Raw genomic sequence first — 54,299 nt, 5'->3', positions numbered from 1 at the left:
AACCCGGAAGCTAAGCCTCACAGCGCCGATGGTACTGCAGGGGGGACCCTGTGGGAGAGTAGGACGCCGCCGAACAATTCTTCTGAAAAGCCCCTGATCCATTCGGATCAGGGGCTTTTCGCATTTCCGGGCCATCTCACTCGCTGGTGTCACTCTGTCCACTGGCAGGTGGTCCTAGGTCCACCCCGGAATTGGGGTGCCATGGCCAGTGTGGGTGATGGACGGTTCGTGAAGACTGACGGAGGACGATCGGTACCGGCATCAGGAGCTTCCCGTGACAACAGTGAGTCGTACAGGCGGCACGTCCCTAGGTGCGCAGGCCCGGGCAGCCTTCGAGACCGGCGGCGAGGCTCTGACCCGGCTGGTCGTACTGCTGCTGACCGCGGTGCCGGGGGTGGTGCTGCCGGTGGCGGCAGCCGTTCTGTCCGGGGTGGCCACGGCCCAGTTCCTCCAGAACTACTCTCCGGAGATCCTCGCGGCGCTGCTGGTGGCGGCGATCGCCGGCTCGGTGGTGGCGGCCTTCCTGGTCCGCAGCGTCGCCGACCGTGCCCGCGGCCAGCTGGCGCGCTGGTTCGGCATACGGCTGCCGGCCACCTATGCTCCGCGCCCGGAGCTGGAGTTGGACGGGCGCGGGCACTGGTGGACGGGGTACACGTACCACCGCTCGCGGACGGTGGCGAAGTACGCGCAGCTGGTCCACTGGGGCCTGCGGGACCGGACCACCCGCGCCGAGCTGCTCTGGATGCTGGTGAACCCGCTCCTCGTGGCGGCCGTGGTCGGCCCGGTGGCCGTTCTGCTCGGGCTGGGCGTCGTCTACGTCCTGTCGGGGCCGGTGACGGTGAACGACTTCGGCCCGCTGAGCGGCCGGATGGCGTCCATCCTGGTGAGCACCGTGCTCGGGGCGGCCATGATCGTGGTCGGGATACTCGTGGCACCGTTCGCGGTGCGGATGTACGCGGAGGCTGCCCGGCGGGTGCTGGACCAGGACGGCCGGGCCTCGCACGCCCAGTTGACCAGGCGGGTGGCCGAGTTGACGGAGACGCGGGCGGACGCGGTGGGCAACCAGGCGGCCGAGCTGCGGCGGATCGAGCGGGACCTGCACGACGGCGCCCAGGCGCGGCTGGTCGCGATCGGGATGACGCTGGGCACCATCGAGCACCTGATGGACACCGACCAGGAGGCCGCGCGGGAGCTCCTCGCCGAGGCCCGCCAGTCGTCCGCCCGGGCCCTCCAGGAGCTACGGGACCTGGTGCGGGGCATTCACCCGCCGGTGCTCGCCGAGCGCGGGCTGGGCGACGCCGTCCAGCTGTTGGCGCTGGACAGCGCGCTGCCGACCGAGGTGTGCGTGAGCCTGCCGGACCGGCTGCCGGCCGCCGTGGAAGCCGCCGTGTACTTCAGCGTCTGCGAGCTGCTGGCCAACGCGGCCAAGCACTCCGGGGCGGAGCAGGTGTGGGTGGACATCCTCTACCGGGCCGGCTTCCTGCGGGTCACGGTGACGGACGACGGCGTGGGGGTGGCGGACCCTTCGCGCGGGACGGGGCTGCGCGGGATCGAGAAGCGATTGGGTACCTTCGACGGTGTCCTCTCCATCGACAGCACGTCGGGCGGACCCACCACCATCACCTTGGAGTTGCCGTGCGAGTTGTCCTCGCCGAGGACCTCTACCTCCTTCGCGAAGGCCTGATCCGGCTGCTGGAAGCGCACGGCTTCACCATCGCCGCGGCGGTGGAGACCGGTCCCGAGCTGTTGGAGGCGCTGCTGACCCACCGCCCGGACGTGGCCGTGGTCGACGTCCGGTTGCCCCCGACGCTCACCGACGAGGGCCTGCAGGCTGCGCTCAAGGCCCGGCGGGAGATCGAGGGCCTGCCGGTGCTGGTGCTGTCGCAGCACGTCCAGCAGCTCTACGCGCGGGAGTTGTTGGCCGACGGCACCGGAGGGATCGGCTACCTGCTGAAGGACCGGGTGTTCAACGCCGGGCAGTTCATCGACGCGGTCCGCCGGGTGGCCTCCGGCGGCACCGCCATGGACCCGGACGTGATCGCCAAGCTGATGCAGACCACCTCGCGCCGGCCCGGTCCGCTGCAGCGGCTCTCCCCGCGCGAGCGCGAGGTGCTGGAGCTGATGGCCGAGGGCTGCTCGAACTCGGCGATCGCCGCCCGTCTGTCGGTGAGCGACGGCGCGGTGGCCAAACACATCGCCAACATCTTCAGCAAGCTCGAACTCGCCCCCGACGAGGACGCCAACCGCCGGGTGATGGCCGTGCTCGCCTACCTCAACGGCACGGCGGGGCGGCCCCGGTGACGATCCGACCCGCCTCCACCGCAGCTCCACGCGGTGCCGGAGACCGGCGTCGGTCCGCCGCCCTGTGACACCCCAGGCTGCGGGAACGCTTAAACACGTGTACGAGTAAACTCCGGTGGGCCGAGCCCGGAGATTGCTCAGCCGTCCGGGGGCCCAGCAACGGGACTCGGCAGCCGAGGCAGCGTACGGCAGCAGCCGACATCCAGGGGTTGATAGACGTAATGGCACGCCCAACGCTCACCAAGGCCCATCGGGGCCTGCTCGGCCTGGTCGCGGCCGGTGCCGTCATCATCTCGGGCATCGGCTTCGCGGGGTCGTACAACGCGGTGCGCGAACTGGCCGTGGAGAAGGGCTTCGGAGCCTTCTCCTACGCCTTCCCGATCGGTGTGGACGCCGGCATCGTCGTGCTCCTCGCGCTCGACCTGGTGCTGACCTGGCTGCGAATACCCTTCCCGATGCTGCGGCAGACCGCGTGGCTGCTGACCGTCGCCACCATCGCCTTCAACGCGGCCGCCTCCTGGGGAGACCCGCTCGGCATGGGGATGCACGCCGTCATTCCGGTGCTCTTCGTCGTCGTGGTCGAGGCCTCTCGGCACGCGGTCGGCCGGATCGCGGCGATCACGGCGGACCGCCACATGGAGTCGGTCCGGGTGATGCGCTGGATCCTCTCCCCGGTGCCGACCTTCCGGCTCTGGCGGCGGATGAAGCTCTGGGAGCTCCGCTCCTACGACGAGGTCATCCGACTCGAACAGAACCGCCTGGTCTACCGGGCGCAGCTGCGCTTCCGGTACGGCCGTGGCTGGCGCCGCTCGGCGCCGATCCAGGCGCTGCTGCCGCTCAAGCTCGCCAAGTTCGGCGTGCCGCTGGACCCGGCCCTGCTCGACCGGCTGGACGACGAGGGACGGGAGCGCGAGGCCATCGAGCTGTCGGCGGAGGCGGAGGCGCAGGAAACGGTCCCTCAGGAGCACCGCGCCACCGCGGCCATCGCCCCGGCCGCCGAGGTCCAGGCCCAGCAGTCCCAGCACCAGCAGCAGGCACCGCAGGCCGTCCAGCAGGCTGCTTCGCAGGTCCAGCAGGTCCAGCAGGCCCAGCCCGAACAGCCGCAGCAGTCCGCGACCGTCGCGCCGATGTCCGCCGAGGTCGCCGCACCGATGCTCGCGAAGCTGGCCGCCGTCCGGCTGCGGGTCGCCCAGGAGCCGGAGGAGGCGGTGGACGCCCTCCCGCAGCCGCGTGGCGAGGAGCTGAACGTCTGGACCGCCCGCCCGGTCCGCACCACCGGCCACCCGGCCGACGCCGCCCCGGGCGGGCGGGTGCCCGGCCAGGCCTCGCCCTGGTTCAAGCCGCCGCGCCCGGTCGCCGAGGAGCCCGACTCCGCCTCCGTTCGCGCGCCTGAGCCCGCGCCCGGTCCGCAGGCGCAGCACCCGGTCGGCCCGCAGCAGCGGCCCGAGCAGCCCACCGAGCCCGAGCAGCCGGTCCCGGCCGACGAGCGTGCCCACGCCGAGCAGCCGGTCCACGCCGAGCAGCGCGAGGTCCCTCCGGTGCCCGCGCGCCTCGACCCGGACCTCGCCTACGAGGCGCTCGTCTCGTACATGGACAGCTACGGCCACCAGCCCGACCCCCAGCGCCTCGCAGACTGGCTGACCAGGGAGTTCGGCGTCACCGGGAAGGGCCCGGACGGTTCGGTGCACCCCAAGGAGGTCGCCGACCTGTACCCGGAGCTGAACGAGCGCTACGCCGCCGCCGGGAGGGACTGACCGCAGCCGCCACCGTCCGGGGACCGGTCGGCCGCGGATGCCGGTCATTGACGCCCGGTCACGCCGGAGCTACCTTCGCTTCAACAAAGTGTTGAAGCGAAGGTTCGGCATGGAGGAGCGCGGATGACAGGGGTCGGAGCCGACGCAACCGGGCCGGCAGGCGGGGCCTCCTTCTCCACCGCGGCCCGCGCCGCCGTGGAGGCGCTGCTCGCCCCGGTCGACGCCGACCTGGCGCGCCGTTACCCGGGTGAGCCCGGGACCAGGCAGCCGGTGCACACCGTCTACGTCCCGGCCGACGCCTTCGGCGCCGACACCGTGCGGGAGTGGGGCCGCCGGGCCCGGGAAGCCCTGGACCGCCACGCCGCCACCCCCGCCGAGCTCGCCCGCGCCCTCGGCGTCGCGGACGACGAACTGCTCGCCGAGGTGTACGCCGGGGTCCGCGCCAAGCTGGAGCGCGAGCCGATCGAGGACCTGCGGATCGACTTCGAGGACGGCTACGGCCCCCGCCCCGACGCGGAGGAGGACGCGGCCGCCGTCCGCGCCGCCGAGCTGGTCGCCGCGACGGTGGCCGAGGGCAGCGCCCCGCCGTACCTCGGCATCCGGATCAAGTGCATGGAGGCCGCCGTCCGGGCCCGCGGCATCCGCACCCTCGAACTGTTCCTGGCCACCCTGTCGGCCGCCGGCGGGCTGCCGGAAGGCCTGGTGCTCACCCTGCCCAAGGTGACCTACGCCGAGCAGGTCACCGCGCTGGTCCGACTGCTGGAGGATTTCGAGGGCAGGGCCGGGCTGCCCGCCGGCCGGATCGGTTTCGAGATCCAGATCGAGACCACCCAGGCGATCCTCGGCCCGGACGGCCGGGCCACCGTCGCCCGGATGATCGAGGCCGCCGAGGGGCGGGCCACCGGCCTGCACTACGGGACCTTCGACTACAGCGCCGCCTGCGGCGTCAGCGCGGCCCACCAGAGCATGGACCATCCCGTGGCCGACCACGCCAAGGCGGTCATGCAGGTGGCGGCCGCCGGCACCGGGGTCCGGCTCTCCGACGGCTCGACCAACGTCCTCCCGACCGGCTCCACCGAGCAGGTGCACGCCGCCTGGAGGCTCCACCACGACCTGGTCCGCCGCTCGCTGGCCCGCGCCTACTACCAGGGCTGGGACATGCACCCGGCGCACCTGCCCACCCGCTACGTCGCGGTCTACTCCTTCTACCGCGAGGGCCTGGCGGCCGCGGCGGCCCGGCTGGTCGCGTACGTCGCGAAGACGGGCGGCGCCGTGATGGACGAGCCCGCCACCGCCCGGGCGCTGAGCGGCTACCTGGTGCGCGGCCTGGACTGCGGGGCCGTCGACCTCGCCGAGGTCACCGCGCTGACCGGCCTGGACCGCGAGCGGCTGAACGCGCTGGCCGGCCGCTGAAGCGCCGGCAGTCGGTCGCCGGTCCCCCCGTCGGGCGCCAACTAGGCTGGCGGTGCCGCCCCGGTGCGCCGGAGCGTGCGCCATCAGCCTTCGCCGTCCTCGGGAGGACCCCCACACCATGTCCGCCACGCCGGAGCCCACCGCCAGGCCGTACCTCACCATCCGGCGGGCCGGCAGCCACGAGACCGAGATCAAGAAGTCCCGGTTCATCTGCCACCTCGCCCGGGTCGCCGACGAGGAGGAGGCGCAGGCCTTCATCGCCGGCATCCGCAAGCAGTACTGGGACGCCCGGCACAACTGCACCGCCTTCGTGGTCGGCGACGACCAGCGCCGCGAGCGCTCCAGCGACGACGGCGAACCCGGCGGCACGGCCGGGGTGCCGATGCTGGAGGTGCTGCGTCGGCGCGGGCTGACCGACACCGTCGCCGTGGTCACCCGGTACTTCGGCGGGATCAAGCTCGGCGCGGGCGGCCTGGTGCGGGCGTACGGGAACGCGGTGTCGGAGGCGGTGGACGAGATCGGCCTGCTGGAGCGCCGGCCGGTCGCGCTGCTCGCGGTGACGGTGGACCACGTCCGGGCCGGACGGGTGGAGAACGACCTGCGGGCGGCCGGGTACGCGGTGAGCGACCTGGCGTATGAGGCCACCGGGGTGCGGATCGAGGTGGGCGTGCCGGAGCCGGACGTGGCGGACTTCCACACCTGGCTGGCCGAGGCGACCGGCGGCACCGCGGCGGCGGTCCCGGCCGGCCGCACCTACGTCGAGGTGCCGGTCTGACCGGCGGGGCGGACGGCACCTCGTGGGGCCGGCGGGGCGCAGGAGCCGTCGGGCGGCCAGGGACGGCCCCTGACCGGCCGTCTCTTGTAGCCCCGGCCCTGCGCCACGCGGAAGACCGCTTGAGCAGATTCACCCGAACGTAGTGTCGTAGCCCGGAGTTGGAACTTCCGCTCCGGGCCGTGGCGTTTCCTGGGCAAGGTTCCGGCAGAACCGGACGAAACCATCGATGGAGGACACAGGACCCCACCCCGCACCACGGAGGTATGCGCATGACCTCAGACCGTTCGACCTCGAATCCCCCGTCCGCGACGACTCCGACCTCCGACCGCCCGACCTCGAACCATCTGACCTCGAACCACCCGGCGTCGTCCCAACCGACCTCGAACCATCCGATCGCCAACCGCACCGCCCCGAACCGCCTCCGCTCGCACACCGCCGCCGACCTGCCCGGCCCCCGGGGTCCGGCGACGCCCTACCGGATGACGGTCACCACGGCCCTCACGCACGCCGAGGCCGTCGCCCTGGCCGACGAACAACTGGCGGACTGGCTGAAGCAGGAGGGCTTCGAGGAGCCCCCACCGGTCCAGCACGCCGCCGTCGGGCGGAGTGCCGAACCGGCTCCCAGCACCGAGCGCCTCCACCTGGGTGGGCGCGTCCTGCTCGACCGCGACCAGGGGCCGCTGCGCGGCGGCCCGGGCACCGGCCGCTACGACCGCCGCCGCCTGCGCACCCCGGCCCCGCACGGCACCCAGCAGCTCACCCTCACCGTGGCCACCGCTCCCGACGGCCCCACCTGGGTCCGGCTGGAGGCCGAGACCCACAACACCGGCAGCGGCGTGCGCACCCCGTGCCGGGTGCCGGTGCCCGAACTCGCCCGCGCGCTCCTCCCGCTGCTCGACGCCACCGATGGCCCGGCCGCCGTCCACTCCGCACCCCGGCTGATCACGGCGGACGAGGTGGACGCCCTGATCGACGAGCTGTGCGATCCCGAACGCAGGCTGCCGACGGTGGTGGCCAGCGTCCCGGTGAACCTCCCGCTCGACCACTGGGTGCAGGACGTGGTGGCCCCGCTCTGCCAGCAACTGCCCGGCCTCGCCACCGCCTACGTGCTGGACCCCGGGGCCCGCACCGGATTCAACGTCGCGTTGGAGTACCACACCGTCTACGGCGGCGCGGTGCGCACCTACCTGCCCGAGGTCGACCCGGCCTCCCGGCAGGACAGCGCCCGACATCCGGTACTCGCCCGGAGCCGAATAGAGGAGGATCCGCGCCGTGCCGCCGGGCTGCTCTCCCGCGAGCCGCGCCGCCTGGCCGCCGAGCGGCCACTGCCCCCGCCACTGGCGGCCGTCCCGGTGCTGCGCGTCCCGCCGCCGCAGCTCCGCCGGCCGGCGGAGCAGGCCGTCGACCCGGCAGTCGAGCCGGCGACCGAGCCGGCGGCCGAGCGCGCCATCGGGCAGGCCACCGTACGGACCGCGGACGGGGCCGTCCCGTCCCGGGGCGCCGAACCGGCCGGGCTCGTCCGCGAGGAGCAGCGGGACCGTGTCGAACAGCAGGCCAGGGCCGACGAGTCGGAGCCGGTCCGGCACACCCCGCGCCTGGAGCGCCGCGACCACCGCGAGCACGGCCAGGGCCGGGAGGGCCGCGACGGGCGGGACATCCGGGAGGGCCGTCTCCGCTCCGGAGCCCGCGCCCTGACCGGCCGCCACTGCGTCGTACCGGGCGGCGGGCCGGCCGCCGGGGCGACGCACCCCACGGCCCGGCCCCCCGACCTCGGTGGCGTGCCCGAGACCTTCACCGAACTCATGGCCAGACTGGGCGAGTTCCCGCTGGTGACCTTCACCGGTGACCAGAAGAACGCGCTCGCCCTGGACGGACTCCAGTGCGCGGGCGCGGGTTGGGCCCGGCTCGCCTGGGACGGCCTGACCGCCCTCCAGGAGTACGCCGAGGCGGCCGTGCGTGGTGCGGCCGGCGGGGACTTCAAGCAGTGGTGCGAGCGGACCCCTGAGGGCTGTCGCCGCTTCCCGCCCCGGAAGGCGGTCCGCGGGGAGTCCCGGACGGTGTTCAGCCACACCAAGTGGAAGCGCGAGCGGATGCTGCCGGTGCCGGAATGCGTCGACTCCTCCCGGCGCGCCTTCATGGGCGCGCACCTGCGGATCGGCGGTGGCCGCACCGCGCCCCGGCTGCACTACCTGGACGACTGCTCCGGCAGCGGCCGGATCTACGTCGGCTACATCGGTCTGCACCTGACCAACACCCGGACCAACTGAGCGGCTTGGCTGACCGCTGCGCCCGTTCGGGGGACAATGTCCGGCAGGAGCGGGTCCACAGGCTCGCCGACCGCCCCGGGCAGGAGCCGGACGAGCATGGGGGAACGACGACCGATGCAGTACCCAGCAGACGGCCAGTCCGACGGAACCGCCACCGTCCAGTTCCCCCGGCCGGGCTTCCTCGCCTCGGTCTTCCGTGACTTCGGCGCCGCGGAGGGTCCGGCACCGGACAGCGCCGTCACCGACCGCCCCGATGGCAGCGCGGCCGGTGACGGCCCGTCCGGTGAGCACCAGTCCGGTGAGGGCCCGTCCGGCAAGGGCCCCGGCCACCCTGGCTCCGGCTCCGGTTCAGCCTCCGGTGAGGCCGACCCGGACGAGGCCGTGGCGGCCCAAGCCCGGGCCGCCGCCCTGGCCCACCACCGCACGCGCGCCGTCCAGGCCGACCACGACCGGCTGGCCGACCTGCTGCGGCGGGCCGCGCTGCCCGTCTCGGCCATGGACTTCGAGAGCCAGCTGCGCCACTACCAGCCCCGCCCCTACCCGGCCGACGGCCCCGGCGCCCACGACGGGGCCGAGCCCCGCTGGGAGGACTACGCGCCCGCCGAGCCGCCCGCGGCCGACCCGGAGAGCGGCCCGTCCCGACGGCTGCTCGACTCGGGCTACCAGCGGGAGCTGGCCCAGGCGCGGCTCACCCACCAGCGCGCCCTGCGGGAGTGGCGCACCCGCCGGGCCGAGGCCGGCGGCCCGGCCGCCGACGAGTCCCGGCGCGCCCACGAGGCGGCCGAGCAGGCCCGGGCCCGCGCCGTCCGCGAGTACAACGAGAGCCTGGAGGAGTGTCGGCGGGCCTACCGGCTGGCCGAGCCGGCCGCCGTGGAGTCGCTGCTGGAACGGGCGCTGGCCGCCGCCGAGACCGCCACCCAGGACCTGCCCACCCCCTGCCGGGCGGTCTTCCGCCCGCTCACCCGCACCGCCGTGCTGGACCTCGACCTGCCGGCGCTCGAACTGGTGCCCTCGCTCGCCGGCTACCGGCTCGCCCCGGACGGCGACATCCTCCCGGTGCCGCGCCCGACCGCGGACCGGGCCACCGACTACCTGCGGCTGGTCGCCCGGCTGGCCCTGCGCGCCCTGCAGGCGGCCGACGCCGTCGACACCGACGAGATACTCGCCGGCGTCGTCCTCAACGGCTGGCTGCGCGATCCCGCCACGGCGGAGCCGATCTGCCTGGTCAGCGTGGACGCCGACCGGGATGCGCTGGCCCGCACCCGGCTGCTGCCGCCGGGCACCCCGTACGAGGAGCGCGACGACGAGGGCGTCTACGCCGACGCCGAGCAGGACGAGGCCCTGGTGCGGCTGCGTCAGCTCGGCGCCGCCGTCACCCCGGACCCGTACGGCAGGGCAGGTGTCCGGCCGGCCGCCCAGGCCGGGGCCACCGTGCCGGCCGCCGCCGACCTGTCCGCCAACGAGTTCGCCCAGCTGGTGCGGGACCTGCTGACCCGCGGCGGGATGGCCCAGTGGAGCGTCCGGCTGCGCGGTCCGGCGGGGCTGGTCGCCACCGGCGAGGGCGCGCCCGGTACCGCGCTGCCCGGCCGCTGGGTGGTCTGGGCCTCCCGGGACACCGCGTCGGTCGGCGCCGAGCAGATCGAGACCCTGGCCGAGGCGGTCGGCGAGGAGTCCGCCGAGCGCGGCCTGCGGCTGACCACCGGGCGGTTCACCGAGGAGGTGCTGGACCTCACCGCCGCGGAGGCCCACCGGCACATCCACCTGATCGACGGCGAAGGCGTCCGCCAACTCGCCCACACCCACCTCGGTCTGCCGCTAGCCACCGGCGGCTGACCGGCCCCCCGCCCCGATGGGCGGACTCACTCCGGCGGCCGGTCCGGCAGGCGTCCCGGCAGGCCCGGGCCGAGGCTGGGGGGACGGCTCCCGACCGCGCCCCGGCACCCCGGGTGATCACCGCCGAACGGGCGTCCGGTACGGTCGGCGATCGGCCCGGCCACGGGCGGATCCCAGGGGGACAGGAATGGGCAGAGCGCTCGGCGGACCATCCGACGAAGGTCCCGGCCGCCAGGCCGGACCGGCGGCGGAGCCGACCCGATGACCGCGGTACTGGTCGCCGCCGCGGCGTTCCTGATGACCCTGCTCGGCGGTTTCGTCGCCCAGCGGACCCGCGACCGCCGTCACCTGGTGCTCGGCTTCGCCGCCGGACTGATGCTCGGCGTGGTCGCCTTCGACCTGCTGCCCGAGGCGCTCCACCAGGCTCCGCACGAGGTGCACGGCGTGCCGCAGGCGCTGCTGATGTTCGCGGCCGGCTTCCTCACCATCCACGTGGTCGAGCGCGCGGTCGCCATCCACCGCGGCCACGAGGGCGAGTACGCCGCGCACTCCCACGGCCACCACGGCCACCACGGGCACGCCCACCCTGCCGGGCACCAGGGCATCGGGCTGACCGCCGCGCTGGCCCTGGTCGGACACAGCGTGATGGACGGCTTCGCGATCGGCGCCGCCTTCCAGGCCGGCACCACGGTCGGCACAGTGGTGGCCATCGCGGTGGTCGCGCACGACTTCGCGGACGGATTCAACACGTACACGATCACCCGGCTGTACGGGAACAACCGGCGGCGGGCACTGACCCTGCTCGCCGCGGACGCGCTGGCCCCGGTGTCCGGCGCGGCGATCACCCTGGCGTTCACCATCCCGGGGCACCTGCTCGGCCTCTACCTGGGGTTCTTCTCCGGCTTCCTGCTCTACCTGGCGACCTCCGACATCCTCCCCGAGGCGCACAGCCCGCACCCCTCGCGCAGCACCCTGCTCTGCACAGTGGCCGGGGTCGGCTTCATGTGGCTGGTGATCGGACTCGCCGGCTGAGCCCGCGCGACGCCCGCACGACGCCCGTACGAGACCCGTCAGAAGCCCGGTACGCGTCCGGAGGCGAAGCTCGGGCCCGGACCGTCCGCCGCGGCACCCGGACGGCCCTCAGACCGGAAGCCGCCCCCAGCACTCCCGCATCGACGCCAGCGCCTCGGTGATGGCCGGCCGCCGGGAGGCCTGGGAGCGCCAGAGCGCGAACACCCGGCGGCTCGGCTCCGGGGCCACCCGGCGGGCCACCACCCCCGGCGGCAGCGGGCCCCGCCCGAGCCGCGGCACCAGGCCCATCCCCAGCCCGGCCGCGACCAGCGCGATCTGTGTCTCGAACTCCCCGACCTGGTAGTGCACGTCCGGCTCCTCACCGGCCTCGCGCAGGGTCCGGACCAGCCAGTCGTGGCAGATGTTGCCCGGCGGCACACTGATCCAGCGCTGCCCGCACAGCCGCTCCACCGGCACCGGGTCGAGCGCGGCCAGCGCGTCGCCGACGGGCAGCAGCAGGTCCACCGGGTCCGTGCCGAGGTCCATCCGGGACACCCCCTCCTGCACCGGCAGCGGCACGGTCGGCCAGTCCTGCACCAGCGCCAGGTCCACCTCGCCCCGGGCCACCAGCTCGGCCGCCGGGTACGGGTCGCGCTCCAGCAGCCGGACGTCCAGCTCCGGACAGCGCCGCCGCAGGTCGGCCAGCGCCGAGGGCATCAGGCCGCGGGCACCGGACGGGAACGCGGCCACCAGCAGCCGCCCGACGGCCTGGCCGCGCTGCTCCTCCAGCCGCACCTCGGCCTGCTCCACCAGGCCCAGCACGGTCTGCGCGGTGACGGCCAGTTCGCGCGCCGCGTCGGTCAGCACCACGCCCCGGCCCTGCCGCTCCAGCAGCACCGTCCGGGTCTCCCGCTCCAGCTTGGCGATCTGCTGCGAGACCGCCGAGGGCGTGAAGCCGAGCGCGGCGGCCGCCCCGCCGACCGAGCCGTGCACCGCCACCGCGTGCAGCGCCCGCAGGCGCCCCAGATCCATCATGCAGTGATCCTAAAGTGTCCCCTTCAGTATTCATCGCTGGTGCTACACGGTCCGGCGCCGCCATGCTCGACCCATGACCGCGACAACCGCCGCCGCCCCGAGCGGCCGCCCCAGCACAGGCAGCACGAGCAGCACGGGAGGTACGGGGGGCAACGGCAGCCGGGGCGGCATGAGCCCGCGCCACATCGCCCTGGCCGTCCTGGTGGCCGCCGTCTGGGGCCTCAACTTCGTCCTGATCCACGTCGGCCTGGACAGCTTCCCGCCGCTGCTCTTCTGCGCCCTGCGGTTCGCCGTCGTTGCGGTGCCGGCGGTCTTCTTCGTCGGCCCGCCCAGGGTGGCCTGGCGCTGGGTCGTGGCGGTCGGCGCGGTCCTCGGTGTGGTCAAGTTCGGGCTGCTCTTCCTCGGCATGCACGCCGGGATGCCGGCCGGACTCTCCTCCCTGGTGCTCCAGGGGCAGGCCGGCTTCACCGCGCTGTTCGCCGCCGTGCTGCTGCGCGAACGCCCCGGCCGACAGCGGCTGGCGGGCCTGGCGGTCGCCTTCGCAGGCATCGCCCTGAGCGCCTGGGACCAGGGCGCCGGCGGGCCGCTCGGGGCCTTCGCCCTGGTCGTCCTGGCCGCCGTCGCCTGGGGACTGGCCAACGTGCTGACCCGCAAGGCCGCGCCGCCGGACGCGCTGCGCTGGATGGTCTGGGTCAGCGCCGTCCCGCCGCTGCCACTGCTGGCGCTGTCCCTGCTGGTCGAGGGTCCGGAGGCGGACCTGCGCGCCCTGCGCGACATCACCCCGGCCGGGCTGGGGGCGATCGCCTACGTCGGGCTGGTCTCCACCCTGCTCGGCTTCGTCGCCTGGAGCTTCCTGCTGCGCAGCTACGACGCGACCGCCGTCGCGCCCTACTCGCTGCTGGTGCCGGTGTTCGGGATGTCCTCGGCCTGGCTGCTGCTCGGTGAGCGGATCAGCCCGACGGCCGCCGTGGCCGCGCTGTTGGTCATCGCCGGGATCGGGATCACCGCGCTGCGGCCGGGGACCAGGGCCCGTCGCGTCGATCGGCTCGGACCGGGATCCGGGAACGACCGGTAGGACGGGCCGTGGCTACCGCCGTGGCGGCCCGGCTTCCAGGAAGCGGGCCTCGGCGGAGCGCAGCACCCGCAGCAGCACCTCCTCGTCGGCGGGGCTGACCTCGCCGAAGTACTCCTGGGCCACCTCGTCCCGGACCTGCCCGATCCGCTCCACCGCCGCCCGGCCCGCCTCGGTCAGCAGGATCCGCACCGCCCGCCGGTCGGCCGGGTCGGGGCTGCGCTCGACCAGCCCGGCCTCCTCCAGCGCGTCGACCACGGTGGTCGCCGAACGCGGGGCGATGTGCAGCTTGTCGGCGAGGTCGCTCAGCCGCATCGCACGGTCCGGCGACTCGCAGCCGGGCACGTGGGCGAGCGTGCGCAGCGCCCGGGCCTGGCCGGGGGTGATGCCGTACGGCTCCAGTCGCCAGCCGGTCTGACGGCGGATCCGCTTGATCGCCCTGGTCATCGCGTCGGCCAGTTCGGCGGCGGTGCCCGGTGCGCCGGGCCGGGGGCCGGGGGAGGGGTCCGCCGGTTCGTCGGTCGGCGTGGTGGTCATCGGCGGTCTCCTCGGCTGGCGTCCGCCCCAGGGTAGCCGTCGGTGCGGAGCCCGCGGCCGGCGGCGGAGGGCGATCGCGGAAATATGTTGAGCCTAGCTCAGTATCTGGGTTAGCGTACTCCCAAGTGAGGGGACCCTAAGTTCCCCTCCTCGATCCTGGAGGGCCCATGCCCCGCTCCGAAGCCCGCGTCGCCACCGACCGCCCGGGCCGTTACGCCAAGCAACTCGTCGCCCACATGGGGCGCAAGATCGAAGCCGTCTACTCCGAGGAGACCGGCCGCGGCACGATGGTCTTCGGCGCCGGCACCGCCACCCTGGAGGCGCAGCCGGACGCGCTGCTGCTCACCGTCGAGGGCGAGCGCGAGAACCTGCCCGGCCTGGAGGACGTCGTCGGCCGCCACCTGGTCCGCTTCGGCGCCCGCGACGAACTCGTCATCGAGTGGCACCGCGACAACGGCGAACCCGGCCTGGTTCACCGCAACGAGGGCCCCGAGGCCTGACGCCCCCCGGCACCCGGCCGGGGCAGCCACCGGGCGAGCGGCCACAGCACCAGGACGGCCAGGCACCAACTCGCCACCACGTCCAGCAGCCAGTGGAAGTCGCTCCACACCAGCCCCGCACCCACCCCGAGCGACAACAGCGCCGCACCCGCCGCCGACCACCGGGCCGCGCGCGGCCCCGCCACCCGGGCCAGCAACAGGGCCGCCACCCCGTACGAGATCGTCGCGGTCGCGGTGTGCCCGGAGGGGTACCAGCCCCACTGGCCCGCCGTCAGCGGATCCCCCAGCGGACCCGGCCGGGCGAAGACCGCCTTCGCCGGGACCACCAGCAACGGGATCAGCCCTGCCGTCAGCGCCGCCACCGGCAGCGGCAGCCACCAGCGCCCGGCCCCGGCCCGGCGCCACCGCCAGGCCGCCAGCGCGCCGGCCAGCAACAGCACCGGAATTGCCGGGACACCGCTGCCCAGATCCGACAACACGTGGCCGAGCCGGTCGACCAGCGCGTTCGGGAAGTCCGCATGGGCCGTCCGGACGGCCCGGCGGACCGACCGGTCCACACCGAGCAGCGGCCCGTCCACCGCGACCTGCCAGGACACCACCACCAGCAGCACCGCGGCCACCACCGGCACGGCCACCGACCGCGCCGCCCGGCCCGCAACAGCGGACAGCCGCCCCGGAGCAGGGGGGGAAGCTCCGGGGCGGCTCTGATGATCGCCGTTCCGCGCGCCCCGGGGGGTGTGGGTCGGACGGTCGGTCGATCGGTCTTCAGTGGTTGCCGGCCCTCCCGGGCCGGCCTGGTCGTCCTCGTGCGGCACCCGCGGAACCGGCCCCCGAAGAGGCCCTGCGGACGGCTGCGCCGACGGCTGAGGCTCGCCGTCCATCTGCGATGACACTACGTCAACAGCCCTTCCGTGCCGAGCGCCTACAGCGATTCCGCACATCATCTTCACCCCGCGCCGGGCGGCTTCTCGGGCCCTCCGTCGATCATGCCGGACCACCCGTGGTGCGCGCACCACGCGGCCGGGCGCACTGTGCGCGCCATGCGCAGCGTGCGCCCGGAAACCGAACGGCCCGTGCGGACCAGAGGTCCCCACGGGCCGTTCAGCGCTGTCCGGACAACCCTCCGGAAGGGGGTTCACGACCTGACGGGCGACACCGCTCAGAGAGCGGCGAACGCGCCCTCCAGGATGTCCAGACCCTCGTTCAGCAGGTGCTCCGGCATGACCAGCGGCGGCAGGAAGCGCAGCACGTTGCCGTAGGTGCCGGCGGTCAGCACGACCAGGCCCTCGGCGTGGCAGGCCTTGGCGATGGCCGCGGTGGCCTCCGCGTTCGGCTCCTTGCCGCCCGGCTTCACCAGCTCGACGGCGATCATCGCACCGCGGCCGCGGACCTCGCCGATGATCTCGTACTTCTCCTGCATGGCCCGCAGGCGGCCCAGCATGACCTCGCCGATCCGCTGCGCCTTGCCGTTGAGGTCCTGCTCCTTCATCGTCTCGATGGCGCCCAGCGCGGCGGCACAGGCCACGGGGTTGCCACCGTAGGTGCCACCCAGGCCACCGGTCTGCGCGGCGTCCATGATCTCGGCGCGGCCGGTCAGCGCCGACAGCGGCAGACCGCCCGCGATGCCCTTGGCAGTGGTGATCAGGTCCGGGACGATGCCCTCGTCCTCACACGCGAACCACTGGCCGGTGCGGCAGAAGCCGGTCTGGATCTCGTCCGCGACGAACACGATGCCGTTCGCCTTCGCGAACTCCACGATCGCCGGCAGGAAGCCCTTGGCCGGCTCGATGAAGCCGCCCTCACCCTGGATCGGCTCGATGATGATCGCGGCGACGTTCTCGGCGCCGATCTGCTTGTTGATGGTGTCGATCGCCTGGGCGGCGGCCTCCGTGGCGGCGTTCTCCGCACCGGTCAGCCAGCGGTACGGGTAGGCGACCGGCACCCGGTAGACCTCGGGGGCGAAAGGACCGAAGCCCTGCTTGTACGGCATGTTCTTCGCCGTCAGCGCCAGGGTCAGGTTGGTGCGGCCGTGGTAACCGTGGTCGAACACCACGATGGCCTGGCGCTTGGTGTAGGCGCGGGCGATCTTCACCGCGTTCTCGACGGCCTCGGAGCCCGAGTTGAACAGCGCGGTGCGCTTCTCGTGGTCACCCGGGGTCAGCTCGTTCAGCTGCTCGGCGACGGCCACGTAACCCTCGTACGGGGTCACCATGAAGCAGGTGTGGGTGAAGGCGGCCAGCTGCTCGGTCGTCTTCGCCACCACGGCCTCGGCGCTGTTGCCGACGTTCGTCACGGCGATGCCGGAACCGAAGTCGATCAGCGAGTTGCCGTCCACGTCCTCCAGCACGCCACCGTTGGCACGGGACACGTACACCGGCAGGGTGGTGCCGACACCGGCCGCCACCGCACCCAGCTTGCGGGCGTGCAGCTCCTGCGACTTCGGACCGGGGATCGCGGTGACCAGGCGGCGCTCCTGCGGGAGCGGCGTTGCGGCGCTCATGGGGTTCTCCAGACTTCTCGGCTCGGTGCTTCGCAGGCTACGGCCGCCCTCCCCACCCCGGCACGCGCCACTCGGTAGCAGTGCGCCGTCCGACTTGTCCGGCACGGCCAGCGCGGGTGGCGCGACTACCCGCAGGCCACGCTCCACTACCCTGAGCGCGGGCGTGTCGCCGGTACGGCGGCATGGGTATGGCGGCACCGACGGCGGTCGGGCCGGGGCGGGCGAGGGAGCGGGGCCGTACATGGCACAGGACGGGGCACACCACCACGGCGAGCACACCACCACCAGACCCCCGACCCCCCTGCCCCACCAACGCCCGGGCACAGGCCCGGACGGGGCCTTCGACCTCCCGGCGTGGGCCTGCGCCCCGCGCCCCGCCGCCGCCCCGGGCATCTACCGGCTCGGCTACCGCCGACTCGACCCGGAGCGGGCGGAGGCGGCCAAGGTCGCGACCTGGCCGCTGCTGCTGCGGGCGGGGCTGAACGCGGTGGTGGCGTGGTTCGCCTATCTGTACGGCACGCAGCTATTGACGTACGTGCTGGTGTGGTTCGGTAGGCAGACGGGCATCGGCCCGCTTGCCTCGCCCTCAGAGGCCGAGGCCATGTTCACGCTCCTAGTGGCCAACGTCCTAGTGATCGCGGGGGTCATCAAGGCCTTCGGTCGCATGGGCCGCTGGCCCGAGGTCTGGCGCCGCTACGCCGCGCCGCTGCTGTCGCGCACGGTGACGCAGGAGCAGCCCGCCGAGGAGGACGCCCCGGGAACGCCCGAGGCCGGGTGGGGGCAGGACCCGTGGGACGGGTTGCGCCAGGGCCGTGCGGCCGAGGCGGCCGCCCGGCTGGATCGCGAGCCCGTGGGGGACGTCGACTACGTGCGGATCCGGCGCGCCTGGGAGTCCGCCCAGGCGGACCCGGTGTTCGTGCCCGCTTTCGCCGAGCAGGTGGCCACTCGAGGTGCGGCGGCCTTCGCCCATCCCTCCGAGGCGCGCGAGTTGCCCGGCCGCGCCGAGCGGCACGATCTGCTGCTCGGTCAGGTCCGGCTCGGCACCACCCAGGACGTCCCGAAGAACCCGTTGGGCCACCGGGCGGCCGGTTTCGCGCTGGACCCGGCGGTGCTGGGCACCTCGCTGTTGGCGGTGGGCCCGGCCGGGACGGGGAAGACGGCGCGGCTGGCCCGGCCGGTGGCCGAGGCGCTGTGCCTGCAGGCGCTGTCCGGTACGGCCTGCGCGGTCGTCGTCGGGGCGGCGGACGCCGATCTCGGCCCGGATTCCTGGTACGACGTGGTGATCGCGCCCGGCGATCCGTCCTCGCTGTACGGGCTGGACCTCTACGGCGCCGCGCGGGATCCGGACGAGGCGGCCGCCCGGCTGGCCGAGGCGTTGTTGCCGGACGAACTGACCGCCCGCGCGGAGCACGCCCGTACGGCGTTGCAGCAGGTGGTGGGCCCGTTCCACGCGGCGTACGGCCGCTACCCGGGGGTGCGGGAGCTGCGGGCGCTGTTGGCTGGTGAGGCGGACGTGCTGGCGGCGCTGGTGAAGGCGCTCGGGGTGGTCGGCCGGTTGGCGGTCCACGAGCGGGACCTGGAGTACCGGGAGCGGCAGCGCGACCGGGCGGACGACCCCGGGGCGCTGCTGGCGGACCGACTGGCGCTGCTGGAGCGGCCGGCCTTCGAGGGCGCCTTCGCGACCGACGGCACCGGGCGGCCTCCGTTCGCGATGCGGGTGCTGGACCATCCGCTGCGGGTGCGGGTGAAGTTGCCCGAGCGGAGCCACCCGGAGGCGGCGCGGATGCTGTCCAGGCTGGTGGTGGGGCAGTTCGTGCAGGCCGCCGGGGCCCGCGAGGACCGTTCGCTGTTCGCCGGACTGGTGGTGGACGACGCCTCGGCGGCGTTGGACGCCACCGCGGTGCGCGGGCTGCAGCGGATGCGCGGGGCGAACGCGGGCGCGGTGCTGGTGCTGCGGACGCTGGTGGACCTGCCCGAGGCGCTGCGGGCACCGCTGTTCGGCGCGGTCGGTTGCCGGATGGCGTTCCCGGGGATCGCCCCGTGGGACGGGAAGCTGTTCTCGGAGGCCTGGGGGACGCACCTGGTGCAGGAGACCGCGGTCACCCACACCCCCGACACCTCCGGAGGCGTGATAAGGCGCGCCGGCCGGATCGGGCGGAAGGCGTTGTCGGGGACGACGGCGCAGACGGAGTCGGTGACGACGCGGGACGTGGAGCGGCTGCGGTGGTCGCCGTCGGATCTGGCGCACGCGTTGCCGGCGGGGCATGCGGTGGTGTCGTTGACGGCGGTGTCGGGGGAGCAGGTGCCGCCGCTGTTGGTGGACCTCAGGGGCTGAGGGCGGGGCGGCGGGGAAGTCGCCTTCGAGGTGGATTCGGCAGTGCGGGTTGTCCGGGGCGTCCATAATGAAGGGGAGAGACCCTCACCAGTCCCACGTCCCTCTCCTCGCCCGGCCGCAACGGCGCGGTCAGGTCGATCCCCCGAAGGTGCCATGCCCCCCACACTCGCCTCCGTCGTCCGCAACACGTCGCTCCATCTGACGGTCCTCGCCGGTGCGGATCACCTGGAGCGGCCGGTCCGCTGGGTGCACACCAGTGAGCTGGACGACCCGACGCCGTTCCTGGAGGGTGGCGAGCTGCTGCTCACCACCGGTATCAAGCTGGGTCGTACGGCGGCGCAGCTGCAGGCGTACGTGCACCGGCTGGCCGACGCGGGGGTGGTCGGGTTGGGGCTCGGGGTGGGGTTGTCGCACACGGAGGTGCCGCAGCCGCTGGTGGACGCGGCGGCGCAGCGCGGGCTGCCGTTGCTGCGGGTGCCGGAGCCGACGCCGTTCATCGCGATCAGCAAGGTGGTGTCGGCGGCGCTGGCCGCGGAGCAGTACGAGGCGGTGACGACCAGCTTCGAGGCTCAGGAGGAGCTGACGAGGGCGGCGCTCGGCAAGGACGGCACGACGGCGGTGGTGCGCCGGCTGGCGGCCCGGCTGGGGGGCTGGGCGGCTCTGTACGACGGGTCGGGTGCGCTGTCGGTGGTGGCTCCGGACTGGGCGGCGCGCCGGGCGGGGAGGCTGGCGGCGGAGGTGGACCGGCTGCGTCGGCGGCCGGCGCCGTCGAGTGCGGCCTTGCAGGGGCGGGCGCCGGGGATAGACACGGCGGACGAGGACTACGTGGTGGTCCAGTCGCTGGGGGCGGACCGGCGGGCCCGGGGTTTCCTGGCGGTGGGGACCGAGGACCGGATCACGCCGACCGAGCGGTACGTGTTGAACGCGGCGGTGGCGCTGTTGACCCTCACCCTGGAGCGCTCGCGGGAGCTGCGGCAGGCGGAGGAGCGGATGGGCGCGGCGCTGCTGCGGATGGTGCTGGCCGGTGAGGTGGCGACGGCCCGTCAGGTGGCGGTGGGGCTGTTCGGGGGGCTGCCGGAGGGGACGATACGGGTTCTGGTGGCCGGGGCCGGGCCGGCGGGCACGAATGCCGCGGAGGCGCTGGGGGAGCTGGGCGATCGGGCCGAGCAGGCGGGTGCCCGGGTGGGCGAGAAGCTGCTGGTGGCGCGGGAGGACGGTGCGCACGGGCCGCGGCTGATGGTGCTGGCGTTGGACAACGGTGCGGTGCACCGGGCCTGTCTGGGGGCGGTGGAGGAGCACGAGGGCCTGTCGCTGGGCGTTTCGGCGCCGGCCGCGCTGGAGGAGGCCGGGACGGCGCACGCGCAGGCCGAGCGGGCGCTGGCGGTGGCGCTGCGTGGCGGGCGCCGGTCGGTGGACCACGAGGAGGTCGGTGCGGGGTCGTTGTTGCCGCTGCTCGGTGAGGACGCGGTGACGGCCTTCGCGGAGGGGCTGTTGCGGCCGCTGCGGGAGCACGACCGGACGGCGCGCGGGGACCTGGTGGCCTCGCTGCGGGCGTGGTTGTCCCGGCACGGCCAGTGGGACGCGGCGGCGGCGGACCTGGGGGTGCACCGGCACACGTTGCGCTACCGGATGCGCCGGGTCGAGGAGTTGCTGGGCCGGTCGTTGGACGACACGGACGTGCGGATGGAGCTGTGGTTGGCGCTCCGCTCCGGCGAGGAGTGAGACGCGGGGTGCGCGGGTCGGCGGCCGCGCCCCGGTAGGACGTGGTGGAGTGGCCCCGGGGGCGAACGCTCCTAGTCGGCCAATCCGGTCGGCGTGCCGCCCCGCCTACCCTCAAGTCCGGGTCCCACGTCCGTGGGCCGTAGGACAGACGAGGAGAGGGCCGGTACCACGGTGACCACCACGTACGATTTCTGGCTCGCCGGCCGCCGGGCGAGCGGTGACGCCGACTTCGAGGTGCACAACAGCTGGGACGGCCGTCTGGTCGGCAAGGTGAGCATCCCGACCGAGGCCCAGGTCGACGAGGCGCTGGACGCCGCCGTCGCCGCTCTGCCGGTGTTCGCCGCCACCCCGGCGCACCAGCGTGCCGCCGCCCTGGACCACGTGGCCAAGCGGCTGACCGAGCGCACCGAGGAGCTGGCCCAGCTGGTCAGCGCCGAGAACGGCAAGCCGATCAAGTGGGCCCGCGGTGAGATCGGCCGCGCGGTGTCGGTCTTCCGCTGGGCCGCCGAGGAGGCGCGCCGCACCAACGGCGAGACCATGCGGCTGGACACCGACCCGGGCGGCGTGGGCCGTTTCGCGCTGGTGCGCCGTTTCCCGCGCGGTGTGGTGCTGGGGATCGCCCCGTTCAACTTCCCGCTGAACCTGGTCGCCCACAAGGTCGCCCCGGCGATCGCGGTCGGCGCCCCGATCATCCTGAAGCCGGCGCCGTCGACGCCGCTGTCGGCGATGGTGCTGGGCGAGATCCTGGCCGAGACCGACCTGCCGGCCGGTTCCTGGTCGATACTGACCGTGCCGAACGACCGGATGCCGGCCCTGGTGCAGGACGAGCGCCTGCCGGTGATCTCCTTCACCGGTTCGGACAAGGTCGGCTACCAGATCATGGACTCGGTGCCGCGCAAGCACTGCACCCTGGAGCTCGGCGGCAACGCCGCGGCCGTGGTCCTCGCCGACTGGTCCTCGGAGGCCGACCTGGACTGGGCGGCCACCCGGATCGCGATGTTCGCCAACTACCAGGGCGGCCAGTCCTGCATCTCGGTGCAGCGGGTGATCGCCGACGCGTCGGTGTACGACGCGCTGGCGGAGAAGGTCGTCGCCAAGGTCAGGGCGCAGGTCACCGGTGACCCGAGCGACGACGCGACCGACGTCGGCCCGCTGATCGACGAGAACGCCGCGAAGCGCGTCGAGTCCTGGGTCGAGGACGCGGTCGCGAAGGGCGCCAAGGTGCTCACCGGCGGTACCCGCGAGGGCGCGACCTACGCCCCGACCGTGCTGGCCGAGCTGCCCGAGGACGCCATCCTGGCCAAGGCCGAGGTGTTCGGCCCGGTGCTGTCGCTGCACCGGGTGGACGGCGTGGACGAGGCCTTCACGGCCGTCAACGACTCCGCGTTCGGCCTCCAGGCGGGCGTGTTCACCCACGACCTCCAGACCGCCTTCCGCGCCCACCGGGAGCTGCAGGTCGGCGGTGTGATCATCGGCGACGCGCCGTCCTACCGTGCCGACCAGATGCCGTACGGCGGTGTCAAGGACTCCGGTGTCGGCCGCGAGGGCGTCAAGTACGCGATGGACGACTACACCGTCGAGAAGGTCATGGTCCTGAGCGGCCTCGACCTCTGAGAGAGCCCGTGACGGCGCCGTAGCGGTGTCGTGGAGGAGGGCCCGGTTCGGCCGAACCGGGCCCTCCTCGCGTTCGCGGCCGGCGGGTTCAGCCGTTGTGCCCGGCGGCCACGGCGACCGCCTCCTCGACGGTGGCGTTCCCGGCGACCAGCTCCAGGGTCTGTCCGGCGGTGCCGGGTTCGTGCAGCAGGGCGGCCAGGACGGCGGCCACGTCGGCCCGGTCCACCGTGCCGCGGTCGACCGAGGGGGCCAGCCGGACCAGGCCGGTGCCGGGGCCGTCGGTGAGCCGCCCGGGGCGCAGCACCGTCCAGTCCAGCGCGGTGCGGGAGCGGACGGCGTCGTCGGCGGCGCCCTTGGCCCGCAGGTAGGCCTCGAAGACCTCGTCGGGGTGGTGCGCCCCGGCGTCGGCGGCCATCGTCGAGACCATCACGTACCGGCGGACCCCGGCGAGTTCGGCGGCGTCGGCGAGCAGCACGGCGGCGTCCCGGTCGACGGTGTTCTTGCGGGCGGCGCCGCTGCCCGGTCCGGCGCCGGCGGCGAAGACCACCGCGTCGGCCCCGGTCAGCAGCCCGGCGAGCTGCGTGGCGGTGGCGGCCTCCAGGTCGAGCAGCAGCGGCTCGGCACCGGCGTCGACGAGGTCCTGGGCCTGTTCGGGGCGGCGGATGATCCCGGCGGGGCGCTCGCCGCGCGCGGCGAGCAGCCGTTCCAGCCGGAGCGCGATCTGTCCGTGGCCCCCGGCGATGACGGTACGCATGGCTCCGACGGTAGCCCGGACCGGGCGCGGTGGCCCGGGGAATCCCGGGACAGGCCGTAGAGGGCGGGGAAGGACCAGGGGTCCGCGGAAGTCCGGGGAACCCCGCGGAGGTCGGGGACGGTGCCTCGGACAGGACACAATGGGCGCATGACTTCGCTCGCCCACCCGCAGCTGCGCTTCACGCCCACCGTGGCGGACCCCTCCGGCCCTCGGGAGCTGGTGATCCTGGGCTCCACCGGTTCGATCGGCACCCAGGCCATCGACGTGGTGCTCCGCAACCCGGACCGCTTCCGGGTGGTCGCCCTGTCGGCGGCCGGCGGCCGGGTGGAGCTGCTCGCCGAGCAGGCGGTGCGGCTGGGCGTGCACACCGTGGCGGTGGCCGATCCGGCGGCCGAGCCGGCGCTGCGCGAGGCGCTGGCCGCGAAGGCGGCGGGCCGTCCGCTGCCGACCGTGCTGGTGGGCCCGGACGCGGCGACGGAGCTGGCCGCCCTGGAGTGCCACTCGGTGCTGAACGGCATCACCGGTTCGATCGGCCTGCGGCCGACGCTGGCCGCGCTGCGGGCGGGCCGGGTGCTGGTGCTGGCCAACAAGGAGTCGCTGATCGTCGGCGGTCCGCTGGTGAAGGCGGTGGCGAAGCCGGGCCAGATCGTGCCGGTGGACTCCGAGCACGCCGCGTTGTTCCAGGCGCTGGCCGGCGGCACCCGGGCCGAGGTGCGCAAGCTGGTGGTCACCGCCAGCGGTGGTCCGTTCCGCAACCGCACCCGTGACCAGCTGGCCGGCGTGACCCCGCAGGACGCGCTGGCCCACCCGACCTGGGCGATGGGCCCGGTCGTCACGATCAACTCCGCCACCCTGGTGAACAAGGGCCTGGAGGTGATCGAGGCGCACCTGCTGTACGACGTGCCGTTCGACCGGATCGAGGTCGTGGTCCACCCCCAGTCGGTGGTGCACTCGATGGTGGAGTTCACCGACGGTTCGACCCTGGCCCAGGCCAGCCCGCCGGACATGCGGATGCCGATCGCGCTGGGCCTGGGCTGGCCGGACCGGGTGCCGGACGCCGCCCCCGCCTGCGACTGGACCAAGGCCGCCACGTGGGAGTTCTTCCCGCTGGACGACGAGGCCTTCCCGGCGGTCGAGCTGGCCCGTGAGGTGGGCACCCTGGGCGGCACCAACCCGGCGGTGTTCAACGCGGCCAACGAGGAGTGCGTGGAGGCGTTCCTGAAGGGCCGCCTCGCTTTCACCGGAATCGTGGACACTGTTGCCAAGGTCGTGGCCGAGCACGGCCGGCGGGACGGTGGTCCGGTGGCGGGAACTTCCCTGACGGTGGAGGACGTCCTGCACGCGGAGGACTGGGCGCGCGCCCGGGCCCGCGAGCTGGCGGCCGGCTGACGGTCGGCTGACAACCCCGATTGCAGTAGGACGAAACGATGAGCGGAGCGGCATGACGGAGGACCAGCGGTGGCAACGGTTTTGACGGTGGTCGGCATCCTGGTCTTCGTCATCGGGCTGCTCGTCTCGATCGCCTGGCACGAACTCGGCCACCTCTCCACGGCCAAGCTGTTCGGCATCCGGGTGCCCCAGTACATGGTCGGCTTCGGCCCGACCCTCTGGTCGCGTCGGAAGGGCGAGACCGAGTACGGCATCAAGGCGATCCCGTTCGGCGGGTACATCCGGATGATCGGAATGTTCCCGCCGGGCGAGGACGGCCGGATCACCAAGCGCAGCAGCTCGCCCTGGCGCACCATGATCGAGGACGCCCGCGAGGCCTCCTACGAGGAGATCCAGGAGGGTGACGAGGACCGGCTCTTCTACACCCGCAAGCCGTGGAAGCGCATGATCGTCATGTTCGCCGGGCCGTTCATGAATCTGATCCTGGCGTTCGGGCTCTTCCTGACCGTCATGATGGGCTTCGGCGTCAACATGAGCGTGCCGACGGTCAGCTCCGTCGAGAAGTGCCTGGTCAAGGTGGGTCAGCCCAGGGACACCTGCCCGGAGGGTGCCCCGCAGACCCCGGCCGCCCAGGCCGGGCTGAAGGCGGGCGACAAGATCCTCTCCTTCGACGGCGACCGGATCGGCAGCTACGAGCAGCTCCAGGCGGACATCCGCCGGTCGGCCGGCCGGACCGTGCCGGTCGTGGTCGAGCGGGCCGGGGAGCAGATCACCCTCAACCCGGCCATCGCGGTCAACGACGTCCAGAAGTACGACGGCAACGGCGTTCCGCTCAAGGGCCAGACCGTCCAGGCCGGGTTCCTCGGATTCACTCCGGCGAGCGGTGTGGTCCAGCTGGGATTCGGGCAGTCGGTCGACCGGATGTACGACATGGCCGAGAACGGGGTGAAGTCGCTGCTCGCGCTGCCCGGCAAGATCCCCGGCCTGTGGAACGCGGTCGTCGGGGACACCCCGCGCGACCCGGACTCGCCGATCGGGATGGTCGGCGCCGCCCGGGTCAGCGGCGAGGTGTTCTCCCTGCACGAGTCGGCCACCCAGAAGATCGCGATCTTCGTGAACCTGCTGGCCGGCATCAACCTGTCGCTCTTCCTCTTCAACATGCTGCCGCTGCTCCCGCTGGACGGCGGGCACATCGCCGGCGCGGCCTGGGAGGCGGTGCGGCGCCGCTTCGCACAACTGTTCAGGCGGCCCGACCCGGGCCCCTTCGACGTCGCCAAGCTGATGCCGGTGGCGTACGTGGTGGCCAGCATCTTCATCGGTTTCACCCTGCTGGTGATGGTCGCCGACCTGGTGAACCCGGTGAAGATCAGTTAGGGCGTTCGGGTACCACGGGTGTGCTGGGCGCCATGGCGGTGCCGTACCGTGGAGGCCGGGTGCGCGATCGTCAGCGCGCCCGGCCTCGGCCGTGTCACGGCCGGGCGGTCGACCACACCTCAACCCCGGGGAACCCTGCGCACATGACCGCGATCTCGCTCGGTATTCCGTCCCTGCCGCTCAAGCCGCTGGCCAAGCGCCGTCACTCCCGGCAGATCATGGTCGGCAACGTGCCGGTCGGCGGCGACGCCCCGGTCTCGGTGCAGTCGATGACCACCACCGTGACGTCGGACATCAACGCCACGCTCCAGCAGATCGCCCAGCTCACCGCGTCCGGCTGCCAGATCGTCCGGGTCGCCGTGCCCTCGCAGGACGACGCCGACGCGCTGCCGATCATCGCCAAGAAGTCGCAGATCCCGGTCATCGCGGACATCCACTTCCAGCCGAAGTACGTCTTCGCGGCGATCGACGCCGGCTGCGCGGCGGTGCGCGTGAACCCGGGCAACATCAAGGCCTTCGACGACAAGGTCGGCGAGATCGCCAAGGCCGCCAAGGACGCGGGCGTCCCGATCCGGATCGGCGTCAACGCCGGCTCGCTGGACAAGCGCCTGATGGAGAAGTACGGCCGGGCCACCCCGGAGGCGCTGGTCGAGTCGGCGCTCTGGGAGTGCTCGCTGTTCGAGGAGCACGACTTCCGCGACATCAAGATCTCGGTCAAGCACAACGACCCGGTCGTGATGATCAACGCCTACCGCCAGCTCGCCGCCGCCTGCGACTACCCGCTGCACCTCGGTGTGACCGAGGCCGGCCCGGCCTTCCAGGGCACCATCAAGTCGGCGGTGGCCTTCGGCGCGCTGCTGGCCGAGGGCATCGGCGACACCATCCGGGTCTCGCTCTCCGCGCCGCCGGCCGAGGAGATCAAGGTCGGCAACCAGATCCTGGAGTCGCTCGGGCTGCGCGAGCGCGGCCTGGAGATCGTCTCCTGCCCGTCCTGCGGCCGCGCCCAGGTGGACGTCTACAAGCTCGCGGAGGAGGTCACCGCCGGGCTGGAGGGCATGGAGGTGCCGCTGCGGGTGGCCGTCATGGGCTGCGTCGTGAACGGCCCGGGCGAGGCGCGCGAGGCCGACCTCGGGGTCGCCTCCGGCAACGGCAAGGGGCAGATCTTCGTGAAGGGCGAGGTCATCAAGACCGTTCCGGAGTCGAAGATCGTCGAGACCCTGATCGAGGAGGCGCTCAAGCTCGCCGAGCAGATGCAGGCGGCGGGCGTCGAGGCGGGGGCGCCGACGGTGGTCGCGGGGGAGTGAACCCCGCGCGGTTCGCCGTTCGTGGTTCGTCGTTCGTCCCGACAGCCGTGGGTTGTCGGCAGTCCTGACCGCGCGGGAGCGCCCGTGCGGTGTTTTCCGGAAGCGGGGCCGTCCGTTCGCGGACGGCCCCGCGGCCGTAGCCGGGTGGGGCCACGGATAGGGTTCGGCCAGAGTCGTCTCAGTGAGGTGCTGTCTCGATGCTCGATCGAGGTGTGATGCTCCCGAGCTCCTTCCAGGCCGCCCGGGCCCTGGCCACCACCCGCGTGCTGGAGCCGCCGGACCTCCCGGACGCCCTGGAGATCCTCCATCGCGACCCGGTCGCCAACGCCTTCGTCGCGACCAGGGTCGAGGCCGTCGGGCTGGATCCGTGGCGGCTCGGCGGGGAGTTGTGGGGCTGGTACGACGGGCAGGGCGTGCTGGACGCACTCTGCTACGCCGGGGCGAACCTGGTCCTGATCAACGCCGGGTCCGAGGCGGTCGCGGCCTTCGCGGAGCGTGCCCGCCGGCAGGGGCGGCGCTGCTCCTCGATCGTCGGGCCAGCGGCGGCCACGGCGGCTTTCTGGGCGCTGCTGGAGCGCAGTTGGGGGCCGGCCCGGGAAGTGCGGGCGCACCAGCCGCTGTTGGCGACCTCGGTGCCGTCGGCGGAGATCGCGCCGGATCCGCTGGTGCGCAGGGTGCGGCGCAACGAGGTCGAGACCTTGATGCCGGCGTGCGTGGCGATGTTCACCGAGGAGGTGGGGGTGTCGCCGCTGGCGGGGGACGGGGGGCTCCTCTACCAGGCCCGGGTGGCCGAACTCGTGTCCACCGGACGGTCGTTCGCGCGGTTCGGGGAGGACGGGCAGGTCGTCTTCAAAGCGGAGATCGGGGCGGTGACGGAGGGGGCCTGTCAGATCCAGGGGGTCTGGGTCGCTCCGGAGCACCGGGGGCGAGGGCTCTCCGAGACGGGGATGGCGGCGGTCCTGGACATCGCGCTGCGGGAGGTGGCGCCGGTGGTGTCGCTGTACGTCAACGACTTCAACCTGCGGGCCCGGGCGGCGTATCGGCGGGTGGGGTTCCGCGAGGTCGGGGCCTTCATGAGCGTGCTGTTCTGAGGGCCCGCGGCGGGCCGTGCGGTGGGTCGCGAGGTTCCGGGCGGGGTGCTGTTGGGATCTTCGGCCGCGCCGCGGGGCCGCTGGTAGTAACGTCCGGAGCATGGATCAGCTGACCGGGGTGACGATCGAGGCCATCGACCTTGCGGCCTGGGCGCCGCAGGCGCTGGAGGTCCAGGCGGCGGCGTTCGGGCTGACGCCCGAGGAGGTCGCGGTACGGCTGCACATCGTGGGGCGGCACGCCCTGCAGCCGGGGGTGATCGCGCTCGGGGCGATGAGCGGGGGGCGGCTGGTCGGGTTCGGGTACGGGATGCCCAACCAGCGGGAGCACTGGTGGAGCACGGTGATCGAGCCCTACCTGACCGCCCGGGGGTACGGGGACTGGCTGGACGGGGTCTTCGCCATCACCGAGTTGCACGTGCTGCCGGAGTTCCAGGGGCAGGGGATCGGCTCGCGGCTCATCCGGATGCTGTGCGAGGGCTCGGGGCTGGAGCGGAGCATCCTCTCGGCGATCGACGCGGAGACGCCGGCGCGGCGGCTGTACCGGGCGCTGGGGTACCGGGACCTGGCGCGGGCGGTGCGGTTCCCGGCGACGGAGCGGCTGTACGCGGTGATGGGGGCTCGGCTGCCCCTGCGCGGGGCCGAGAGCGGGGCGCTCGGGGCACTCGGGGCTTAGAGCCCTCAACGGCCGTCGGGTCAGAGGGTGTTGGCGAACTCGAGGTAGAGCTCGGCGTCCTCGCGGCGGTCCGCGGCGAGGGCACGGAGGGCGAGGTCGACGGCGCGGAAGAGGGTCCAGCCGCGGAGGCGGTCCTGGTCGACCTCGAGGGCTTCGGAGAGCCGGCCCAGCCGGCGTCGGACGGCGGCGGGGGCGCCGGGGGAACCGAACAGGGTGTCGGCGCGGTCCAGGGCGAGGCGGGCCAGGTCGAAGGCGCGTTCGCCGGCCAGCGGGCGCGGGTCGATGGCCAGCCAGGGGGCGCGGTCGGCGGCCAGGACGTTGCCGTGGTGGAAGTCGCCGTGCAGGAGGAAGGACTCGTCCGCGGAGTCGGCCAGGGCCCGGGCGGTGTCCAGGGCCTCGGCGATCAGCTGCCCCGCCTCGTCGGCGGCGTGGGGGCGCTCCGCCAGGCGGGCGGTGGTGGCGATCCGCTGGGCAGGGGCGGGGAAGGGGTGGCCTTCGGGGAGCTCCGTCCAGAGGCGGTGCAGCAGGCTGGTGGCCTCCAGCATGGCCTTGGGCTCGGCGAGGGAGCGCAGCGGGATCTCGCCGTGGAGGCGTTCGAGCAGGAGGACGCCCTCGGTGGGGGCAGCGTCCAGGAGGAGGACGGCTCCGCGGCCGGCCCAGTGGGTCAACGCGGTGTGCTCGTGGGCGGTCTCGGCGGTGGGGAGGCCGACCTTGAGGACGGCGGGGGAGAGGTCGTCGCGGTGGACGTACGCGACGAGGCTGAGGCTGCCGCCGGGGTCGATGGTCCGTTCCAGGGTGAGGTCCCAGGCGGCTAGGTGGGCGGCGGCCCTGGCGGGGAGGGTGGCCAGCCATTGGCGGCCGGTCTCGCCGTGGGTGGCGGTGACGGAGTTCGTCAGCCAGCTGGGGACGGTGATGGTGGGTTCGGCTCCCGACATGGGTCCATTGTCGGGGTTTGGGGGCCGGTGTGGGGCTTTCGGGAGGGTTCGGGGTGGCGGGCGTGCGGGTCCTTGCCCCGCGTGCCCGCAGCGTCAGGTGGCGGGGATGCCGGGGAAGGCCGTGGGCGGGGCGCCCCAGCGGCGGGCGCGCAGGGCGGTGTCGCGCAGGGCGGTGGCCGCGAGCGGGCGGTGGAACGCGGGGAGGGCGGTGACCAGGTCGGCGTAGGTGGCGGTGAGGCGGGTCTCCAGGTGGACGGCGAGCCTGGTGGCGTCGGCGGGGGAGGTGACGGGGAAGGGGAGCTGGTAGCCGGCGGCGGCCGGGGTGGGGGCGGCGGTGGCGGCGGTGAGGAGGCGCTGCCAGGCGTCGCGTTGGGCCTGGTGGGCGGCGAGGGTGGTGCGGGCGTCGGTGCGCTGGGGGTCGTCGGGAAGGTGGGCGCCGACCACGCCGTAGCCGTAGACGGCGGCGTGTTCGGCGCCTAGGGCGCTCTGGAGGGCCGGGCCGGGGTCGGCGGCGCCCTCGGCGCGGGCGTGGCCGGCCGGGGTGCCGACGGGGGTCTGGTCGCCGAGGGCCACGGCGTGCAGGGCGTTGGAGGCGGACACGGAGGCGAGCAGCCGGGCGAGGGGCGGACTGACCTCGTCGAAGCCGTCGAGGCGGGACTCGGCGGTGCGGTGCTCCATGAGGGCCAACTCGGGGAGCGTGGGCAGGGAGCGGTACGGGGTGCCGGTGGGGGAGGGGGTCGCGGCCGGCAGGCCCTGGACGAGGGCGGCGCGGTGCTGGACGGTGTCGTCGCGCAGGGGCTGGAGCAGGGCGGTCGGGGCACCGGGGGCGGTGAGCAGGTTGTCGTAGGCGCCGAGCAGGAGGTCGGTGTCGGCGATCGCCCGGAGGCGGGCGGGGGTGTCCGGGTCGTGGGGCGGGGTGGGGTCGGCCGGGCGGCCGCCCGGGTCGGCGGTGCAGGCGGCGAGGGGGGTGAGCAGCCCGAGGGCCAGGAAGGTCCGTCGGCTGGGCGGATGCATCGGGATCACTCCGGGCGGGTACGGGAGGACGGCCTCCCCGCCTGCCCTCGTTGGCGTGAATGATTACAGAATCCCCACGTTCCCGGGCCCGGTTCGGGGATGCCGTGCCGGGTGTGAGCTTGCTCGCAGTGGGTGGCGTGCACGCGGTCGGCGGAGGTCCGGAATCGGTGGTTGGGGGCTTGACCGGATAGGCTTTGGGCCGAGCTGCCGTGATCCGGTGCGTGACACCGGGGGCGCGGGGCGACCTTCTGACAACAGCAGACGCGGCCGAGGAGTCCACCCGGATGAGCACCACCCACACCGACCGGCTGCGAGCGTTGCTGGAGCCGCTGGCCGAGCAGGCCGGACTGGATCTGGAGGACGTCAGGGTCACCAGGGCGGGCAGCCGCCGGCAGGTCCAGATCGACGTCGACACCGATGGCGGCGTGGACATGGACACCATCGCCGAGTTCAGCCGGGTGGTCGGTGAGGCCCTGGACGAGTCGGACCTGATGGGGGACGACGCGTACCTGCTGGAGGTCGGCTCGCCGGGTGCGGAGCGTCCGCTGGCCCTGCCCCGGCACTGGCAGCGCGCCGAGGGTCGGCTGGCCAAGATCCACCTGGTGGACGGCGGGGAGATCGTCGCCCGGGTGCTGGAGGCCGACGAGGACGGTGCACTGGTCGAGGTGCAGCCGGTGAAGGGCCGTGGCCGCCCGAAGGAGCGCCGTCTGGCGTACGCCGAGGTGGCCCGTGCCCGGGTCCAGGTCGAGTTCAACCGCAAGGACGACGAGAAGCTCCTGGACGAGGCCGCGGACTTCGACGAGGGGGAGGACGGCGCCGAGTGACCCCCGGGTGCCGTACGACCATGACGAACGTGACGAAAGACGAGGAGGCGTAGCCGTGGACATCGACATGAGTGCCCTGCGCACGCTGGTCAACGAGAAGAACATCCCCTTCGACCTGCTGGTCGAGTCCATCGAGTCCGCCCTCCTCACCGCGTACCACCGCACCGAGGGCTCGCGCCGCCGGGCCCGGGTGCGCCTGGACCGCGAGAGCGGCCACGTCACCGTGTGGGCCATGGAGGACCCGGCGGAGCTGGAGGAGGGCGTCGAGCCGAAGGAGTTCGACGACACCCCGAGCGGCTTCGGCCGGATCGCGTCCAGCATCGGCATCCAGGTGATGATGCAGCGCCTGCGCGACGCCGCCGACGACCAGACCTTCGGTGAGTACGCGGGCAAGGAGGGCGACATCGTCACCGGTGTCGTCCAGCAGGGCAACGACCCGAAGAACGTGCTGGTCGACATCGGCAAGCTGGAGGCCATCCTGCCCCCGCAGGAGCAGGTCCCGGGCGAGGACTACCGGCACGGCACCCGGCTGAAGTGCTACGTGGTGGCGGTTCGCCGGGGCGTGCGCGGGGCTTCGGTGACGCTGTCGCGCACCCACCCCAGCCTGGTGAAGAAGCTGTTCGCGCTGGAGGTCCCGGAGATCGCGGACGGCAGCGTGGAGATCGCGGCGATCGCCCGCGAGGCCGGCCACCGGACCAAGATCGCGGTCTGGTCGCGCCGTCAGGGCCTGAACGCCAAGGGCGCCTGCATCGGCCCGATGGGCTCCCGGGTGCGCGCGGTGATGGGCGAGCTGCACGGCGAGAAGATCGACATCGTCGACTGGTCGGAGGACCCCCGGGAGATGGTGGCCGCCGCCCTGTCGCCCGCGCGGGTGACCAGCGTGGAGATCGTGGACGCCGCCCAGCGCTCCGCCCGGGTGATCGTGCCGGACTACCAGCTGTCGCTGGCGATCGGCAAGGAGGGGCAGAACGCCCGCCTGGCCGCGCGCCTGACCGGCTGGCGGATCGACATCCGCCCGGACACCGAGGGCCAGTCCGAGGAATCGCAGGCCCGGTAGTCAGTGTTGTCGTTGCCGAGCCCGCCGTCCTCCAGGATCGGCGGGGCGGCGCCATGTCGCTCCGGAGGGGTAGACTTGCCTTCGTCTGGCCGGACGCATGTCCGAGCACGCCCGGAACGCACCTGCGTGGGCTGCCGCAAGCGCGCGGCCAAGCACCAGCTGTTGCGTGTCACGGCGGTCGAGGGCGAGTGCGTCCCTGATCCCCGTGGCGCACTCCCGGGCCGGGGCGCTCACGTGCACCCCGATCCGGCCTGCCTCGACCTCGCGGTCCGCCGTCGGGCGTTCCCCCGGGCCTTCCGGCTCCAGGGAGCGCTCGACACGGAGCGGCTCCGCGGGTTCATCGAGGAGCGGGCGGGCGAAGCCTCGTAGCAGGCCGCCTCCCGCGACGGCCGCCGCTCGCGCGGCGGAGAACCACCGCAACAAGCACGGCACGCGGCCAGCCGCGCGTCGTGCCACGTCAGGTACCTCGCGATGTGGAAGTAGGTCGAGATTGCGATGAGCACTCGATGAGTACGCGATGAGTACGCGATGGGTACGCCCATGAAGTAGCGACAGTCCGGCGGACGAGACCCCCGGACTCATAGACAGGAGTGAAGTGGCTAAGGTCCGGGTTTACGAACTCGCCAAGGAACTTGGCTTGGAGAGCAAGGCCGTCATGGCCAAGCTCACCGAGCTCGGTGAGTTCGTCCGTTCGGCGTCCTCGACCATCGAGGCGCCGGTTGTACGCAAGCTGACTGACGCGCTTGGTGTGGCCCCCACCGGTGGTGGTTCCGCTGCCAAGCCGGGCCCGCGGAAGACCGCGGCGCCCTCCCCCGCCGCCGGCTCGGGTGCCCCGAAGCCGGGGGCTCCGACTCCGGGTCCGCGCCCCGGCGCGACCCCTGGTCCCCGTCCGACCCCGGCTGCCGCCGCGCCTTCCGCGCCGGCCGCCCCCGCCGCCCCGAAGCCGGGCGCGCCGACTCCGGGCCCGCGCCCGGCCGCGCGTCCCGCCGCTCCGGCGGCCCCGGCCGCGCCCGCGGCCGAGTTCTCCTCGCCGGCTCCGGCCGGCGACGCCCCGCGTCCGTCCACCCAGGCCCCGCGCCCGGGTGGCCAGGCCGCCGGCGGTGCCCGTCCGGGCCCGCGTCCGGCCGGTCCGCGTCCGGGCAACAACCCGTTCACCTCGGGTAGCGCCACCGGCATGGGTCGCCCCGGCGACCGCCGTCAGGGCGGTCAGGGCGGCGCCCCGCGTCCGGGCGGTGCCCCGGGTGCAGGCGCTCCGCGTCCCGGTGGCGACCGTCCGCGTCCGGCCGGTGCCCCCGGCGCCGGTGCCCCGCGTCCCGGTGGCGACCGTCCGCGTCCGGCCGGTGCCCCCGGTGCCGGTGCCCCGCGTCCCGGTGGCGACCGTCCGCGTCCGGCCGGTGCCCCCGGCGCCGGCGCTCCCCGTCCGGGTGGCGCTCCGCGTCCCGACGGCATGCCGCGTCCGGCCGCGCCGCGTCCCGGTGGCCCGACCCCGTCCGGCATGCCGCGCCCGAACCCGGGCATGATGCCGCAGCGTCCGGCCGGCCCGCGTCCGGGTCCGGGTGGCCGTGGTCCGGGTGGCCCCGGCGGCCGTCCGGGTGGTCCGGGTGCCGGTGGCGCCCGTCCCGGCTTCCAGGGACGTCCGGCCGGTCCGGGCTCGCGTCCGGCCGGTGGCGGCGGCTTCGGCGGTCCGCGTCCCGGTGGCGGTGCCCCGGGTGGTGGCGGCGGCTTCGGCCCGCGTCCCGGCGGCTTCGGCGGTCGTCCCGGCGGCCCGGGTGCCCGTGGTGGCACGCAGGGCGCCTTCGGTCGTGGCCCGGGCGGTCGCCCGGCGCGTGGCCGCAAGTCGAAGCGGGCGAAGCGCCAGGAGTACGAGGCCATGCAGGCCCCGTCCGTCGGCGGTGTGATGCTGCCTCGCGGCAACGGCCAGACCGTTCGCCTGTCGAGCGGCGCCTCGCTGATGGACTTCGCGGAGAAGATCAACGCCAACCCGGCCGCGCTCGTCTCCGTCATGTTCAACCTCGGTGAGATGGTCACCGCGACCCAGTCGGTCTCCGACGCGACCCTCGAGCTGCTGGCCGGCGAGATGGGCTTCCAGCTGGAGATCGTCAGCCGGGACGACGAGGACCGCGAGCTGCTGGAGTCGTTCGACATCGACTTCGGCGCCGACGAGGGCGACGAGGACCAGCTGGCCCCGCGCCCGCCGGTCGTCACCGTCATGGGTCACGTCGACCACGGTAAGACCCGCCTGCTGGACGCGATCCGCAAGTCCAACGTGGTGGCCGGCGAGGCCGGTGGCATCACCCAGCACATCGGTGCCTACCAGGTCGTCACCGAGGTGAACGGCGAGCAGCGTCCGATCACCTTCCTCGACACCCCGGGTCACGAGGCGTTCTCCGCCATGCGTGCCCGTGGTGCCAAGTCCACCGACATCGCGATCCTGGTGGTCGCGGCCAACGACGGTGTCATGCCGCAGACGGTCGAGGCGCTGAACCACGCCAAGGCCGCCGGTGTGCCGATCGTGGTCGCCGTCAACAAGATCGACGTCGAGGGCGCCGACCCGACCAAGGTCCGCGGTCAGCTGACCGAGTTCGGTCTGGTGGCCGAGGAGTACGGCGGCGACACCATGTTCGTCGACATCTCCGCGCGCCAGGGCCTGCACATCGACCAGCTGCTGGAGGCCGTGGTCCTGACCGCGGACGCCTCGCTGGACCTGCGGGCCAACCCCGAGCAGGACGCGCAGGGTATCGCCATCGAGGCGCACCTGGACAAGGGCCGCGGCGCCATGGCGACCGTGCTCGTGCAGCGCGGTACCCTCCGCGTCGGCGACTCGATCGTCGTGGGCGACGCCTACGGTCGCGTCCGCGCCATGCTGGACGAGAACGGCAAGAACCTCACCGAGGCCGGCCCGTCCCGCCCGGTGCTGCTGCTCGGTCTGACCTCGGTGCCCCGCGCCGGCGACAGCTTCATCGTCGTCGACGAGGACCGCACCGCCCGTCAGATCGCCGAGAAGCGCTCGGCCCGCGACCGCAACGCCGCCTTCGCGCAGCGCCGCGTCCGGGTGTCCCTGGAGGACCTGGACAAGGCCATCGCCGCCGGCTCCATCGAGCAGCTCAACCTCATCATCAAGGGTGACGTCTCCGGTTCGGTGGAAGCCCTCGAGGACGCCCTCGTCAAGCTGGACGTGGGCGAGGAGGTCGAGCTCCGGGTCCTGCACCGCGGTGTGGGTGCCATCACCGAGTCCGACGTGGACCTGGCGATGGGCTCGGACGCCATCATCATCGGCTTCAACGTGCGCGCCGAAGGCCGTGCGCGTACCGCGGCCGAGAAGGAAGGCGTGGACGTCCGGTACTACTCGGTCATCTACCAGGCGATCGAGGAGATCGAGAACGCCCTCAAGGGCATGCTCAAGCCGGAGTACGAGGAGGTGCGCCTCGGCGCCGCGGAGATCCGCGAGGTCTTCCGCTCCTCCAAGTTCGGCAACATCGCCGGTGTCCTGGTCCGCGACGGCATCATCCGCCGCAACGCCAAGGCCCGCCTGCTGCGCGACGGCAAGGTCGTGGCGGAGAACCTCTCGATCGAGGGTCTGCGCCGCTTCAAGGACGACGCGACCGAGGTCCGCGAGGGCTTCGAGGCCGGTGTCACCCTGGGGTCGTTCAACGACATCAAGGTCGACGACATCATCGAGACCTACGAGATGCGCGAGAAGCCGCGCGCCTAGTCGGTGTCAGCCGGGGCCGGTCGACGGGTGGTATTTCCGTCGACCGGCCCCGGTCTCGCTGTGTAGGGTCCGGGAGTAGTCAGAAACAGTGGCGCCAGCCCGGTTCCGGGCTGCCCCCGAGGCCTTCCAGGTCGGCGAGACCTGTCACACATGTTCGTGGGAACACTCACCTTCGACCTGCTGCTGGGCGACGTCCACTCGCTCAAGGAGAAGCGTTCGATCGTGCGGCCCATCGTGGCCGAACTGCAGCGCAAGTACAGCGTGTGCGCTGCCGAGACCGGGAACCAGGACCTGCACCGCCGGGCCGAGATCGGTCTCGCGGTGGTCTCCGGCGAAGCCGGGTACGTCACCGAGGTCCTGGACAGCTGTGAGCGGTTGGTCGCCGGCCGCCCCGAGGTGCAACTCCTCTCCGCGAGGAGGCGCTACCACAACGACGACGACGAATGAGGACCGTGGAGCCGGCCGGCGGAAGTCGCCGTTCTCACACGGATCAGGACCGAGAGCGCCCGCAAGGCCGGGCGCGGGCCGGTACTTTGGGGCGTGGGCCCCGACGGGTGCGCAGCTCGCCCGGGTACCGGGCCCACTGCACGAGGAGGCAACGTGACCGACACCGCAAGGGCGCGCAAGCTCGCCGACCGCATCCAGGTGGTCGTCGCCCAGACCCTGGAGCGGCGGATCAAGGACCCCCGCCTGGGGTTCGTGACCATCACCGACACCCGGGTGACCGGAGACCTGCGCGAGGCCACCGTCTTCTACACCGTCTTCGGTGACGAGACCGAGCGCGAGGCCACCGCGGCCGCGCTGGAGAGCGCCAAGGGCGTGATCCGCTCCGAGGTCGGCAAGATCGGGGTGCGCTTCACCCCGACGCTGACCTTCGTCGCGGACGCGCTGCCCGACAACGCCCGGAACATCGACGACCTGCTCGACCGGGCCCGCACCTCGGACGCCGCCGTGCGCACCCAGGCCGCGGGAGCGAGCTACGCCGGCGACGCGGACCCGTACCGGGTTCCGGCGTCCGAGCGTGACGACGAGGACGAGTAGTCATGGCGGGTGAGCCGGCGCGGGCCGCCTCGCGAGCCGGATCGACCACGGGGGCGTCCTCCACCAGCACGGTGGAGGGTGCCCTCGCGGCACTCCCGGGCCCGCGCACCGAGGAGAGCGGGTTCGAGCTGCTCTGGCAGCAGGTGGTGGCGGAGATCGGGCGGGCCCGTTCGATCGACCTGATCTGCCACATCTGCCCGGACGGCGACGCGTTGGGCTCCTCGCTGGCGGCCGCGCTGGCGCTGCGCGCGCTCGGCAAGCGGGTGCGGGTCTCCTTCGGCGACGACCCGCAGATCGTGCCCGAGTCGCTGGCCTTCCTGCCCGGCCAGGAGCTGATCGTGCCGGCCTGCGAGGTGCCGGACGTGCCCGAACTGGTGCTCTGCTTCGACGTGGCCGCGGAGAGCCGGCTCGGCCTGCTCCGCGACAAGGCCTTCGCCGCGCCCGTCCTGGTGGTGTTCGACCACCACGCCTCCAACCCGGGTTTCGGCACCCACCAGTTGATCGACCCGACCGCGCCGGCCACCGCCGTGCTGGTCGACGAACTGCTGCGCAGGCTCGGCGTGGTGCTCGACCAGGAGCTGGCCACCTGCCTCTACACCGGTGTCGCCACGGACACCGGTTCGTTCAAGTACCGGGCCACCACGCCCGCCACCCACGAGCTGGCCGGCCGGCTGCTGGCCACCGGAATCCGGCACGACCTGATCTCCCGGCAGCTGTGGGACACCTCCTCCTTCGGCTACCTCAAGGTGCTCGCCGGCGCGCTCGACCGGGCCGTCTACGAGCCGGAGGCGGCGGACGGGCTGGGCCTGGTGTGGACCTGGGTGCCGTACCAGGACCTCGCGCTGTTCAGCGTCACGGTCGAGGAGATCGAGGGGCTGATCGACATCCTGCGCCGCCCGGCCGAGGCAGAGGTGGCGCTGGTGCTCAAGCAGGACCCGGACGGCACGCTGCGCGGCTCCTCGCGTTCCAAGGGGGCGGTGGACGTCGCCGCGGCCTGTGCCGAACTGGGTGGCGGGGGGCACGTCTACGCGGCCGGGTTCAGCGTCCGGGAGGACGTGGCCGCGGTGGTCGAGCGGTTCCGGGGTGCGCTGAGACCGGTACGTTGATCGTCTCCGCTGATGTTGTTGAGAGAAAGAACCCGATGAAGCGCAAAGGCACCGGCCCGGACGGCCTGGTGATCGTCGACAAGCCCGAGGGCATCACGTCGCACGGGGTCGTCGCCAAGCTGCGGTGGCTGGCCGGGACCCGGAAGGTCGGGCACGCCGGCACCCTCGACCCGATGGCCACCGGCGTGCTGGTGATCGGCGTCGAGCGGGCCACCCGGCTGCTCGGACACCTGATGCTCACCGCCAAGACGTACGAGGCGACCATCCGGCTCGGCCAGACCACCGTCACCGACGACCGCGAGGGCGAGGTGACCGCCTCGACCCCGGCCGACGCCGTCACCCGGGAGGCGATCGACGCCGGGATCGCGGCGCTCACCGGCGAGATCATGCAGGTGCCGTCCAAGGTCAGCGCGATCAAGATCGACGGCAAGCGCTCGTACGCCCGGGTCCGCGAGGGCGAGGACTTCGAGCTCGCGGCCCGGCCGACCACGATCCACTCCTTCAGCGTGCACGAGCAGCGCGCGGCGGTCGCCGAGGACGGCACCCCGGTGATCGACCTGGACGTCACCGTCGAGTGCTCCTCCGGCACCTACATCCGGGCCCTGGCCCGGGACCTGGGTGCCGGACTCGGCGTCGGCGGGCACCTGACGGCGCTGCGGCGCACCAAGGTCGGGCCGTACGGGGTCGAGTCGGCGCGCACCCTGGAGCAGCTGGAGGCCGAGGTCACCGGCGAGTCCGCCAAGCCGCTGGAGGTGCTGCCGATCGCCGACGCCGCGGCCGCCGCCTTCCCGCGCTGGGACCTGGACGAGGCCTCGGCGCAGAAGCTGTCGCACGGCGCCCGGCTGAAGGCGCCCGGGATGGGCGTGGACGGGCCGATCGCGGTGTTCGGGCCGGACGGGCGCTTCCTGGCGCTGGTCGAGGAGCAGGGCGGGCAGGCGAAGCCGGTCGCGGTCTTCGTCGGCTGACGGTCCGGTCGCCGTTCGGAGCCCCCGTCGGGATTCACCCCGACGGGGGCTCCGCCGTTCCCGGACGTCGTTCACCCGCACGAGGGAGCGCGCGGAGTGAACGCCCGTGGTGAGCGGCGCGGGCGCGGTCGGGCGGGCACCTCGGCGGGCAGGCTTCGGGCGGCGGGCGAGCGATGGCCGAGGGGGCACGAGATGCCGGGTTTTCCGGAGGGCGATCCGGGGCGGTACCTGCTGCGGATCCGCGACCTCGACGGCCGGCTGCACGGCTTGGGGTTCGTCGCCGACCCGCAGGGGGTCGTGCTGACGGCGCACGAGAGCGTGGCCGGACTGGACCGGGTCGTCCTGCACACCCCCGGCGGGCAGACCAGGGTGCTCGGCCCGGACGCCGTGCTGGCGCTGCCCGGGCACGGGCTGGCCCTGCTGCGCACCGAGGCGGTCGGCGGGCTGCCGGTGCCGCCGCTGCCGCTGGCCGCCGCCGTCGCCGGGCCCGAGGTGCTGCTGCCCGCGCTGGCGGGGGAGGACGGACGGGTGGTCGCGCTGCGCTGCGGACTGCTCGGCGTCGCCGGCGCGGCGCACGGCGGGCACCGGTCGGCCGGGGTGCTGCTGCTGGACGTGCCGGTGGTCGGCGGGGTCGCGGTGCCGGCCGGCTCGCCGGTGCTGGACGCCCGCAGCGGGGCCGTGGTCGCCCTGGCCGCGCCCGCCGTGCGCGGGCCCCGGCACGGCGGGGCACTGCCGGCCGTGCCGGTGGGCGCGGCGGCGGTCGGGGACGGCCCTCCGGGTGGAACGGGCGCCGCCGAGGTGCTGGCCGGGCTGCTGGCGAGCAACGCGGCGGCGGTGCCCTGCTACGGCCCGGCGCTCAACCTGGCCGGGGTGCTGCGGCTGACCGCCGCCCAGGTGGCGGCCGCCGGCGCCGGACCGGGCCGGCTGCCCCACCTGGCCGCCGACCGGGTGGACCGGCCGGACGGCCTGGCCGGGGACGAGCCGGTCGCGACCGTCACCGCGCTGGTCGGCGCCCCCGGCAGCGGGCGCACCACCGAACTGGCCGCGCTGGCCGCCCGCCGCACCGGCGGCGCCCACCCGCTGCCCACCCTCTGGCTGCGCGGCGCCGACCTGCGCGCCGGGGACCGCTCGCTCGCCGAACCGGTGGAACGCGCGCTGGCCGCCGCGGCGGCCGTCCTCGGCGCCCCCGCGCCCGCGCCCGAGCCGGTGGCGGCGCTGTGCGCGGCGGCCGGCCGGCCGCTGCTGGTGGTCCTGGACGGCCCGGAGGAGGCCCCGCTGCCGGTGGACGCCCACTGGCTGCGCGGCGCCGGGCAGTGGCTGACCGGCTGCGGGGCCAGGCTGGTGACGGCCTGCGGGGAGGAGCTGTGGGAGCTGCTCGCGGCCGAGACCTGGGGGAACGGCACCCCCGGCCCCCGGCGCACGGAGGAGCCGCACCCGGACGGCGACCTGGGCAGCGCCCCCACCGTGCGGATGGACGGCCGCGGCGCGGGCGGGCCGAGCCTGGCCGGGCAGCGGCTCGGCCCGCTGCCCCCCGAGGCGGCCGAGCGGGTGCGCCGCCGGTACGGGCTGCCGCCGGGCCATCCGGCCGCCGCCGAGGACGCCCGGCACCCGCTGGCCGTCCGGCTGGCCGGGGAGCTGTGGGCGCAGGGGCTGCACGACGGGCCGGTGCGCCGGAGCGAACTGTTCGGCGCCGTCCTGGACCTGCGCTGCCTGCGGGTGGCCCAGCGGCTGGCCGAGGACGGCCGGCCGCGCCGCCCGGGCGCCCACCGGCGGGGCGCGGTGCGCCCGGGCGGGCCGCGGCACCGCCGGGTGCGCCGGCTCGCGGCGGCGGTGGCCGGACGGGTGCACGAGGCGGCCCGGCGGATGCTCGGCGACCGGTCGGGCGGCGGGCTGGACCGGGCCGTCTTCGAGGAGCTGTTCCCGGTCGAGGGCGGCTGGGCCACGGCGGTGCTCGCCGAGGGCCTGTTCGTCCCGGCCGGGCCCGGATTCCGCTTCGCCCACGGGGAGTTCGCGGACTGGCTGCAGGGCCGGCACCTGGACCTGGACGCGGCGCTGCGGCTGCTGCTCGGCGAGGCCGAGGACACCCCGCCGTGGCCCGCCGACGAGGCGCGGGAGCCCGGCGGCCACCCAGTGGGGGAGCCGGCCGGGGTGAACACCGTCGCCCGGCACCGGATCGGCCCGGTCGCCGCCGCACTGCGCCGGGTGGCGGAGACCTGGGGCGCCGGCGCCCTGGACCCGTGGCTGCACCGGATCTGGCGCGCCCTCGACCTGCGCCCGCCGGGCAGCGAACCCGCCTGGTGGGCGGCCCGGTTGCTCGCCGCGGGCCTCGCCGCCAGCCCGGACCGCTCCGAGCACCTGGCCCTGCTCGACCAGTTGGCGTCCCGGATCGCCGAACGGGCGGGTGCCGCCGGTGCGGTGGCTCTCCCGGCGGCCGGACTCGGCCGCTTCGGCCCGGCCTTCTGGACCGGTCTCGGCCTGCCCGTCGAGACCGAACTCGCCCTGCTGCGCCGCCTGGTGCCCGCCGACGGCCCCGGGCAGCGCTTCCTCGCCGTGGTGACGGAGCGGCTGCGCGCCGACCCGGTCGCGGTGTTCCCGCTGCTCTGCGCCTGGTTCGAGGACGAGCACGGCCTGCCTGGGCGCCCCGGGCGCACGACGGCCGACATCGCCCACGATCTGCTGCACGCCCACCGTCGGCTCGCCCTGGACGAGTTGGCCGACGCGCTGGCGGCCGCCGCGCACCCGCGGGCGGACGCGCTGCTCACCGTGCTGGCCGCCGAGGAGCCGTCCGCGCTCTGCCGCGCGGTGGACCGCTGGAGCCACGACCGGCGGCCCGAGCGGCACGTCGCGGCCGCCGTGCACGCGCTGCGGACGGCCCCGTACGCCTCCGGTGCCGGGGTCGAGCTGCTGCGGTACACCGCGCTGACCCTGCTCGCCCGCGAGGACGAGCCAGGTCTGCACGGGGCGGCGCTGGCGCTGCTGGTCGGCGATCCGGTGACCAGGGCGGAGTACCTGCCGGCCGCGCTCGCCCGGTTCCGGGCCGGCGGCGACGCCTTCCTCACCCCGCGGGCGCTCGGCCCGGCCCTGGAGAGCGACCCGGAACCCGTCCTGGCCGCGCTGGCCGACCGGGCGGCCGCCCCCGGCGCGGCCCCCGCCGAGACGCTGCGGGTGCTGGCCGACGCCACCGCCCCGGCGGCCCTGCGGCGGGGCGCCGAGCTGGCCGCCGGGCTGCTGCGCGGGAACCCGGCGCTGGCCGGTCCGGTCGCCGTCGACTACCTCGGCCGTCGGCTGGCCCGGGCCGCCGCCGTCGGCCCGGGCGGCCGGCCGGAGCTGAGGATGCTGCTCGGCGCCGCGCTGGCCGACCGCAGCGCGGCGGTCCGGCGGCCGTTCGCCGAGGCGCTGTCCGTCCCGGTGGCCGGCCCGGCGGCGGACGCGCTGCGCCGCGAGCTGCTGGACGCCCTGCTCGCCACCGAGACCGACCCGGCGGTGCTGACCGCCGTCGTGGAGCGGCTCGCCGAGCACTGCGCGGCCGAGGACCCGGCCCGGGCCCGTGCGGTGCTGGCCAGGGCCGCCCAGGGGCTGGCGGGCGCGGACGAGCTGCTGGTGCGCTGCGCCGGGCGGTCGGCGGCCTTCGCCCGGCTGCTCGCCCGGTGGCCGTCCGGTGCCGTGCCGACCGCCCAGGACGACCCCGGGCCGGCCCGGATGCGGGCCCTGGCGGCGGCCGGACGGGACGCGCGGTACGCCGCCGAGGAGGCCGAACGGGCCGTGCCCGGGCGGTCGACGGGGCCCTCGGCGGGCTCAACCCGTATTCCGGTGCCTGAGCCGGGGCAGGCGCATGGCACGCTATAGGGGTTCGGGTTTTGAGCGTTTGAGCGTACAGAGGGTACGCACCGTACGGAACAAGGAGCGGTCAGGTGCAGCGCTGGCGTGGCCTGGAGGAGATCCCCGGGGACTGGGGACGCAGCGTCGTCACCATCGGCTCGTTCGACGGGGTGCACCGCGGACATCAGCTGATCATCGGGCGGGCGGTCGAGCGGGCCCGCGAACTCGGCATCCCCGCGGTCGTGGTGACCTTCGACCCGCACCCGCGCGAGGTCATCCGCCCGGGCAGCCACCCGCCGCTGCTCGCGCCGCACCCGCGCCGCGCCGAGCTGATCGCGGAGCTCGGCGTGGACGCGGTGCTGGTGCTGCCGTTCACCACCGAGTTCTCCCAGGAGTCCCCGGAGGCCTTCGTCCGGCAGGTGCTGGTGGACGCCCTGCACGCGCGGGTCGTCATCGAGGGCCCCAACTTCCGTTTCGGGCACCGGGCGGCCGGGGACGTCACGCTGCTCGGCGAACTGGGCCGGGCGGACGACTTCGAGGTCGAGGTGGTCGACCTCCAGGTGTGCGGCACGGCCGGGGACGGCGAGCCGTTCTCCTCCAGCCTGACCCGCCAGCTGGTGGAGACCGGGGACATGGCCGGCGCCAACGAGGTGCTGGGCCGCCCGCACCGGGTCGAGGGCGTGGTGGTGCGCGGCGCGCAGCGCGGCCGCGAGCTGGGCTACCCGACCGCCAACGTCGAGACCGTGCCGCACAGCGCGATCCCGGCCGACGGCGTGTACGCGGGCTGGCTGACGGCGGACGGCGAGAAGATGCCGGCGGCGATCTCGGTCGGCACCAACCCGACCTTCGACGGCACCGCCCGCACGGTGGAGGCGTACGCCATCGACCGGGTCGGCCTGGACCTGTACGGGATGCACGTGGCCGTGGACTTCCTGGCCTACCTGCGCGGGATGGAGAAGTTCGACTCCATCGACGCGCTGCTGGACCGGATGGCCGACGACGTCAAGCGGGCCCGCGAGCTGACCGACGGCATCTGAGCGCCGGGACGCCGGAAGGGGCCCACCGACCGGGTGTCGGTGGGCCCCTTCCGCCGTCTCACTGCTGGGGTGCCTGCGGCGGGTAGCCGTAGCCCGGGCCCGGCTGCTGCGGCCAGGGCGCCCCGGGAGCGGGTTGCTGCGGGTAGCCGTACCCGGGCGGGGGCGGCGGGGCCTGGCCGGGCTGCGGGGCCCACGGCGCCCCGGGGGCGGGCCGGCCCGCCTGCTGCGGGTAGGGCTGGGGCTGCCGCGGGTCGGCGTACGGCTGCGGGTAGCCGGGCTGCGGCTGGGCCTGCTGCTGCCAGCCGGCCTGCTGGGCGGCGGCCTGCTGGGCCCGGACGATGTCCTCCCCGACCAGGGTGGCCAGCTCGAAGTAGGCCTCCCGGACCTTGGGCCGCATCATGTCGAGGTTGACCTCGGCGCCGGCCGCCAGGCTCTCGTCGAACGGCACCACGATCACGCCGCGGCAGCGGGTCTGGAAGTGGGCGACGATGTCCTCGACCTTGATCATCTTGCTGGTCTCGCGCACCCCGGAGACCACCGTGATGCTGCGCTGCACCAGGTCGGCGTAGCCGTGCGCGGAGAGCCAGTCCAGGGTGGTCGAGGCGCTGGAGGCGCCGTCCACGCTGGGGGTGGAGACGATGATCAGCTGGTCGGCCAGGTCCAGCACCCCGCGCATCGCGCTGTACAGCAGGCCGGTGCCGGAGTCGGTCAGGATGATCGGGTACTGGCGGCCCAGCACGTCGATCACCTGGCGGTAGTCGGAGTCGTTGAAGGTGGTCGAGACCGCCGGGTCCACGTCGTTGGCCAGGATCTCCAGGCCCGAGTTCAGGTCCTGCGAGGTGAACTGACGGATGTCCATGTAGCTGCGCAGGTGCGGGATGGCCGTCACCAGGTCGCGGATGGTCGCGCCGGTCTGGCGCTTGACCCGGCGGCCCAGGGTGCCGGCGTCCGGGTTGGCGTCGATCGCGATCACCTTGTCCTGGCGCTCGCTGGCCAGGGTCGCGCCGAGCGCGGTGGTGGTCGTGGTCTTGCCGACGCCGCCCTTGAGGCTGATCACGGCGATCCGGTAGCAGCTCAGCACCGGGGTGCGGATGACCTCCAGTTTGCGGGCCTTCTCGGCCGCCGCGGCCTTGCCGCCGAACTGGAAGCGCGGCTGCTGGCGCTGCTGCTTGGGCTGGCTGCGCAGCAGCCGGTCCGAGGACAGCTCGACGGCCGCGGTGTAGCCGAGCGGTGCGCCGTGCGCGGTCTGCTGCGGGGCGGCGGCCTGCTGGAAGGCGCTGGGCTGCGGGGCCTGCGGCTGCTGCCACGGCTGCCCGGGGTGCCCCGGCAACGGCTGGCCGGGCTGCGGCTGGCCGGGCTGGGCCTGCGGGCCGGGCTGCGGCTGCGCCGGCTGCTGGTACGCGACGGGCTGCGGCCAGCCGCCCTGGCGCGGATCCACCGGGCCGGGCTGCGGCTGGCCGGGCTGGGCCTGCGGGCCCGGCTGCTGGGGGGCGACGGGCTGCTGGGCCTGTTGAGCCTGCTGGGCGGCCCACGCGGCCTGCGGGTCCCAGCCCGCCGGCGGGCCCTGGGGATCCTGGGGGTGCTGCGGCGGGGCCTGCTGGACCGGCGGCTGCGCGAAGTTCTGCGGCTGGACGGGCTGCCCCGGCTGCGCGGCCGCTGCGGGCCCCGCCGCCGGGTACGGCTGCGCCACGGGCTGCTGCGCCGCGGCCTCCGGCGTCGGCCAGACCGGGGCGCCGGCCTGCGGCTGCTCGGCGACCGGCGGGGCCGGGGCGGCGACCGGGAACGGGACGTGCTGCGCCTCGGCCTGCACCGGCGTGGCGGGCGTGGCAGCGGGCGCCGGAACGGGGGCGACGGGGGTGGCGGTCGGCGCGGTCTCGGCCGCCGGGGCGGCGGCCTGGCCGGGCACCGGGGCGTGGGCCTGCTGCTGCGGATCCTGCTGGGCCTGCCCCGGAGCCTGCTGGGCCTGCCCCGGAACGACGGTGGGCGCCGGCGCGTCGGGCTCGGCCGGAGCGGGGGAGGCCGGTGCGGAAGCGGCCGGCGCGGCCGCGCCGGAAGCCCCCGTGGGCTCGGTCTGCACGTACCAGGACGGGGGAGTGTAGTCAGGCGCGTCCGACCAGTCGTCGTCGTCCTCTGCCGCGTTGTCGCCGACGTAGACGCCGTCCCGATCGCTGCTCACTCTGGCTCCCTCGTGTTCGCCGCCGCTTGTTCAGCGGTGCCGTTGCCGCATCAAAGACTAGGCCGTACGGCAACCCCCGCTGAAGGCGGCTTCGCTTCCCCGGCGGCCCGCCCGGTGCGGCGAGCCGCCGCTCAGTCCATCCGGCGCGGCCCGCCGAGCACCTGCTGTTCGGCCTGCCCGGCCACGGCCCGTACGTACTGTCGCCGCATCCGGGTCGCCCACAGGGTGAGGTCGTCGCCGAGGGTGGGAAGCGCGGCCACGTCCTCCGGCGGCAGCGACAGCACCCGGCCGGTCAGTTCCGCCTCCTGCGGCGAGATCCGCTGCACGCCGACCAGGTCGGCCGCGTTCAGCACCCGGGAGGCGTTGGGGCCCAGGTAGGGCAGCAGCGTCAGTGTGGTCTGCCAGGGCGCGGCGGAGAGCCGGCTGCGCGGCGGGCGGGCGCCGAGGTCGCGCACCACCAGGACCGGCGAGGCCACCGAGGCGCCCTGCGGGCCGAGTCGGCCGACCTGGTGGATCGTCACGCACGGCTGGCCGCCGCCGGCGGCCTGGGCCATCGGGCCCCACAGCTGTCCGCGGGCGGTCTCCACCGCGACCCGGGCGCCGATCGCGGCCGCCCGCAGCGCGATGACCTGGGCCGTCCACATGCCGCCGACGAGCACCAGGTCGTACGAGGTCGGGCGGAACAGGCCGAGCACCGCGGGCAGCCCCTGCGGGTCGACGCCGATCACCACGCCGTCGTCGCCGACCGGGAAGGAGAGCGCCGCGAGGTCGGCGGGCTCCAGCACGTGCTTCTCCCGGCGCGGGCCGCGCAGCCCGAAGCCGGGCAGGATCCGCGGCCGGGCCCGGCGCTGCTCGGTGCCGGGCTGCGGTCCGGTGGTGGGGTAGGTCTGGTACGCCATCAGGAGGCCCCTCCGAGCGGCAGGGTGGCGAGCATGCCGGGCGCCTGCTCCAGGTCGAGCCGGACGAGGCCGAGCCCGGTGCTCTGGGCCCGGGTCTCCACCAGGCGGCCGATGTCGCCGACCTCGCTCTCGTTGCGGCCGGTCACCCGCAGGTGCCCGCTGACCGTCACCGAGCCGCCGGTGCCGTGCCCGGCGGTCAGGCTGAAGGTGCTGGCGAGGGCGGGGGAGCCGGTGATCAGGTTGACCAGGTCCGGCGCGGCGATCCGGCCGGGGGCGCCGCCGGGGCGGCTCAGCTGCGGCCAGCGGGAGATCCAGTAGGTGGTGTGCCAGCGGTCGTCGATGCGCCAGAACCGGTTGCCCTCCTGGGTGCGGCGGGTGGTGCCGCCGCCGCTGCCGGTGCCCTGGCGGCCGGCCACCGCGATCGGGTTGGCGCAGGTGGAGATGGCCAGCGCGGCGATCAGCTCGCGCTCGTCCAGCACGGTCGCGTTGAAGCCGGCGCTGTTGAGCCGGCCGGCCAGCTGGTCGGTGACCCGCTGCAGCGCCTTGCGGGCGCCCTCCTCACCGCCGCCGCGGGCCCGGACGGCGGTCGCCGCGCGCTCCGGGTCGAGCTTCAGGGCGATCCAGGTCAGCCGCAGCCCGGGGGTGGCGGTGCCGTCCGGCAGCTCGCGGTAGGCGCGGGCGGCCAGCGACTGGTCGGGCAGGTGCTGGGCCGGGGCGGGCTGGGTGTGCTGGACCAGTTGCACCGACTCCAGGGTGATGTCGTCGACCGTGAGCGCCGAGCAGATCACGTCCAGCGGCAGCGGCAGGGCGGTGCGCGCCGGGCGCAGCGGCTGGTCCTTGGCCTGGACGAGCAGCACCGAGCTGAGGAAGGTCCCGTCGCCGACCATGCCGGTCTCCCGGCGGACCGGGCGGCCGCCGAACTCGGCCTCGGTGGCGTGGGTGCAGGTGCGCAGACCCGGTTCGAGCTCCAGGGCCGGCGCCAGCGCCGGGTCGGTGCCGGCCGGCGGCAGCAGCGTCCTGGCCTGCCCGCGGCGGGACTTGAGGGCGGCGCGGACCAGCAGCAGCTCGGGGACGGTGCGGCCGCGCACCGGGACGAGCGCGAGCAGGACCAGCACCAGCGCGACCGCGCCGAAGCCGGCCGCGATCGTGCGGCTGATCGTCCAGCCGACCGCGACCAGGGCCGCCGCGACCTCGACCAGGACGAGCTGCTGGAGCTTCAACCGCCCGCCCAGCAGCCCCGGTCGGGGGTTGACCCGCACCTGGACGGCGCCGCCGCCCACGGTGCCGGTCGGCTGCGGTTCCGTGCTCGCGGGCCCGGTCCCCGTTCCCGTCCCGGTCGGCGGCGCGCTGCGCTGCGCCCGGCCGGCCCGGCGCGGCCTCCCGCCGCCCGCGCTGCGGCGGCGTCCTGGAGCGGTCTGGCTTGGCATCCCCCGGTGGCCCTCTCTGATCCGTTGTCGCGGCCCGGCTGGCTGTGTCGCGGACCGTACCCGTACCGTACTCACCGTCTGCTGCCGCATCGTAGAGGGTTCGCGCCGGTTCGTGCCCGGCGGGTGACCACGGGGCAGGTCGGTCCGAGGAGGCCCGACGACGTCTGACTAGGGGGACGACGAGGTATGGCATCGCGCCGGGACGAGCTGAACGCGTACACCTTCGCCCGCAAGCGCACGGTGGGCGCCTTCCTGCTGCCCGCCGGCGGCGGCAGCGACGAGGACGCGCCGCGTCCGGTGAAGGCGGTGCTGCCGAGTGTGCTGGCAGGGGCCGTGTTCGTGGCCGGGTTCGGGATCTGGGGGGTCTTCAAACCGAGTGCGCCGGTGAAGTGGGACGACGGCAAGAACATCATCCAGGGCAAGCAGTCGACCACCCGGTACGTGGTGCTCACCGACCAGGACCAGAAGACCAAGCGGCTGCACCAGGTGCTCAACATGTCCTCGGCGCGGCTGGTGCTGCCGGCGGGCGCCAAGGTCGTGGTGGTGGACGACGGGGTGCTCGACCGCTATCCCAACCACGGGCCGACGATCGGGATCCCCTACGCGCCGGACAAGTTGCCGACCACGGACAACGCCAGCAAGCCGATGAAGTGGGCGGTGTGCGACCGCCCGGGCTCGGACGACAAGCAGGAGACGGTCAACCAGGCGGTGTTCGTGGCGGCCGGAGCGGACGCGGCGGCGCTGGCGGCCAAGGACCGGATGCTCGGCCCGGACCAGCTGATGCTGGTGCAGCAGGCCGACGAGCAGCAGATCTCGGCCGCGCCGGCGCCGGGCCAGCCGGCCGGCGGCGGCGCCGCGCTGTTCCTGGTCGACGCCCAGGGGCGCAAGCACCCGATCGGCTCGCCGCAGGCGGACGACAAGGAGCGCAAGGCGCTGGTCACCGCGGTGTTCGGGCCCAACGCGGTGCCGCAGCGGGTCAAGCGGGACTGGCTGGACACCCTGGTGAACGCCACCCCGATCACCTTCCCGCAGGTCGAGGCGGTCGCTGACACTCAGGGCGCCAACTCCAAGGTGGAGCTGAGCAACCCGGCCGACCGCCGGATCGGCCGGCTGGTGCACTACCAGGACCGCCACTACGTGGTCGGCAAGGACCAGCTCTTCCTGGTCACCCCGTTCCAGGCGGAGCTGATCCGGCAGAACCCGGCGTACCAGATGCTCTACAAGTACGACCAGGACAAGAAGCCGCGCAGCGACGAGATGACCCCGGCCGACAACGCCCAGTGGGGCGGCGACGTCCCGCTGAAGGGCACCGCCCCGGACTGGCCGCTGAAGACCGGTGCGCCGGTGAACAACTGGCAGGACCGCCAGGACGCCCGGATGGTCGTGTGCAGCACCTACGACGGTGTCGCCGCGGACGGCAGCACGGCCAAGCGCAGTGTCTGGGCCGGGACTTCGTACCCCGCGCCGTACAACAACGGTGCCGGGGCGGCGTACGTGACCCCCGGTCACGGGCTGTTCTACCGCTCGATGGACAACGCGGCCGCCGGCTCCGGGACCGACTTCCTGATCACCGAGACCGGGTTGCGCTACTCCGTCCCGTCCAACGGTGACGGCGGTCAGCGCCCCGCGGCCTCGCCGCAGCCCGGCCAGAGCGGCTCCCCGAAGCCGTCGGCGCCGCAGCCCACCGCCACGCCGACCCCCGGGGCGCCGTCCCAGGAGCCGGGGCAGCAGCAGGACGAACCCGGCGGCAACCAGGCGAGGTTGGGCTACCAGGGGGTCCAGCCGCTGCCGGTGCCGAAGGAGTGGTCGAACCTGGTTCCGGCCGGTCCGCCGCTGACGGCGAAGAGCGCCGCCCAGCCGCAGAACGCCTGATCGGCCAAGCGCGGTAACCGAATTGGTCCCAGTGTCATGGTCTGGTAACTACTCGGTGATCGGTGTTGGGTGAGTTGCGTGTGCCGACTACAGTGCTGCTGGACATCACACAGGTGATGCGACGGTCGGCCCGCTGGGCCCTCCGTACACGCAAATGTTGTCTCATGGGGGACGTGGAGCATGGCTCAGGGTCAGTTCACGATGACCGCGCAGGAGATGCTGGCCTTCGCCAAGCAGATCGAAGAGGCCATCGGCAAGATCGAGGCTGAGAAGAACAAGCTGATCAGCACGGTCACCGGCATCACCAGCGGTTGGCAGGGCCAGGCCGCGACGGCCTACACCAACCTGCAGAACCGGGTCAACGAGGACATCGCGAGCCTCAAGGAGTCGCTCAACGCGATCAAGCACGCGATCGAGATGACCACCAAGCACTACGCGAGCACCGAAGAGGAGCAGAAGGCGATGTTCTCCTCGGCCCAGGGCTGATCACCGCATCCGCGCTGATCGCCGCACCTGCGCCGACCGCCGTTCTGTCCCGCTCCACCGCTCTGCGGAGCGCCCGCCGCTGACCGCGCGGCGCTCCTCATCCTCGTAAGGGAGACAACGTGTCCGAACACATCCTCGTCAACTTCCAGACCGTTCACCAGGCGGCCGAGGAGGTCAAGGCTTCGGCGAGCCGCATCGACCACCTGCTGAACGACCTCAAGGGCAACGTGACCCGCATCGCCTCCAGCTGGCAGGGTGCGGCCCAGCAGGGCTACCAGGCCCACCAGGCCAAGTGGGACGCCAAGGCCAACGACCTCCAGCAGGTCTGCGCGCAGATCGCGACCTCGCTCGAGAACGCCGCGCAGAGCTACCGGACCACCGAGGACGCCAACACCAAGCTCTGGGGCTGACGTTCGGGTTCCGTAGGGAACGACAGGGGGCGGGTACCCGGATTCCGGGCACCCGCCCCCGGCGCGCGGCACGGGTGGACGACATGAGGGGTGGCAGGGTGTCCCGACACGGGTACCGGAAGGCGGCCGCGGCGATCGCCGCGCTCGCGGTGCTGGGCGGCCCGCTCGCCGCCCCGGCGTACGCCGACAGCGGGCCCGGCCTGGCCGCGGCCGGCGACTGCCCCAAGCCCGCGCCCGACGTGCAGACCGTGCCGTGGTCGCTGCAGCGCCTGCTGCTGAACGAGCTGTGGCAGGACGGGAAGACCACCGGTGCGGGCGTGAAGGTCGCGGTCATCGACACCGGGGTCGACCAGAGCAACCCGCAACTGGGGGGCCAGGTCCGGGCCGACCCCGAGGGCAAGCAGATGGTCGACAAGGTCCAGGCGGGCCCCAACCTGCTGGTCAACCGGGAGACCAAGGAGGCGATCAAGGGCGCGTCGACCGAGGACCCGGTCGGCCACGGCACCAAGGTGGCCGGCATCATCGCCGCCCGCGTCAGCAAGCAGACCGGTTTCGTCGGGCTGGCCCCCGACGCCCAGATCCTCTCGATCCGGCAGAACGACAGCGACGGCAACGGCGACGTCTCCACCCTTGTCCAGGCGATCAGGGAAGCGGTCGGCAGGGGCGCCATGGTCATCAACATCTCCCAGGACGTGCGCGGTGCGGGCGACGCCCGCTTCGGCGGCTACCAGGACCTGAAGGCCGCCGTCGAGTACGCCGAGGCGAACAACGTCGTGGTGGTCGCCTCCACCGGGAACGACGGCAAGGAGGGTGACACCTACCCCGGTGCCTTCCCGACCGTGCTGGCCGTCGGCGCCTCCGACCGCAACAACGAGCGCGCGCCGTTCTCCCAGTACGGCAGCTTCGTGAAGGTCGCCGCGCCCGGTGTCGACATGCTGTCCACCGTCCCCGGGGGCGGCCAGTGCGTGGACAACGGCACCAGCTTCGCCGCCCCCTACGTCTCCGGGCTCGCCGCGCTGCTGAGGGGCGCCCATCCGAACTGGAAGGCCGCCCAGGTGCGGGCCTGGATCGAGCAGAGCGCGCAGCGCACCCAGCGCGACCCGGACACGTTCATCGGCTGGGGCGTGGTGGACCCGGTCAAGGCCGTCACCAAGGCCCCCGTGGACGCGCCCTTCGCGCCCGTCCCGGACGCCCCGGTGCAGCTCGCCGCCGCGCCGATCGTGCCGCGCCCGGTGGGCCTCGGCGAGACCCAGGCCGACCGCGACGGCCGCACCGCGACGTACGTCCTCGGTGTCGGCGCGCTGCTGGTCGCGCTGCTGATCGGCGGTGGCGTGGTGCTGCGCGACCACCGGCGCAAGTCCTCCTCCTGACCCGCGGCTTCCGCCCGCCGCCCGGCGACCCGCCGGGAATCCGCCGGAACCCCTGTAACACCGCCGCCCGCCCGCCGCATCGATGAAGTGTCAGGGAGGGCGGACCACGGGGGCAGGGCGCATGGGGTGGATCGGGTCGGGCCGGGAGGCCAAGGACGCGGAGTTCCTGGAGCTCGTCTCCGGCCGGACCGGTCACCTGTACCGCTCGGCCTGCCTGCTCACCAGCGGCGACACCCACTACGCCGAGGACCTCGTACAGGAGGCCCTCAGCCGGATGTACGTGCTGTGGCGGCGCAGCGCCTTCACCGGCCGTGGCCGGATCGACAACCCGGCGGCCTACACCCACACCGTCATGGTGCGCACCTTCCTGGCCCAGCAGCGCCGCCGCTCCAGCGGCGAGCGCCCCAGTGCCGCCCTGCCGGAACAGGAGGGGCAGGACGCCGACAGCGCCCTGCGGCTGACGCTCCTCGACGCGCTCGGCCGGATGCCGCCCAAGGACCGCGCGGTCCTGGTGCTGCGCTACTGGGAGGACCGCAGCGTCGAGGAGACCGCCGAGGCCATGCGGGCCTCCTCCGGCGCCGTCCGCACCCGCACCACCCGGGCCCTGGCCAGGCTGCGCGCCCTGCTCGGCGACTCGCTGGCCGAGCTGGCCGCCCGCTGAGGCCGGTGCCCGCTGAGGCCGGCGCCCGCCGGCCGCAAGGAACTTCTCTCGCAACCCGAGACGCAAGGAGACGGTGAGCACCCATGTCCGAACCGGACAAGTTCGAAGACGATCTTCTCTACGCCCTCACCCGTACGGGCGAAGGCTTCCGCACCGAGCAGGCCGAGCAGGCGGGCCTGGTCGCGGACGGCTACCGGCTCGGCCGCCGCCGCTGGCGCCGCCGCTCGGCCGCCG

General features: G+C 74.2%; 43 protein-coding genes and 1 rRNA gene. 34 read left to right on the top strand and 10 right to left on the bottom strand.

Translation table 11 applies throughout. The features are described from left to right. The 9 genes from rrf to ACWDBE_RS35665 form a co-directional block, all read left to right on the top strand. A 5S ribosomal RNA gene (gene rrf, locus ACWDBE_RS35705) occupies positions 1-75 on the top strand; the annotation flags it as partial. A gap of 199 nt (positions 76-274) precedes the next feature. Next, complete coding sequence (locus tag ACWDBE_RS35700) at positions 275-1,684, top strand: histidine kinase (protein WP_449792047.1); 1,410 nt, start codon at positions 275-277, stop codon at positions 1,682-1,684. After that, on the top strand, positions 1,636-2,301 hold the full coding sequence (locus tag ACWDBE_RS35695) for a response regulator transcription factor (RefSeq protein ID WP_449792046.1): 666 nt from the start codon (positions 1,636-1,638) through the stop codon (positions 2,299-2,301). The genes ACWDBE_RS35700 and ACWDBE_RS35695 overlap by 49 nt, the downstream gene beginning before the upstream one ends. Positions 2,302-2,522: 221 nt before the next feature. Beyond that, on the top strand, positions 2,523-4,055 hold the full coding sequence (locus tag ACWDBE_RS35690) for a DUF2637 domain-containing protein (protein WP_449810016.1): 1,533 nt from the start codon (positions 2,523-2,525) through the stop codon (positions 4,053-4,055). Positions 4,056-4,178: 123 nt separating this feature from the next. Beyond that, positions 4,179-5,468: a DUF6986 family protein gene (locus ACWDBE_RS35685; RefSeq protein WP_449810015.1), complete on the top strand. Its 1,290-nt coding sequence runs from the start codon at positions 4,179-4,181 to the stop codon at positions 5,466-5,468. Between the two features lie 118 nt (positions 5,469-5,586). After that, a complete protein-coding gene (locus tag ACWDBE_RS35680) occupies positions 5,587-6,243 on the top strand; it encodes a YigZ family protein (protein WP_392884192.1) in 657 nt (218 codons plus the stop codon). 479 nt (positions 6,244-6,722) lie between these two features. Next, the gene (locus tag ACWDBE_RS35675) at positions 6,723-8,510 is read left to right on the top strand and encodes a hypothetical protein (RefSeq protein ID WP_449810014.1); all 1,788 of its coding nucleotides are present in this window, start codon (positions 6,723-6,725) and stop codon (positions 8,508-8,510) included. Between the two features lie 114 nt (positions 8,511-8,624). After that, complete coding sequence (locus tag ACWDBE_RS35670; protein WP_449810013.1) at positions 8,625-10,343, top strand: restriction endonuclease; 1,719 nt, start codon at positions 8,625-8,627, stop codon at positions 10,341-10,343. A gap of 261 nt (positions 10,344-10,604) precedes the next feature. Continuing rightward, on the top strand, positions 10,605-11,375 hold the full coding sequence (locus tag ACWDBE_RS35665) for a ZIP family metal transporter (RefSeq protein ID WP_449792041.1): 771 nt from the start codon (positions 10,605-10,607) through the stop codon (positions 11,373-11,375). A 108-nt stretch (positions 11,376-11,483) separates the two neighbouring features. Here ACWDBE_RS35665 and ACWDBE_RS35660 read toward each other — a convergent pair whose 3' ends face one another. Continuing rightward, on the bottom strand, positions 11,484-12,389 hold the full coding sequence (locus ACWDBE_RS35660) for a LysR family transcriptional regulator (protein WP_449792040.1): 906 nt from the start codon (positions 12,387-12,389) through the stop codon (positions 11,484-11,486). A gap of 169 nt (positions 12,390-12,558) precedes the next feature. Between ACWDBE_RS35660 and ACWDBE_RS35655 the strand changes: the two genes are divergently transcribed. Further along, positions 12,559-13,464 (top strand): EamA family transporter, encoded by a 906-nt coding sequence (locus ACWDBE_RS35655; protein WP_449810017.1) that lies wholly within the window; start codon positions 12,559-12,561, stop codon positions 13,462-13,464. A 12-nt stretch (positions 13,465-13,476) separates the two neighbouring features. Here the strand turns inward: ACWDBE_RS35655 and ACWDBE_RS35650 are convergent, their stop codons facing one another. Continuing rightward, the gene (locus tag ACWDBE_RS35650; protein ID WP_449792039.1) at positions 13,477-13,998 is read right to left on the bottom strand and encodes a MarR family winged helix-turn-helix transcriptional regulator; all 522 of its coding nucleotides are present in this window, start codon (positions 13,996-13,998) and stop codon (positions 13,477-13,479) included. Positions 13,999-14,165: 167 nt separating this feature from the next. Here ACWDBE_RS35650 and ACWDBE_RS35645 point away from each other — a divergent pair, with 167 nt between their 5' ends. Further along, complete coding sequence (locus ACWDBE_RS35645; RefSeq protein ID WP_449810012.1) at positions 14,166-14,498, top strand: DUF2218 domain-containing protein; 333 nt, start codon at positions 14,166-14,168, stop codon at positions 14,496-14,498. On the opposite strand, the gene ACWDBE_RS35640 is transcribed toward ACWDBE_RS35645, so the two are convergent. Together ACWDBE_RS35640 and gabT are read right to left on the bottom strand one after the other, a co-directional pair. After that, positions 14,471-15,133 (bottom strand): phosphatase PAP2 family protein, encoded by a 663-nt coding sequence (locus ACWDBE_RS35640; RefSeq protein WP_449810011.1) that lies wholly within the window; start codon positions 15,131-15,133, stop codon positions 14,471-14,473. The genes ACWDBE_RS35645 and ACWDBE_RS35640 overlap by 28 nt on opposite strands. A 524-nt stretch (positions 15,134-15,657) precedes the next feature. Continuing rightward, complete coding sequence (gene gabT / locus ACWDBE_RS35635; RefSeq protein WP_449792036.1) at positions 15,658-16,998, bottom strand: 4-aminobutyrate--2-oxoglutarate transaminase; 1,341 nt, start codon at positions 16,996-16,998, stop codon at positions 15,658-15,660. Positions 16,999-17,239: 241 nt separating this feature from the next. Between gabT and ACWDBE_RS35630 the strand changes: the two genes are divergently transcribed. From ACWDBE_RS35630 to ACWDBE_RS35620, 3 genes are all read left to right on the top strand, one after another. Then, positions 17,240-19,333 (top strand): ATP-binding protein, encoded by a 2,094-nt coding sequence (locus ACWDBE_RS35630; protein WP_449810010.1) that lies wholly within the window; start codon positions 17,240-17,242, stop codon positions 19,331-19,333. Positions 19,334-19,486: 153 nt separating this feature from the next. Beyond that, positions 19,487-21,055, top strand: coding sequence for a PucR family transcriptional regulator (locus ACWDBE_RS35625; RefSeq protein ID WP_449792034.1), 1,569 nt, complete (start codon positions 19,487-19,489; stop codon positions 21,053-21,055). 171 nt (positions 21,056-21,226) lie between these two features. Next, positions 21,227-22,669 carry an aldehyde dehydrogenase family protein gene (locus ACWDBE_RS35620; protein ID WP_449810009.1) on the top strand — a complete coding sequence of 481 codons (1,443 nt, stop codon included), beginning with the start codon at positions 21,227-21,229 and terminating at the stop codon, positions 22,667-22,669. A gap of 88 nt (positions 22,670-22,757) precedes the next feature. On the opposite strand, the gene ACWDBE_RS35615 is transcribed toward ACWDBE_RS35620, so the two are convergent. Next, a complete protein-coding gene (locus ACWDBE_RS35615) occupies positions 22,758-23,423 on the bottom strand; it encodes an NAD(P)H-binding protein (protein WP_449810008.1) in 666 nt (221 codons plus the stop codon). Positions 23,424-23,570: 147 nt separating this feature from the next. On the opposite strand from ACWDBE_RS35615, the gene dxr reads away from it, so the two are divergent. From dxr to ACWDBE_RS35590, 5 genes are all read left to right on the top strand, one after another. Continuing rightward, positions 23,571-24,812: a 1-deoxy-D-xylulose-5-phosphate reductoisomerase gene (dxr, locus tag ACWDBE_RS35610; protein WP_449810007.1), complete on the top strand. Its 1,242-nt coding sequence runs from the start codon at positions 23,571-23,573 to the stop codon at positions 24,810-24,812. A gap of 69 nt (positions 24,813-24,881) precedes the next feature. After that, positions 24,882-26,186, top strand: coding sequence for a M50 family metallopeptidase (locus ACWDBE_RS35605; protein ID WP_449810006.1), 1,305 nt, complete (start codon positions 24,882-24,884; stop codon positions 26,184-26,186). 143 nt (positions 26,187-26,329) lie between these two features. After that, entirely contained in the window at positions 26,330-27,490 is a 1,161-nt protein-coding gene (ispG, locus tag ACWDBE_RS35600; protein WP_392884214.1) for a flavodoxin-dependent (E)-4-hydroxy-3-methylbut-2-enyl-diphosphate synthase, read from the top strand. Between the two features lie 215 nt (positions 27,491-27,705). Beyond that, positions 27,706-28,581, top strand: a complete 876-nt coding sequence (locus tag ACWDBE_RS35595) for a GNAT family N-acetyltransferase (RefSeq protein WP_449792048.1) — start codon at positions 27,706-27,708, stop codon at positions 28,579-28,581. 100 nt (positions 28,582-28,681) lie between these two features. Then, positions 28,682-29,254 carry a GNAT family N-acetyltransferase gene (locus tag ACWDBE_RS35590; RefSeq protein ID WP_449810005.1) on the top strand — a complete coding sequence of 191 codons (573 nt, stop codon included), beginning with the start codon at positions 28,682-28,684 and terminating at the stop codon, positions 29,252-29,254. Between the two features lie 20 nt (positions 29,255-29,274). Here the strand turns inward: ACWDBE_RS35590 and ACWDBE_RS35585 are convergent, their stop codons facing one another. Together ACWDBE_RS35585 and ACWDBE_RS35580 are read right to left on the bottom strand one after the other, a co-directional pair. After that, positions 29,275-30,189: an aminoglycoside phosphotransferase family protein gene (locus ACWDBE_RS35585; RefSeq protein WP_449810004.1), complete on the bottom strand. Its 915-nt coding sequence runs from the start codon at positions 30,187-30,189 to the stop codon at positions 29,275-29,277. Positions 30,190-30,282: 93 nt separating this feature from the next. Further along, the gene (locus ACWDBE_RS35580; RefSeq protein WP_449792027.1) at positions 30,283-31,203 is read right to left on the bottom strand and encodes a ferritin-like domain-containing protein; all 921 of its coding nucleotides are present in this window, start codon (positions 31,201-31,203) and stop codon (positions 30,283-30,285) included. A gap of 284 nt (positions 31,204-31,487) precedes the next feature. Here ACWDBE_RS35580 and rimP point away from each other — a divergent pair, with 284 nt between their 5' ends. The 10 genes from rimP (at position 31,488) to ACWDBE_RS35530 (ending at position 44,764) form a co-directional block, all read left to right on the top strand. Continuing rightward, positions 31,488-32,027, top strand: coding sequence for a ribosome maturation factor RimP (rimP, locus tag ACWDBE_RS35575; protein WP_402415800.1), 540 nt, complete (start codon positions 31,488-31,490; stop codon positions 32,025-32,027). A 55-nt stretch (positions 32,028-32,082) separates the two neighbouring features. After that, positions 32,083-33,084 carry a transcription termination factor NusA gene (gene nusA / locus ACWDBE_RS35570; protein WP_449792026.1) on the top strand — a complete coding sequence of 334 codons (1,002 nt, stop codon included), beginning with the start codon at positions 32,083-32,085 and terminating at the stop codon, positions 33,082-33,084. Between the two features lie 75 nt (positions 33,085-33,159). Further along, entirely contained in the window at positions 33,160-33,453 is a 294-nt protein-coding gene (locus ACWDBE_RS35565; protein ID WP_449792025.1) for a YlxR family protein, read from the top strand. A 226-nt stretch (positions 33,454-33,679) separates the two neighbouring features. After that, positions 33,680-36,796 (top strand): translation initiation factor IF-2, encoded by a 3,117-nt coding sequence (gene infB / locus ACWDBE_RS35560; protein ID WP_449810003.1) that lies wholly within the window; start codon positions 33,680-33,682, stop codon positions 36,794-36,796. A gap of 150 nt (positions 36,797-36,946) precedes the next feature. Next, positions 36,947-37,243, top strand: a complete 297-nt coding sequence (locus ACWDBE_RS35555) for a DUF503 domain-containing protein (RefSeq protein WP_030289887.1) — start codon at positions 36,947-36,949, stop codon at positions 37,241-37,243. A gap of 153 nt (positions 37,244-37,396) precedes the next feature. Then, the gene (rbfA, locus tag ACWDBE_RS35550; protein WP_207812580.1) at positions 37,397-37,837 is read left to right on the top strand and encodes a 30S ribosome-binding factor RbfA; all 441 of its coding nucleotides are present in this window, start codon (positions 37,397-37,399) and stop codon (positions 37,835-37,837) included. A 2-nt stretch (positions 37,838-37,839) separates the two neighbouring features. Then, complete coding sequence (locus tag ACWDBE_RS35545) at positions 37,840-38,943, top strand: DHH family phosphoesterase (protein ID WP_449792023.1); 1,104 nt, start codon at positions 37,840-37,842, stop codon at positions 38,941-38,943. 35 nt (positions 38,944-38,978) lie between these two features. After that, entirely contained in the window at positions 38,979-39,908 is a 930-nt protein-coding gene (gene truB, locus ACWDBE_RS35540) for a tRNA pseudouridine(55) synthase TruB (RefSeq protein ID WP_392921599.1), read from the top strand. 192 nt (positions 39,909-40,100) lie between these two features. Next, a complete protein-coding gene (locus ACWDBE_RS35535; protein ID WP_449810002.1) occupies positions 40,101-43,754 on the top strand; it encodes a serine protease in 3,654 nt (1,217 codons plus the stop codon). 65 nt (positions 43,755-43,819) lie between these two features. Further along, positions 43,820-44,764, top strand: a complete 945-nt coding sequence (locus tag ACWDBE_RS35530; RefSeq protein WP_449810001.1) for a bifunctional riboflavin kinase/FAD synthetase — start codon at positions 43,820-43,822, stop codon at positions 44,762-44,764. A 58-nt stretch (positions 44,765-44,822) separates the two neighbouring features. On the opposite strand, the gene ACWDBE_RS35525 is transcribed toward ACWDBE_RS35530, so the two are convergent. The 3 genes from ACWDBE_RS35525 to eccE form a co-directional block, all read right to left on the bottom strand. Then, entirely contained in the window at positions 44,823-46,940 is a 2,118-nt protein-coding gene (locus tag ACWDBE_RS35525; RefSeq protein ID WP_449792020.1) for a MinD/ParA family ATP-binding protein, read from the bottom strand. A gap of 131 nt (positions 46,941-47,071) precedes the next feature. Continuing rightward, complete coding sequence (locus ACWDBE_RS35520) at positions 47,072-47,839, bottom strand: hypothetical protein (protein ID WP_449792019.1); 768 nt, start codon at positions 47,837-47,839, stop codon at positions 47,072-47,074. Further along, a complete protein-coding gene (gene eccE / locus ACWDBE_RS35515) occupies positions 47,839-49,266 on the bottom strand; it encodes a type VII secretion protein EccE (protein WP_449810000.1) in 1,428 nt (475 codons plus the stop codon). The genes ACWDBE_RS35520 and eccE overlap by 1 nt, the downstream gene beginning before the upstream one ends. Before the next feature lie 186 nt (positions 49,267-49,452). Between eccE and ACWDBE_RS35510 the strand changes: the two genes are divergently transcribed. From ACWDBE_RS35510 to ACWDBE_RS35490, 5 genes are all read left to right on the top strand, one after another. Next, a complete protein-coding gene (locus ACWDBE_RS35510) occupies positions 49,453-51,138 on the top strand; it encodes a type VII secretion protein EccB (protein WP_449809999.1) in 1,686 nt (561 codons plus the stop codon). A 180-nt stretch (positions 51,139-51,318) separates the two neighbouring features. Beyond that, positions 51,319-51,624: a WXG100 family type VII secretion target gene (locus ACWDBE_RS35505; protein WP_392884231.1), complete on the top strand. Its 306-nt coding sequence runs from the start codon at positions 51,319-51,321 to the stop codon at positions 51,622-51,624. Positions 51,625-51,743: 119 nt separating this feature from the next. Then, a complete protein-coding gene (locus ACWDBE_RS35500) occupies positions 51,744-52,034 on the top strand; it encodes a WXG100 family type VII secretion target (RefSeq protein WP_449792016.1) in 291 nt (96 codons plus the stop codon). Positions 52,035-52,117: 83 nt separating this feature from the next. Continuing rightward, positions 52,118-53,404 carry a type VII secretion-associated serine protease mycosin gene (gene mycP / locus ACWDBE_RS35495; RefSeq protein ID WP_449792015.1) on the top strand — a complete coding sequence of 429 codons (1,287 nt, stop codon included), beginning with the start codon at positions 52,118-52,120 and terminating at the stop codon, positions 53,402-53,404. Positions 53,405-53,525: 121 nt separating this feature from the next. Further along, positions 53,526-54,065, top strand: a complete 540-nt coding sequence (locus ACWDBE_RS35490; protein WP_392921585.1) for a SigE family RNA polymerase sigma factor — start codon at positions 53,526-53,528, stop codon at positions 54,063-54,065. Positions 54,066-54,299 lie beyond the last annotated feature (234 nt).

The organism is Kitasatospora sp. NPDC001132 (assembly GCF_053598415.1).
This window is presented reverse-complemented; position numbering and strand designations above follow the sequence as displayed.

Bases quoted from the DNA above. Each gene is read 5' to 3' on its own strand.
- ACWDBE_RS35650 (WP_449792039.1), bottom strand. From the start codon at position 13,998: ATGACCACCACGCCGACCGACGAACCGGCGGACCCCTCCCCCGGCCCC.
- eccE (WP_449810000.1), bottom strand. From the start codon at position 49,266: ATGCCAAGCCAGACCGCTCCAGGACGCCGCCGCAGCGCGGGCGGCGGG.
- ACWDBE_RS35580 (WP_449792027.1), bottom strand. From the start codon at position 31,203: ATGCATCCGCCCAGCCGACGGACCTTCCTGGCCCTCGGGCTGCTCACC.
- mycP (WP_449792015.1), top strand. From the start codon at position 52,118: ATGAGGGGTGGCAGGGTGTCCCGACACGGGTACCGGAAGGCGGCCGCG.
- ACWDBE_RS35645 (WP_449810012.1), top strand. From the start codon at position 14,166: ATGCCCCGCTCCGAAGCCCGCGTCGCCACCGACCGCCCGGGCCGTTAC.
- ACWDBE_RS35595 (WP_449792048.1), top strand. From the start codon at position 27,706: ATGCTCCCGAGCTCCTTCCAGGCCGCCCGGGCCCTGGCCACCACCCGC.
- ACWDBE_RS35505 (WP_392884231.1), top strand. From the start codon at position 51,319: ATGGCTCAGGGTCAGTTCACGATGACCGCGCAGGAGATGCTGGCCTTC.
- dxr (WP_449810007.1), top strand. From the start codon at position 23,571: ATGACTTCGCTCGCCCACCCGCAGCTGCGCTTCACGCCCACCGTGGCG.
- ACWDBE_RS35615 (WP_449810008.1), bottom strand. From the start codon at position 23,423: ATGCGTACCGTCATCGCCGGGGGCCACGGACAGATCGCGCTCCGGCTG.
- ACWDBE_RS35690 (WP_449810016.1), top strand. From the start codon at position 2,523: ATGGCACGCCCAACGCTCACCAAGGCCCATCGGGGCCTGCTCGGCCTG.
- ACWDBE_RS35625 (WP_449792034.1), top strand. From the start codon at position 19,487: ATGCCCCCCACACTCGCCTCCGTCGTCCGCAACACGTCGCTCCATCTG.
- ACWDBE_RS35675 (WP_449810014.1), top strand. From the start codon at position 6,723: ATGACGGTCACCACGGCCCTCACGCACGCCGAGGCCGTCGCCCTGGCC.
- ACWDBE_RS35660 (WP_449792040.1), bottom strand. From the start codon at position 12,389: ATGATGGATCTGGGGCGCCTGCGGGCGCTGCACGCGGTGGCGGTGCAC.
- ispG (WP_392884214.1), top strand. From the start codon at position 26,330: ATGACCGCGATCTCGCTCGGTATTCCGTCCCTGCCGCTCAAGCCGCTG.
- ACWDBE_RS35545 (WP_449792023.1), top strand. From the start codon at position 37,840: ATGGCGGGTGAGCCGGCGCGGGCCGCCTCGCGAGCCGGATCGACCACG.
- truB (WP_392921599.1), top strand. From the start codon at position 38,979: ATGAAGCGCAAAGGCACCGGCCCGGACGGCCTGGTGATCGTCGACAAG.
- ACWDBE_RS35630 (WP_449810010.1), top strand. From the start codon at position 17,240: ATGGCACAGGACGGGGCACACCACCACGGCGAGCACACCACCACCAGA.
- ACWDBE_RS35510 (WP_449809999.1), top strand. From the start codon at position 49,453: ATGGCATCGCGCCGGGACGAGCTGAACGCGTACACCTTCGCCCGCAAG.
- ACWDBE_RS35490 (WP_392921585.1), top strand. From the start codon at position 53,526: ATGGGGTGGATCGGGTCGGGCCGGGAGGCCAAGGACGCGGAGTTCCTG.
- ACWDBE_RS35655 (WP_449810017.1), top strand. From the start codon at position 12,559: ATGAGCCCGCGCCACATCGCCCTGGCCGTCCTGGTGGCCGCCGTCTGG.
- ACWDBE_RS35665 (WP_449792041.1), top strand. From the start codon at position 10,605: ATGACCGCGGTACTGGTCGCCGCCGCGGCGTTCCTGATGACCCTGCTC.
- ACWDBE_RS35685 (WP_449810015.1), top strand. From the start codon at position 4,179: ATGACAGGGGTCGGAGCCGACGCAACCGGGCCGGCAGGCGGGGCCTCC.
- ACWDBE_RS35535 (WP_449810002.1), top strand. From the start codon at position 40,101: ATGCCGGGTTTTCCGGAGGGCGATCCGGGGCGGTACCTGCTGCGGATC.
- ACWDBE_RS35555 (WP_030289887.1), top strand. From the start codon at position 36,947: ATGTTCGTGGGAACACTCACCTTCGACCTGCTGCTGGGCGACGTCCAC.
- ACWDBE_RS35585 (WP_449810004.1), bottom strand. From the start codon at position 30,189: ATGTCGGGAGCCGAACCCACCATCACCGTCCCCAGCTGGCTGACGAAC.
- ACWDBE_RS35670 (WP_449810013.1), top strand. From the start codon at position 8,625: ATGCAGTACCCAGCAGACGGCCAGTCCGACGGAACCGCCACCGTCCAG.
- rimP (WP_402415800.1), top strand. From the start codon at position 31,488: ATGAGCACCACCCACACCGACCGGCTGCGAGCGTTGCTGGAGCCGCTG.
- ACWDBE_RS35520 (WP_449792019.1), bottom strand. From the start codon at position 47,839: ATGGCGTACCAGACCTACCCCACCACCGGACCGCAGCCCGGCACCGAG.
- gabT (WP_449792036.1), bottom strand. From the start codon at position 16,998: ATGAGCGCCGCAACGCCGCTCCCGCAGGAGCGCCGCCTGGTCACCGCG.
- ACWDBE_RS35590 (WP_449810005.1), top strand. From the start codon at position 28,682: ATGGATCAGCTGACCGGGGTGACGATCGAGGCCATCGACCTTGCGGCC.
- ACWDBE_RS35680 (WP_392884192.1), top strand. From the start codon at position 5,587: ATGTCCGCCACGCCGGAGCCCACCGCCAGGCCGTACCTCACCATCCGG.